This is a genomic window from Variovorax sp. RA8 (assembly GCF_901827175.1).
Taxonomy (GTDB): domain Bacteria; phylum Pseudomonadota; class Gammaproteobacteria; order Burkholderiales; family Burkholderiaceae_C; genus Variovorax.
Window position 1 is genome coordinate 2,404,085 of sequence record NZ_LR594662.1, and the last position, 56,597, is coordinate 2,460,681.

The 56,597-nt window shown below is 66.8% G+C and carries 49 protein-coding genes (2 of these 49 running past the window's edge); 34 read left to right on the forward strand and 15 right to left on the reverse strand.

The annotated features are described in order from the left end of the window. The 8 genes from E5P3_RS11440 to E5P3_RS11475 form a co-directional block, all read left to right on the forward strand. On the forward strand, positions 1 to 720 hold the 3' portion of the coding sequence (locus E5P3_RS11440) for a TauD/TfdA dioxygenase family protein (RefSeq protein WP_162586077.1). 222 nt of this gene lie to the left of the window's left edge; the window shows 720 of its 942 coding nt (coding positions 223–942); its start codon lies beyond the left edge, outside the window; it ends in the stop codon at positions 718 to 720. An 11-nt stretch (positions 721 to 731) separates the two neighbouring features. Continuing rightward, entirely contained in the window at positions 732 to 1,442 is a 711-nt protein-coding gene (locus E5P3_RS11445) for an SDR family NAD(P)-dependent oxidoreductase (RefSeq protein ID WP_162586078.1), read from the forward strand. Positions 1,443 to 1,538: 96 nt separating this feature from the next. Further along, a complete protein-coding gene (locus E5P3_RS11450; RefSeq protein ID WP_162589643.1) occupies positions 1,539 to 2,042 on the forward strand; it encodes a 2,4'-dihydroxyacetophenone dioxygenase family protein in 504 nt (167 codons plus the stop codon). Between the two features lie 46 nt (positions 2,043 to 2,088). Then, positions 2,089 to 3,060, forward strand: coding sequence for a Bug family tripartite tricarboxylate transporter substrate binding protein (locus E5P3_RS11455; protein ID WP_162586079.1), 972 nt, complete (start codon positions 2,089 to 2,091; stop codon positions 3,058 to 3,060). 986 nt (positions 3,061 to 4,046) lie between these two features. Continuing rightward, a complete protein-coding gene (locus E5P3_RS11460) occupies positions 4,047 to 5,027 on the forward strand; it encodes a Bug family tripartite tricarboxylate transporter substrate binding protein (RefSeq protein WP_162586080.1) in 981 nt (326 codons plus the stop codon). A gap of 11 nt (positions 5,028 to 5,038) precedes the next feature. Beyond that, positions 5,039 to 5,875 (forward strand): phytanoyl-CoA dioxygenase family protein, encoded by an 837-nt coding sequence (locus E5P3_RS11465; protein ID WP_232073093.1) that lies wholly within the window; start codon positions 5,039 to 5,041, stop codon positions 5,873 to 5,875. Next, positions 5,872 to 6,972 carry a Zn-dependent alcohol dehydrogenase gene (locus E5P3_RS11470; RefSeq protein ID WP_162586081.1) on the forward strand — a complete coding sequence of 367 codons (1,101 nt, stop codon included), beginning with the start codon at positions 5,872 to 5,874 and terminating at the stop codon, positions 6,970 to 6,972. The genes E5P3_RS11465 and E5P3_RS11470 overlap by 4 nt, the downstream gene beginning before the upstream one ends. Beyond that, positions 6,972 to 8,018: an alpha/beta fold hydrolase gene (locus E5P3_RS11475; RefSeq protein WP_232073094.1), complete on the forward strand. Its 1,047-nt coding sequence runs from the start codon at positions 6,972 to 6,974 to the stop codon at positions 8,016 to 8,018. The genes E5P3_RS11470 and E5P3_RS11475 overlap by 1 nt, the downstream gene beginning before the upstream one ends. A 23-nt stretch (positions 8,019 to 8,041) precedes the next feature. Here the strand turns inward: E5P3_RS11475 and E5P3_RS11480 are convergent, their stop codons facing one another. From E5P3_RS11480 to E5P3_RS11495, 4 genes are read right to left on the reverse strand one after another with little or no spacing between them, the layout of a single operon-like run. Then, positions 8,042 to 9,196, reverse strand: a complete 1,155-nt coding sequence (locus E5P3_RS11480) for a mandelate racemase/muconate lactonizing enzyme family protein (RefSeq protein ID WP_162586082.1) — start codon at positions 9,194 to 9,196, stop codon at positions 8,042 to 8,044. After that, the gene (locus tag E5P3_RS11485; protein WP_269473977.1) at positions 9,193 to 10,203 is read right to left on the reverse strand and encodes a hydroxyacid dehydrogenase; all 1,011 of its coding nucleotides are present in this window, start codon (positions 10,201 to 10,203) and stop codon (positions 9,193 to 9,195) included. Before E5P3_RS11485 ends, E5P3_RS11480 begins: the two co-directional genes overlap by 4 nt. Before the next feature lies 1 nt (position 10,204). Continuing rightward, entirely contained in the window at positions 10,205 to 11,344 is a 1,140-nt protein-coding gene (locus E5P3_RS11490) for a mandelate racemase/muconate lactonizing enzyme family protein (protein WP_162586084.1), read from the reverse strand. A 19-nt stretch (positions 11,345 to 11,363) separates the two neighbouring features. Next, the gene (locus E5P3_RS11495) at positions 11,364 to 11,693 is read right to left on the reverse strand and encodes an NIPSNAP family protein (protein ID WP_162586085.1); all 330 of its coding nucleotides are present in this window, start codon (positions 11,691 to 11,693) and stop codon (positions 11,364 to 11,366) included. Positions 11,694 to 11,789: 96 nt separating this feature from the next. On the opposite strand from E5P3_RS11495, the gene E5P3_RS11500 reads away from it, so the two are divergent. After that, the gene (locus E5P3_RS11500) at positions 11,790 to 12,554 is read left to right on the forward strand and encodes a GntR family transcriptional regulator (RefSeq protein WP_162586086.1); all 765 of its coding nucleotides are present in this window, start codon (positions 11,790 to 11,792) and stop codon (positions 12,552 to 12,554) included. Positions 12,555 to 12,764: 210 nt separating this feature from the next. Here the strand turns inward: E5P3_RS11500 and E5P3_RS11505 are convergent, their stop codons facing one another. Next, positions 12,765 to 13,682 (reverse strand): LysR family transcriptional regulator, encoded by a 918-nt coding sequence (locus tag E5P3_RS11505; RefSeq protein ID WP_162586087.1) that lies wholly within the window; start codon positions 13,680 to 13,682, stop codon positions 12,765 to 12,767. Positions 13,683 to 13,899: 217 nt separating this feature from the next. Here E5P3_RS11505 and E5P3_RS11510 point away from each other — a divergent pair, with 217 nt between their 5' ends. From E5P3_RS11510 to E5P3_RS11525, 4 genes are all read left to right on the forward strand, one after another. Continuing rightward, complete coding sequence (locus E5P3_RS11510; RefSeq protein ID WP_197893957.1) at positions 13,900 to 14,763, forward strand: GNAT family N-acetyltransferase; 864 nt, start codon at positions 13,900 to 13,902, stop codon at positions 14,761 to 14,763. A 43-nt stretch (positions 14,764 to 14,806) separates the two neighbouring features. After that, the gene (locus E5P3_RS11515; RefSeq protein ID WP_162586088.1) at positions 14,807 to 16,084 is read left to right on the forward strand and encodes an NAD(P)/FAD-dependent oxidoreductase; all 1,278 of its coding nucleotides are present in this window, start codon (positions 14,807 to 14,809) and stop codon (positions 16,082 to 16,084) included. 322 nt (positions 16,085 to 16,406) lie between these two features. After that, positions 16,407 to 17,105: an HAD-IA family hydrolase gene (locus tag E5P3_RS11520; RefSeq protein ID WP_162586089.1), complete on the forward strand. Its 699-nt coding sequence runs from the start codon at positions 16,407 to 16,409 to the stop codon at positions 17,103 to 17,105. Beyond that, positions 17,102 to 18,283 carry an amidohydrolase gene (locus E5P3_RS11525; RefSeq protein ID WP_162586090.1) on the forward strand — a complete coding sequence of 394 codons (1,182 nt, stop codon included), beginning with the start codon at positions 17,102 to 17,104 and terminating at the stop codon, positions 18,281 to 18,283. Before E5P3_RS11520 ends, E5P3_RS11525 begins: the two co-directional genes overlap by 4 nt. Before the next feature lie 61 nt (positions 18,284 to 18,344). Here E5P3_RS11525 and E5P3_RS11530 read toward each other — a convergent pair whose 3' ends face one another. The 4 genes from E5P3_RS11530 to E5P3_RS11545 all read right to left on the reverse strand — a co-directional run bounded on the left by E5P3_RS11530 (position 18,345) and on the right by E5P3_RS11545 (position 22,289). Continuing rightward, positions 18,345 to 18,839: an Lrp/AsnC family transcriptional regulator gene (locus E5P3_RS11530; RefSeq protein WP_162586091.1), complete on the reverse strand. Its 495-nt coding sequence runs from the start codon at positions 18,837 to 18,839 to the stop codon at positions 18,345 to 18,347. Between the two features lie 78 nt (positions 18,840 to 18,917). Beyond that, positions 18,918 to 20,321, reverse strand: coding sequence for an aspartate aminotransferase family protein (locus E5P3_RS11535; protein ID WP_162586092.1), 1,404 nt, complete (start codon positions 20,319 to 20,321; stop codon positions 18,918 to 18,920). A gap of 142 nt (positions 20,322 to 20,463) precedes the next feature. Beyond that, a complete protein-coding gene (locus tag E5P3_RS11540; RefSeq protein WP_162586093.1) occupies positions 20,464 to 21,399 on the reverse strand; it encodes a 2-hydroxyacid dehydrogenase in 936 nt (311 codons plus the stop codon). 11 nt (positions 21,400 to 21,410) lie between these two features. Next, positions 21,411 to 22,289 (reverse strand): GNAT family N-acetyltransferase, encoded by an 879-nt coding sequence (locus E5P3_RS11545; RefSeq protein ID WP_162586094.1) that lies wholly within the window; start codon positions 22,287 to 22,289, stop codon positions 21,411 to 21,413. Positions 22,290 to 22,660: 371 nt separating this feature from the next. Between E5P3_RS11545 and E5P3_RS11550 the strand changes: the two genes are divergently transcribed. The 9 genes from E5P3_RS11550 (at position 22,661) to E5P3_RS11590 (ending at position 33,018) form a co-directional block, all read left to right on the forward strand. After that, entirely contained in the window at positions 22,661 to 23,017 is a 357-nt protein-coding gene (locus E5P3_RS11550; RefSeq protein WP_162586095.1) for a cupin domain-containing protein, read from the forward strand. Between the two features lie 217 nt (positions 23,018 to 23,234). Beyond that, positions 23,235 to 23,900, forward strand: a complete 666-nt coding sequence (locus E5P3_RS11555; RefSeq protein WP_162586096.1) for a haloacid dehalogenase type II — start codon at positions 23,235 to 23,237, stop codon at positions 23,898 to 23,900. Positions 23,901 to 23,921: 21 nt separating this feature from the next. Continuing rightward, a complete protein-coding gene (locus tag E5P3_RS11560; protein WP_162586097.1) occupies positions 23,922 to 25,217 on the forward strand; it encodes an NAD(P)/FAD-dependent oxidoreductase in 1,296 nt (431 codons plus the stop codon). A 38-nt stretch (positions 25,218 to 25,255) separates the two neighbouring features. Then, entirely contained in the window at positions 25,256 to 26,878 is a 1,623-nt protein-coding gene (locus E5P3_RS11565) for an ABC transporter substrate-binding protein (protein ID WP_162586098.1), read from the forward strand. A 40-nt stretch (positions 26,879 to 26,918) separates the two neighbouring features. Then, positions 26,919 to 27,875: an ABC transporter permease gene (locus E5P3_RS11570; RefSeq protein WP_162586099.1), complete on the forward strand. Its 957-nt coding sequence runs from the start codon at positions 26,919 to 26,921 to the stop codon at positions 27,873 to 27,875. A 9-nt stretch (positions 27,876 to 27,884) separates the two neighbouring features. Further along, the gene (locus tag E5P3_RS11575) at positions 27,885 to 28,790 is read left to right on the forward strand and encodes an ABC transporter permease (protein WP_162586100.1); all 906 of its coding nucleotides are present in this window, start codon (positions 27,885 to 27,887) and stop codon (positions 28,788 to 28,790) included. Further along, positions 28,790 to 30,418: an ABC transporter ATP-binding protein gene (locus E5P3_RS11580; protein WP_162586101.1), complete on the forward strand. Its 1,629-nt coding sequence runs from the start codon at positions 28,790 to 28,792 to the stop codon at positions 30,416 to 30,418. Before E5P3_RS11575 ends, E5P3_RS11580 begins: the two co-directional genes overlap by 1 nt. A gap of 11 nt (positions 30,419 to 30,429) precedes the next feature. Further along, entirely contained in the window at positions 30,430 to 31,518 is a 1,089-nt protein-coding gene (locus E5P3_RS11585) for a tartrate dehydrogenase (protein ID WP_162586102.1), read from the forward strand. Between the two features lie 21 nt (positions 31,519 to 31,539). Continuing rightward, on the forward strand, positions 31,540 to 33,018 hold the full coding sequence (locus tag E5P3_RS11590) for an NAD-dependent succinate-semialdehyde dehydrogenase (RefSeq protein ID WP_162586103.1): 1,479 nt from the start codon (positions 31,540 to 31,542) through the stop codon (positions 33,016 to 33,018). A gap of 71 nt (positions 33,019 to 33,089) precedes the next feature. On the opposite strand, the gene E5P3_RS11595 is transcribed toward E5P3_RS11590, so the two are convergent. Further along, entirely contained in the window at positions 33,090 to 34,415 is a 1,326-nt protein-coding gene (locus E5P3_RS11595; RefSeq protein WP_162586104.1) for an NAD(P)/FAD-dependent oxidoreductase, read from the reverse strand. A gap of 19 nt (positions 34,416 to 34,434) precedes the next feature. Beyond that, positions 34,435 to 35,958, reverse strand: coding sequence for an aldehyde dehydrogenase family protein (locus E5P3_RS11600; RefSeq protein WP_162586105.1), 1,524 nt, complete (start codon positions 35,956 to 35,958; stop codon positions 34,435 to 34,437). Positions 35,959 to 36,389: 431 nt separating this feature from the next. Between E5P3_RS11600 and E5P3_RS11605 the strand changes: the two genes are divergently transcribed. The 4 genes from E5P3_RS11605 (at position 36,390) to E5P3_RS11620 (ending at position 41,347) form a co-directional block, all read left to right on the forward strand. Beyond that, positions 36,390 to 37,361, forward strand: coding sequence for a Bug family tripartite tricarboxylate transporter substrate binding protein (locus E5P3_RS11605; RefSeq protein WP_162586106.1), 972 nt, complete (start codon positions 36,390 to 36,392; stop codon positions 37,359 to 37,361). Positions 37,362 to 37,419: 58 nt separating this feature from the next. Continuing rightward, complete coding sequence (locus E5P3_RS11610; RefSeq protein ID WP_162586107.1) at positions 37,420 to 38,889, forward strand: sulfatase-like hydrolase/transferase; 1,470 nt, start codon at positions 37,420 to 37,422, stop codon at positions 38,887 to 38,889. Positions 38,890 to 38,928: 39 nt separating this feature from the next. Then, positions 38,929 to 39,852 (forward strand): LysR family transcriptional regulator, encoded by a 924-nt coding sequence (locus tag E5P3_RS11615; RefSeq protein ID WP_162586108.1) that lies wholly within the window; start codon positions 38,929 to 38,931, stop codon positions 39,850 to 39,852. 88 nt (positions 39,853 to 39,940) lie between these two features. Next, positions 39,941 to 41,347, forward strand: coding sequence for an FAD-binding oxidoreductase (locus tag E5P3_RS11620; protein ID WP_162586109.1), 1,407 nt, complete (start codon positions 39,941 to 39,943; stop codon positions 41,345 to 41,347). A 102-nt stretch (positions 41,348 to 41,449) separates the two neighbouring features. On the opposite strand, the gene E5P3_RS11625 is transcribed toward E5P3_RS11620, so the two are convergent. From E5P3_RS11625 to E5P3_RS11635, 3 genes are all read right to left on the reverse strand, one after another. Then, positions 41,450 to 41,923 (reverse strand): hypothetical protein, encoded by a 474-nt coding sequence (locus E5P3_RS11625; RefSeq protein WP_162586110.1) that lies wholly within the window; start codon positions 41,921 to 41,923, stop codon positions 41,450 to 41,452. Positions 41,924 to 42,035: 112 nt separating this feature from the next. Further along, positions 42,036 to 43,154, reverse strand: coding sequence for a helix-turn-helix transcriptional regulator (locus tag E5P3_RS11630; protein ID WP_162586111.1), 1,119 nt, complete (start codon positions 43,152 to 43,154; stop codon positions 42,036 to 42,038). A gap of 61 nt (positions 43,155 to 43,215) precedes the next feature. Beyond that, complete coding sequence (locus E5P3_RS11635) at positions 43,216 to 45,264, reverse strand: hypothetical protein (protein ID WP_162584104.1); 2,049 nt, start codon at positions 45,262 to 45,264, stop codon at positions 43,216 to 43,218. Positions 45,265 to 45,580: 316 nt separating this feature from the next. Between E5P3_RS11635 and E5P3_RS11640 the strand changes: the two genes are divergently transcribed. Genes E5P3_RS11640 through E5P3_RS11655 form a run of 4 tightly spaced genes read left to right on the forward strand, consistent with a single transcriptional unit; the run spans position 45,581 to position 49,888 of the window. Further along, the gene (locus E5P3_RS11640; protein ID WP_232073462.1) at positions 45,581 to 46,441 is read left to right on the forward strand and encodes an FAS1-like dehydratase domain-containing protein; all 861 of its coding nucleotides are present in this window, start codon (positions 45,581 to 45,583) and stop codon (positions 46,439 to 46,441) included. A gap of 36 nt (positions 46,442 to 46,477) precedes the next feature. After that, entirely contained in the window at positions 46,478 to 47,668 is a 1,191-nt protein-coding gene (locus E5P3_RS11645; protein ID WP_162586112.1) for a CaiB/BaiF CoA transferase family protein, read from the forward strand. Positions 47,669 to 47,678: 10 nt separating this feature from the next. Continuing rightward, positions 47,679 to 48,506, forward strand: a complete 828-nt coding sequence (locus E5P3_RS11650) for an HpcH/HpaI aldolase/citrate lyase family protein (protein ID WP_162586113.1) — start codon at positions 47,679 to 47,681, stop codon at positions 48,504 to 48,506. A gap of 35 nt (positions 48,507 to 48,541) precedes the next feature. After that, positions 48,542 to 49,888 (forward strand): class-II fumarase/aspartase family protein, encoded by a 1,347-nt coding sequence (locus E5P3_RS11655; protein ID WP_162586114.1) that lies wholly within the window; start codon positions 48,542 to 48,544, stop codon positions 49,886 to 49,888. A 4-nt stretch (positions 49,889 to 49,892) separates the two neighbouring features. Here the strand turns inward: E5P3_RS11655 and E5P3_RS11660 are convergent, their stop codons facing one another. Then, positions 49,893 to 50,822, reverse strand: coding sequence for a LysR family transcriptional regulator (locus E5P3_RS11660; protein WP_162586115.1), 930 nt, complete (start codon positions 50,820 to 50,822; stop codon positions 49,893 to 49,895). A gap of 150 nt (positions 50,823 to 50,972) precedes the next feature. Between E5P3_RS11660 and E5P3_RS11665 the strand changes: the two genes are divergently transcribed. From E5P3_RS11665 to E5P3_RS11680, 4 genes are all read left to right on the forward strand, one after another. Next, entirely contained in the window at positions 50,973 to 51,944 is a 972-nt protein-coding gene (locus E5P3_RS11665; protein WP_162586116.1) for a Bug family tripartite tricarboxylate transporter substrate binding protein, read from the forward strand. A gap of 1 nt (position 51,945) precedes the next feature. Beyond that, positions 51,946 to 53,967, forward strand: coding sequence for a 4-oxalomesaconate tautomerase (locus E5P3_RS11670; protein WP_162586117.1), 2,022 nt, complete (start codon positions 51,946 to 51,948; stop codon positions 53,965 to 53,967). 118 nt (positions 53,968 to 54,085) lie between these two features. Beyond that, entirely contained in the window at positions 54,086 to 55,375 is a 1,290-nt protein-coding gene (locus E5P3_RS11675) for a porin (protein ID WP_162586118.1), read from the forward strand. 210 nt (positions 55,376 to 55,585) lie between these two features. Next, positions 55,586 to 56,597: the 5' portion of a TRAP transporter substrate-binding protein gene (locus E5P3_RS11680; protein WP_162586119.1), read on the forward strand. It continues 17 nt past the right edge of the window; the window shows 1,012 of its 1,029 coding nt (coding positions 1–1,012); its start codon is at positions 55,586 to 55,588; its stop codon lies beyond the right edge, outside the window.

The following is a 56,597-nucleotide window of genomic DNA, read 5'->3' on the forward strand; positions in this document are numbered from 1 at the left end:
TTTCCGGAGGAGAACAAGACCGTCGCAGCGTCGACCGTCTACAACGTGGCCAATGTGTCGGCACAGGGCGAGCATCTTCCCGAGACCGACCATCGCGTGATCTTCCAGAAGGTCAATGCGCTGTGGCATACCGACAGCTCCTATCGCTATGTGCCCGCATACGCCTCGCTGCTGTATGGCATCGAAGTGATGCCAGACGATGCCGTGGGAGGACGCACGGGCTTCTCCAATATGGTGCTGGCTTACGAAGCGCTCCCGGACGACTTGAAGACCAGGATCGAGCCGCTGCACATGGTCCATTCGTATGAGCACGGCCGCCGGATGTTCGCTTCGCTGCCGCCGCTCTCAAACTTCGAGAAGAACGCCGTGCCCCCGGTCAGCCATCCGCTGGTGCGCGTTCATCCGGATGGTCGTCGCTCGCTCTTCATGACCGCCAACGCGGGCAACGAGATCAGCGGCATGCCTCTGGAGGAAGGCCAGGCCCTGCATCGCCAACTGGTCGAGCATGTCTCGCGACCCGAGTTCTGCTACTTCCACAAGTGGAAGAAGGGCGACCTGGTCGTCTGGGACAACCGGACCACGCTGCACAAGGCCGAGGTCTACGACATGGGGCGCTACCGGCGTGTCTTCCGCCGCACGACGCTGGCGGGCGACGGGCCCGTACTCGGCCCGTACTCGCAGGAAGTGCTGGCGCGGGCCAAGTACCCGTCCGCGAAATAAGGAGCCGCGCGATGCTCTTCGATTTCTGCGGCAAGGCCGCGCTCGTCTCCGGCGGCACGAGCGGCATCGGCCTCGCGATTGCCGAGGCGCTGCGCGATGCAGGCTGTGCCGTCACCGGCGCCGGCCTGATCGGCAAGGAGCCGCCTGGTGCATCCGGGATCGCGTTCGAGGCCATGGACGTGACCGACGCCAGCTCGATAGACCGCGTGGTCGCGAAGTGCCCGACGCTGGACATCGTGGTCAACGCCGCCGGTGTCATCCGCCGCGGCGAGGAGCATGACCCCGAGGTGTTCCGGCAAGTGATCGACATCAACCTGAACGGCGCAATGCGAGTGGCCGCCGCGACGCGGCAGCGTCTGGCCGCGAGTGGTGGCAGCCTGGTCAACATCGCCTCGATGCTCAGCTTCTTCGGCGGCGGGCTGGTGCCGGCGTACAGCGCCAGCAAGGGCGGCATTGCGCAACTGACCAAGAGCCTGGCGATCGCCTGGGCAGCCGATGGCGTCCGCGTCAACGCGGTGGCGCCGGGATGGATCGCCACGCCGCTGACCCAGGGGCTGCAGGACGACGCTGCGCGCAGTGCCGCGGTGATATCTCGCACCCCCATGGGCCGATGGGGCCGGCCCGAGGACATCGCGGGCCCGGTGATGTTCCTTTGCTCGAGCTCTGCTGCCTTCGTCACCGGCATCGTGCTGCCCGTCGACGGCGGCTATCTCGTCGCCTGATTTCCAACAACGAAAACCTCAACGATGAACACTTCGACCCTTCCTGCGGCACCGATTCCGGATGACGCCGCCCCCTCGCGCGCCGGCGGGCTCGATATGTCCCGCATGCCCTACCAGCTCCCGTTTCCGCAAGGCGTCGCGAACGAGATCGTCGTCGACGCCGTCGTCCCGGAGGATGAGCGCGTGTGGGTGCCACAGATGGAGAACGTCTGGTTCCGTCCGCTGTGCCTCAATACCGTGCAGGGCTATTGGGTCAACCTCTTGCGTGTGCGCAAATCCGGCGTGTTGAGCCGGCATCGCCATCCGGCGCCGGTGCATGGCGTGGTGTTGCGCGGTGCATGGCACTACCTGGAGCACGACTGGAAGGCGAAGGAAGGCTCGTATGTCTTCGAGCCGCCCGGCGAGACGCACACGCTGGTCGTGCCCGAGGACGTGCCCGAGATGATCACGCTCTTCCACATCACTGGCGCCATGATTTATGTCGATCCTTTCGGCCGCCAGACCGGCTACGAAGACGTCTTCACCAAGATCGACATGTGTCGCGCTCACTACACGGCCTGCGGCCTGGGCGCCGAGTACGTCGACCAGTTCATTCGCTGAACGCGATCGAGATCTTCAAGCTTCGAACCACCACCGAGACAAACCCATGATTCAATTTAACCGCCGCACCGTCATCGCCTCCATGGTGCTCGCCGCCGCCTCGTTCGCCCCAGGGCTCGCGCTCGCAGCTGACTATCCGAGCCGCCCGATCGAGCTGGTCGTTCCCTTCCAGGCGGGCGGCGGAACCGATGCGGTGGCGCGCGCATTCGGCGTCGCGGCGCAAAAGCACTTTCCGAAGGGTGTCGTTGTCGTCAACAAGTCCGGCGCGAGTGGTGGCATCGGATGGAACCACATGATGAACGCCAAGCCCGATGGCTACACGCTGGGTATCGTCACGGTCGAGATGGTGATCCTGCCGCACCTCAACCTCTTCAATCGCACCTACGCCGACGTCACGCCGATCGCACAGCTCAACGCCGATCCGGCATCGATCATCGTGCGGGCCGACTCGCCCTACAAGACCATCGATGACTTCATCGCTGCGGCACGCAAGGAGCCCGGCAAGATGGCGATGGGCACCTCCGGCAACGGTTCGATCTACGACATCGCCGCCGCTGCCTTCGAAGAGAAGACCCAGTTGCAATTCAACCGTATCCCGTACCAGGGCGCTGCGCCTTCGATCCTCTCGCTGCTGAGCAGTCAGATCGATGCGGTGACGGCCAGCCCTGGAGAGGTGGCTGCCCACGTGGCCGCCGGCAAGCTGCGCATCCTGGCCGTGATGGCGGACAAGCGCCTCGACGAGTTCAAGGACGTCCCGACGATGAAGGAAAAGAACGTCGACCTTTCGATCGGAACCTGGCGCGGCATCATGGGGCCGAAGGGCCTGCCGCCGGAGGTCGTGAAGATGCTCAGGACCTCGGTCGCGGAGATTGCGAAGGAACCGGAACTCCAAAACGCCTTGAAGAAGTTGAACCTTGGGTATGTCTATGCCGACGACGAGGGCTTCAAGGCTGTGATGGCGCGCGACAACAAGGTCTTCAAGGATATGATCCCTCGTCTCAAGATCGTGACCAACTGATTCCGCGGGGCCGCGGCCTGGCGCACCTTCCCACTGTGTTCCCGACAGGGGAAGGGGAAGCGTCTTCGCGTGGACCTGGCGGGATCCTTGAGCTCCTCCTGCGGTGCTCAGAGAATCTCCGCCAGTCCAACGTCCTAGTCGAGAATGTCCGCAGCCTTGGCAATCTTGCGCACACTGTTCGGCGATCGCTCGTCACCGGCCGCAAGTGGGAACGCTCGGCCTTCGGCGGCGCGCGTGAAGGTGCTGTATTGACGTCAAGCGGGCCGTGCTGCGGCGAGGTCCGTAGCAAGGCCCATCTTGCCCTCGGCGACGGAATTTCGCGCGTGGCAATGAGTGCTGCTGCGGTCAGTTTGGCAAGAGGGCGTTGAACGGCTTCTTTGCGAAAACTCGGTGCCCATGGGAACGAGGCAACGTCGCACGATTCAGCGGGTCCGGAAGCAAAAGCCACGATCACCGTGGGCCGGCGGTTGGAGCCTGGCCAGTGGTCTGCGCCTTGCCGCGCTCCACTGCTTCTTGATCACGTCGTCCTTCTTCTGGGCTGTCGTCCATCAGCCTCGGCTTCGCGAGCTCGCTCGACGTCGTCGATCTCGTCGGTGAGATCACCGCGACTGTACTTGTCTTACGGGGAAGAGCAGCAAAGAAGCGATGTAGCTGATGCTGAGGCCAGCCACTCTTGAGTCATGCGGTGGCGGGGGAGCGTCCCCCAGCCAAGCACCATGGGCTTTCCATCGCCGCCGACGATCACCCAGACCGTTCCCACAGAGCGTTTCCTTGAGCGGCTCCAGCGCCGTCTGCAGAAAGCTCGCGGCTGCGAGGCCCTACAGCATGGGGTTGGCCAGCAAGGCTTTGAAATCTCAAGCCGGACTGACGAGCAGCGTTGATGCCGCGGAATTGACTTGGCCAGGAAGATTGCTATAGTCCTATATAGCTTTAGATGAAATTGATGTCTGAGGCGATCCGACAGACCTTATCAAGGAGACAAGTTCATGAAATCTTTCTGGAAGCGACGTGTAGCAGCCGGCTCGGCTGCGCTCCTGGCGCTATTCAACGGCGCGGCGTCAGCGCAGGCGTTCCCTACCAAGCCGATACGCATCGTTGTGCCTTACACGGCCGGGGGCACCACTGACATGCTGGCGCGAACGGTGGGTCGCCATCTCAACGACAAATGGGGTCAACCGGTGGTGGTAGAAAACCGTCCCGGTGCCAACGGCATGATCGGCATGGACGCGGTGGCCAAAGCGCCGGCAGACGGCTACACGCTCGGACTCGCGTCGCCCGGCACGCACGCGATCAACCAGTCCCTCTACGAAAAGCTGCCGCACGACCCGATCAAGGACTTCCAGCCGATCTCGCTCTTGGTGGAGGCGCCAATGGGACTGGTCGTGAACGCCGCGGTGCCGGTGAACTCGGTGCAGGACCTGATCAAGCTGGCCAAGGCCAAGCCGGGCAAGCTCAGCTTCGCTTCTGGAGGAACGGGTTCGTCGCAGCACATGGCCTACGAGTTGTTCCGCGCGGCCACCGGCATCGAGGCCGTTCACGTGCCATACAAGGGGGGCGGGGCCGCATACACCGATTTGGTAGGCGGGCAAGTGGAAGTCATGTTCGACGCAGTCCAGCAGGCGCTACCTCATGTGAAAGCCGGCAAGCTCAAGTTGCTTGCAGTGGCCTCGCCCCAGCGTCTCGCCCTGCTGCCCGACACGCCGACCGTCGCAGAATCGGGCGTACCCGGCTTCGAGACGCAATCCTGGTATGGCCTCGTGGCCCCGGCGGGCGTGCCTAAACCTGTGCTCGATCAGCTGGCTGCCGGCATTGCCGCTGCGATCGACGCCCCGGAAGTGAAGCGCAACCTGTTGAGCATCGGACTCGTTCCCGCCGCCCGAGGCCCGCAGCAGTTCACCACTCACATTCGCTCCGAAACAGACAAGTACGGCAAGGTCATCAAAGCCGCGAACATCAAGCCCGAGTGAGAGAGCTTTCCATGGACATGAGCATTCGCATTCCCCTGGCAGCCGAACAGGTGAGCTTCTACCGAAGTAGCGGCTACGTCGCACCTGTGCGCGTGTTGCCCGAGGACGAGGCCGCCGGCTACCGCCGCCATCTGGAGGCCTTCGAGGCCGCTCACGGCGGGCCGATCCCAGGCAAGTACCGCCACAAGCCGCATCTGCTGTTCCCCTGGCTGGCCGATCTGGTGCGCCATCCCCGGATCCTCGATGCGGTCGAAAGCCTGCTGGGGCCCGATCTGCTGGTGTGGAGTTCGGTTTTCTTCATCAAGGAGCCGCATGACCCGGCATACGTTTCCTGGCATCAGGACTCCACCTATTGGGAGCTCAGCGAACCGGAGGTGGTGACTGCCTGGGTGGCGCTGTCGCCGAGTCATCACGAGAACGGCTGTCTGCGTGTGGTCCCCGGCACGCAGATGCTCGACCAGGTCGAACACGTCGATATGCAGGATGAGAACAACCTGCTGACGCGCGGCCAGGAGATCGCAGTAAAGGTCGATGAGGCTGCTGCGGTGGAACTGCCGTTGCAGCCTGGCGAAATGTCGCTGCACCATATCCGGCTTTTTCACAATTCCCAGCCCAACCAGTCGGACGAGCGCCGGATCGGCTTCGCCATCCGCTATATCCCCACTCGGGTGCGCCAGAACACCGAGTACCGCGGCACCGCCACGCTGGTGCGCGGAGTCGATCGCTACGGTCACTTCGATTCTGAGCCGCGTCCGCTCGCGGAGCTCGCACCCGAGGCGCTGCAGTTTCACGCGGAGATGAACAAGAGGCGCAGCGCGCTGCTTTTCTCCGGCCTCAAGGCGCCATGAAGTTCCGAGCAGCGGTACTGCATGCGACCGGGCAGCCGCTTTCTATCGAACAGGTTGAGCTGCGAACGCTCCAGCCCGGCGACGTGCTTGTGCGCATTCGCGCCGCGGGCATCTGCCACACCGACATCGAACTGGCGAGCGGCGCGCTGGCTCGCCCGTTGCCCATCGTGCCCGGCCACGAGGCAGCGGGCATCGTCGAGGCGGTGGGCAGTGTCGTCACACGCGTCAAGCCGGGCGATCGCGTCGTGTGTTCGTGGAACCCGAGCTGTGGCCATTGCTTCTACTGCGAGGAAGGGCTGCCTATCCTTTGCGAGCCGATCGCGCACCACCAACCACGGGGCTTCTTGCCCGACGGCATCGCGCGGCTGTACCTTGGCGGCGAGCCACTGCGTCAGTTCATGACTGTTGCAGCGCATGCCGAATACTGCGTGGTGCCTGAGGCGGGCGCGGTTCTCGTACCAGAGGCCATCCCTTTCGACCGCGCCTGCCTTATCGGCTGCGGTGTGGCAACCGGCTTCGGAGCCGTCACGCGGGCGGCGCCGGTCACCTATGGTTCGAACGTCATGGTGGTCGGTTGCGGCGCAATTGGCCTGAGCGTGATCCAGTCGGCATCGCTGCGCGGGCCGGCACGGGTGATCGCGGTCGACCGCGATCCGAAGCGGCTCGCGCAGGCGCGCCTGTTCGGCGCCACAGACCTGATCGAAGCGTCGAGCGATGCGGCGGCCGCGGTGAAGGCGCTGACCTCCGGGCGCGGAGCCGATTTTTCGTTCGAGGCAGCCGGCAACGAAGCGGCGATGCGCTTTGCGGTGGAAGCGGCGCGGCCCGGCGGCCATGTGCTGCTGCTCGGCAAGGTACCGGCCAATCAGGACGTGGCCTTCCGTTGGGCCACGCTGACGGGCGAGAAGCGGCTGATGCGATCGAGCTATGGCGGCGTGCGGCCGCACCGCGATTTTGCACTGCTGGCGCAGGCCTACCTCGACGGATCGCTCAAGCTCGACGAGCTGATTTCCGAGCGCCTGCCGCTCGAGGCGATCAACGACGGCTACGCCGCAATCGAACAGGGCCGCTCGATCCGCTCGGTCATTACCTTCGACTGATGATGCACAGGGCGCGTCATCCGCCGCTGGCCCCGGGCCACATCGACCGCCCGCACCAGTGGGCCCATCTGGGCGACCTGCCGCTCGAAAGCGGAGAGGTGATCCGGGACTACCGGCAGTGCTACGTCACGCACGGCACGCTCGATCGCCGGCGTCCGCGGGTAGCATTGCTGCTGCCGGCCATCGGTGCGACCCACCACCGGTTGGACTTTCTCATCGGCCGGGACCGTGCCCTCGACCCCGCTCATTGGTTCATCGTGGTCGCCGACCCGCTCGGCAACGGGCTGTCAACGTCACCGAGCAACAGCAAGCACCAGCCATGGGAGGCATTCCCGCGCTTCTGCATTCGCGACATGATCGCCGCGCAGCGCCGGCTGCTCACTGAGGTGCTCGGCATCGAGACAGCGGCCGTGGTGATCGGCGCGTCGATGGGCGGCATGCAGGCGCTGCAATGGACGGTCAGCCATCCCGGCTTTTTTGAGTCGGTAGTGGCCTTGACGCCGCTGGCGCGCACGGGCCCCTGGACGCTGGCAGCGAACGCAGCCGCGCGCGCTGCCCTGATGGCGGACCCGGCGTGGAACGGGCGTCGCTTTACCCGCGTGCCCGAGCGCGGCTGGCGAGCCTGGGCGGCGGTTCAGCAGGTGCTGACCAACCGCACGCCGCGCGGGCTGGCCGCCGATTTCGCAGAACCTCGTGCCGTACTCGACTGGATGGACGCACTCGCCGCGCGCGCGTGCGCCTCCGGACCCGACCCGCATGACTTTCTCTACCAGTCATGGGCCTACGATGCGCACGATGTCGGCGACACGCAGGGCTGGCACGGCGACACCGAGGGTGCGCTCGGCGCCATTCACGCGCGCACGCTTCTGCTCACGCCGCCGCTGGATCTCTACAACCCCATGGAAGAAGCGCTGGCGGCCGCCCAGCGCATTCCTCGCGCGAGCCACGTTGTCATTCCGTCCTTGCAAGGCCACCAAGCGGCCAACACGGCGCATCCGGAAGACGTGGCCTTCGTGAACCGTACCATCCGCGAGTTCCTGGCGTAGCAGCCGCGTTGTGCCGCTTCGCCTCAGACGTAGGCCGGGCCGTCGATCACCGGGTGTGCACGCAGGAAGTCCTCGTCGACCTCGATGCCCAGGCCCGGGGCTTCCGGCGGATGCACGCAGCCGTCGGCGTCGAGCAGATCGGGCCGGTTCGTGAGGTGGTCGCGGAACAGGTTCTCCGCCGCCACGTCGGCTTCGAAGAAGCCACCGTTGTCGATCGCGCAGAGCAGGTGGATGTTGGCGGCCATGTTGAGGCCGCTGGCCAGCGTGTGGGGATGGATCGGCAGCTTCCACGCAGAGGCCATGGCCGCGATGCGCAGCCCTTCGGTGATGCCACCGGTCTTTGACAGGTCGGGCTGCAGGATGCGAATCGCACCGTCCTCGATCAGGCGATTGAACTCGAAGCGCGTGTAGTGGTTCTCGCCCGCCGCCAGAGGCAGCGCGCCAAAGCTGCGCGCTTCGCGATAGCTGCGGTGGTCGTGGGAAGGGAAGGGCTCTTCGAGCCACAGCACCTCGTTGGCCTCGAGCGCCGGCATCACGCGGCGCACGTCCTCGACCGTATAGCCGGTGTTGGCGTCCACCATCACGCCGAGATCGCGGCCGAAGGCGGCGCGAATCGCCTCCAGCCGCGCCAGATCGCGCTCGACGCTGTCACCGAACCGCAGCTTCACCGTGCGGTAGCCTTGCTCGCGAAGCCCGCGCGCCTCGTCCACCAGCGCCTCGGGCACCTGGAAGCCCAGCGATATGCCGCCGGCATAGGCCGGGATCGCACGCGCCGCGCCGCCCAGCAGCTTGTACAGAGGCCAGCCCACCGCCTTGCCGCGGATGTCCCACAGCGCCTGGTCGATGCCGCTCATCGCGAGTGCGCAGGCTGAGCCCATGCCATGGCTCACCAGCTGCCGCGAGTAGATGCGCGACCACACGCCCACCACGTTGCTGCAATCCATGCCGACCACGAGCTGGCGCAGCGTGGTGTTGATCAGAAGTGCGATCGCCCCGGGGCAACGGCCATGATGTGATTCGCCCCAGCCCACCAGCCCGCCTTCGGTGGTGACCTTGACCACCACGGCGTCGCGCTTGACTGCGCGGCCGATACCCAGGGTCACGCCGTGCGTGACCGGAAACGAAGTGGCGAAGCCTTCGATCGATGCGATGCGCAGATCGCTGTTTGCTGAACTCATGGAGTTGCCTCTTTCTGGAGACCGGCGGACGGGCCGGTCCAGCGGCGTCGCCGCGGCCAGACCTCGGGATTGACCAGGTGGTCGGGCGGTGTGCCCGCCACCAGTTGGAAGACCTGTCGCACCGCCTCGAGGCTCATGCGGTCCACGCTTTCGCGCGTGAGCGCGGCTGCGTGCGGTGTCAGGATCACGTTGTCGAGTGCGAGAAAGGGATGGTCGCGCGCAAGCGGCTGCCGGCTGAACACATCGATCGCCGCGCCGCGCACTCGGCCCTCGGCCAATGCCCGGGCCAGCGCAGCCTCGTCGGTGACCTCACCGCGTGCTGCATTGACGAGGAAGGCCGAGGGCTTCATTCGCGCCAGGCGGGCGGCGTCAAAGAGATGCGTGGTCTCGGGCGTCAGCGGGCAGTGCAGCGACACGAAGTCGCTCGCATCCAGCAGGTCGTTCAACTCGGCGCGCTCCACAAACTCGGGCAAGGCGCGCGTCGAGGGCTGATAGCCGAGCACACGCATGCCGAAGCCGTAATGGCAGATGCGGGCCAACGCCGTGCCGATGGCGCCGACGCCGACGATGCCTACGGTTTTGCCAGCGAGCTCGCCCGCGCCGGCGCAATGCCCGCGCGCCGCCGCCCAGCCCTGCGTACGTAGATCGCGGTCCATGGCGCCGAACCGGCGCGCCAGCGCTATGAAGCTGCCGACGCAGTATTCGGCCACCGACTGCGCGTTCGCACCGGGTACGTTGGCCACCGGGATGTTCTGCGCGGTCGCGGCGGCGACAGGGATCATGTCGAGTCCAGCGCCGTGTCGCACGACGCCGATGAGGCGGTGCGGGCGCTCGAACAGGTCCGCAGGCAAATGGGTACGCACCACCAGCACGTCGGCGTCGCCGACCATGCCGCGCATCGTTTCGGCATCTGGGTTGGGCGCCACGACGATGTCGGCGGCGGCGCTGAGCATGTGCTGGCCTGCCGCCGACAAGGGCAGGGTGCACAGGACGACCGCTCTGCCCATCTCAGCGGACCCGGTAGCGGTCGAGCACCGTCCGGTCGACGTCGATGCCCAGGCCCGGACCGGTGGGCACGGTGACAACGCCACCCTCGTGCGTGAGCTTGGTGCGACTCAGTTCGTCGCGAAACGGATTGAAGGTCTGCTCGTATTCGAGCATGGGCGGCACCGGCACGAGGCACGGCGGGCTGTCCGGAAGGGACGCCAGGAAGTGCATCGTCGCGGCAAGCCCGATGGCCGTTCCCCAGCAATGCGGAACGCACTGCACCGAGTGGGCCTGCGCCAGCGCGGCGATCTTCTTGGCTTCGGTGATGCCACCGGCCGCGCAGACGCTGGGCTGCACGATGTCCATGGCGCGCTTCTCAAGGATGGCGCGGAAGCTGTACTTCGCGAATTCGTTCTCGCCGCCGGCCACGGCCATGTCCAGTCGGCGCGAGACCTCGACGTAGCCGTCGAGATCCTCGGGGGAAATGGGCTCCTCGAACCAGTAGACACCCAGCTTTTCAAGTTCGCGACCCATGTTGATGGCCTGCGGCACATTGAAGCTGTGGTTTGCATCCACCATCAGCTTGATGTCGTTGCCGATGGCGTCGCGCACCGCGGCCACGCGATCGATGTCGCGGATCAGCGATCCCAGGCCGATCTTCATCTTGATGGCGGTGAAGCCTTCGGCCACGTAGCCACGCGCTTCCTCGACCGCCTCCTCGTTGAGGCGGTCCATGTTCTTGAAGTACAGGCCCGTCGCATAGGCTTGCAGTTTCGGACGGAAGCAGCCGCCGATCAGCTTGTGAATGGGCTTGTTGACGGCCTTGCCGACGATGTCCCACAGCGCGATGTCGATGCCGCTGATGGAGCAGATCGTCATGCCGGTCAAGCCATAGTCCTTCACCTTGTTGTAGAGCGCCTCCCAGATCACTTCGACATCGAAGGGGTCGCGCCCGATCAGCGAGGGCTTGAGCAGGGTATCAACGATGGTCTTGTTGACCGCCGCCGGCCCGTAGCAGTCGCCCCAGCCGGTGATCCCCTCATCGGTGACGATCTCGACGACCAAAGCGCCTTTGGTCTTGTAGTACCAGCCGCGCGCGGAGGTGAAGGGTTCGTCTACGTCGACGACGAGCTGGTGGGTGATGACATCGGTGATTTTCATGATGATTCGGATGGTCGATTCAATAGGCGGGGCATTTGGCCCACGGGGAAAACGCGGCCGGCACGAGGATCTTGTTTTCCTGCTGCAGCACCAGGGGCTGCACTTTCACCGCGTACGCCTTCCAGCGCTCGTCGGCCAGCAGGGTGGCGCGTCGCGACGCGCGGTCCTCCATGCTCTCGTAGGCCCACAGGTGCACCACCTGATTCAGCGTGCCGAGTTCGGTCGTGAAGTAGCCCAGCATCTTGCCCAGGATCGGCCGCTGGATGGCCAGGCCCTCGGCTTCGTACATGCGCACGTACTCCGCGGCCTTGCCGCAGTAGCAGGTGTAGATGCGCTCTTCGACAAGCATAACTATGGTCCTATATAGTAATAGTGGAATGATAGACTTCGGCCCACACTCATGTCAATGACGCGGCGAGCTCCGCGATGAATCGAAGAACAAGCCATGAACGACAAGACAAGGAAGAGCATCCTCCCCAGCCCCAGCCTGGGGAGCTTCCGGCAACAAGGCGTTCCCAAATACCTGCAGCTGCGCACTGCGTTGGCGCGGCAGATTTCGGGGGGCGAATGGGAGGCGGGCGGCAAGCTGCCGCCCGAGGAGAAGCTCGTGACCATGTCGGGCCTGAGTCTGGGCACCGTGCAGCGCGCGCTGCGGCTTCTGGTGGACGACGGGCTGCTGGTACGCAAGCAGGGCATGGGCACGTTCGTGGCCGCGGGATCCGCGCCGATGAACGCGCCCTTCTACCACTGTCGGTTCGTCGACGACAGCGGGGAACTGCTCACGCTGTATTCAAAGGTGCTCCGTCGCGCCAAAGCCCCCGCCACCGGGCCCTGGTCGGCACACATCGGCGGCGCCCAGGTGCAGTGCATCGAGCGCTTGTTCTCGATCGCGAACGAATTCTCGATCTACGTGAACCTGTACTTCGATCCCGAGCGCTTGCCGATATTGAGCACGCTGCCGCTGGAGCAGTTGAACGGCGTCAACTTCAAGGGATTGCTATCGCGCGAGTTCCAGTTGCCGGTGACGCGCTTCGCGGAGAACCTGTCAGTCCGTTTTTTCCCGGATGCCGTCTGCAAAGCCATCAAGGTGCCGCGGCGGACATCGGGTGGCGTGATGGAAATCGTGGCCTATGACAGCGGCGGCCAGGCGGTCTATTTCCAGGAGCTGTACATCCCGCCGAACTCGCGGCGCCTGCTGGTCTCTCCCTGAGAGAACCGACGCAGAGCCACTGCACCGTACTGTGCGGCTGGCGAGCACTGTTTTCATCGTTCCCATTACGAAAACTTCGCGCGGACTGCATCGAAGGCAGCCGGGCCGCCAGAGCATTGTGCGCCCGGCTCTGTCTACCAGCGGATCGCGAACCGTTCGAGCCAAGACCGCCGGCGGCTGTCTCACGACCAGAAGCATTGGGTCCGGGCCTCATCGCGCGGCCCTTCGCCTCCATGGTGGCGGTGCAAGAGATTGGCGCAGCATCGCCAGAAAGGCCGTAGCCCGCGCACTTCGCCCGAAGCGGGTGCCCAGCATGGCGACGACGTCGGCGGCAGGAACCTCCCAGCTCGCAAGCACCCGTTTGAGCCGACCGGCTGTCAGATCGGCAGCGACATTCCACTCCGACCGGATCGCGACACCCCGCCCCGCCACCGCCCAGTCTCGCACCACCGCGCCGTCATTGCTGCACATGGTAGGACGGATCCGGACGGTCTCCGGCTCGCGCGAAGCGTGCACGAAGCGCCACAGCGTCACGTCTTCGTCATTCTCCCTCACCACCAGACACCGATGCCGCAGCAAGTCCGAAGGCGACTGAATCGGCGAAGCACTGGCGAGATAGTCCGGGCTGGGGCAGAGGATGCGTCGGTTCGGTGCCAGCGTCGTGACGATCTGGTTCTGGGCACCAGGCGGTCCGATGTGGACAATGACGTCACTGCTCTCCACCAGGTGCGCGCCGGGGTGGTCGGCAAGGTCGAGGGTGACCGTCACGCCCGGATGCGCTTTTGCAAACGCGTCGACCACGGGTGCGACATGCAGCCGGCCGAACCCATGCGGCGCGGCGATGCGCAGATGCCCGCTGACCGCCTTCTTGCGATTGGCCAGCGCCTCGGACAGCGCCTCCATCGCGTCGGCCACGATCGTTCCGTGCGATGCGACCAGATCCCCTTCGTCGGTGAGGACCATCCTGCGGCCGGACCGGTCGATCAGCCGGATGCCGATCCGCGCTTCCAGCGCTTGCAGGCGCTGGGTGACGGCCGGGGGCGTGACATCCATCTTCCGGGCAGCTTCAGCGAGCGACGCGGACTTGGCCAGCACGTTGAAGAAGCGCAGATCCTCGGAGCTGATCATTTAGTGGAGCCTTAACTCGCAATGCAGGTTCGATAAATTGTAGGTTCAGTCGATCAGGCGCAACATCCGGTCATCTCACTTGGTCGGTGCCGGTCCGCATGCAGCAGGCCTTATCGGACAAGTGCAACTGGAGCAAGACATTGGACCAGGCCATCGCCATGAAGCAGGCGCAATCGGCGATCGGGGCGCAGCGAGCACAGCGAAGGTGGGGGCGGACATGAGCGGCGAGCAGTTCGTGACTGGCATCGACGTGGCGCAGATCCCCTTTGCCACGGAACACCTGGCAGGCGCCCTTGAGCTTTCGCAGGAGATGTTGTGGCCCTATCGGCTCGAGGACTGGGGCTTCGCGCTCGAGCTCGGCCAGGGCTTCGTGCTCCGCAACGGCGCCGGCACGGTGATCGCGACTGCGGCCTGGTGGGCCTACGGCGAGGACCATGCTTCAGCCGGGATGATCATCGTCGCCAAGGCTGCGCAAGGCCGTGGCCACGGTGCCAGGCTGATGGACGCGCTGCTGGCAGCGGCGCACCCGCGGACCATCACGCTGAACTCGACGGCCGAAGGTCTGGCGCTTTATGAAAGGCGCGGCTTTGTCCGCATCGGCGTCATCCAACAGCATCAAGGCGTTCCCGACGAGCGCCACCAGGCGCCCCCGGCCAGTCTGGTCAGGCCGATGGCGCCATCGGATGTCGAGGCGGTCGCGCGTCTGGACCGTCAGGCCACGGGCTGGGCCCGGCGGCAGATGCTGGATCGGCTCATCCAGGCTGGTGACGGCCACGTGCTCGTGCGCGACGGCGAGCCGCGCGGCTTTGCCGTTTCACGCCGGTTCGGTCGCGGGCACGTCATCGGTCCCGTGGTCGCCGAAGGTGCGGCCGATGCGCGCGCCTTGATCGAAGCCGCGCTCGCGCCACTCGGCAAGGTTTTTGTCCGCATCGACACCGCTGCCACTTCGCAACTCGGGGACTGGCTCGAAAGCATCGGCCTGCGCCAGGTCGGTGACGCCACCACCATGGTCAAGGGGCCGCACATCCCGCCGGCGGGGCCAGCGCGCATGTTCGCGCTGGCCAACCAGTCGTTCAACTAGGAAACATCACGATGCCGCGCTCGATGACGCCGGAAAGGCCGCTATGAAGCTGACCTCGTATTGGCTGGACACCTCGGAGCCTTTCCGCAACGCCACTGCAGGACCGGTGCACGGCAGCTGCGACGTCGCGGTGATCGGCGGCGGCCTGACCGGCTGTTCGGCTGCGCTGGCGCTTGCCAGGAAGGGTGCACGCATCGTGCTCCTGGAAGCCGAGACCATCGGGCACGCCGCCTCCGGTCGCAACGGCGGCATGTGCAACAACGGCTTTGCCCAGGACTACGGCACGATGTCGGCCAAACTCGGCAAGGAAGTCGCCGACCGGCTCTATCGGGCATTCGACGCCGGAGTCAATACGGTCGAGCGCCTGGTGGCGGAAGAGAAGATCGACTGCAGCTTCGCGCGCGTTGGCAAGATCAAGCTCGCGGCCAAGCCCGAGCACTACGACAAGCTGGCGCGCAGTCAGGAACTGCTGGCGGCCAACGTCGACCCCGACACGGAGATGGTCAGTCGCGCCGACATTGCCGGCGAGGTGGGGTCGGACCGCTTCCACGGCGGGCTGATTTACCGCAAAGGCGCCGGCATGCATGTCGGGCGCTTCGTCCGCGGCTTGGCGGAGGCGGCAGCGCGGCGTGGCGCGGAGATCCACGAGCAGGCGCCGATGACGGGCCTGCGACCCGCGCCCGGCGGAGGCCACCAGATCGAGACACCGACGGGCCGCCTCTACGCCAAGCAGGTTCTGCTGGCGAGCGGAACCTCGCAGACGGGGCCGCTCGGCTGGATTCGACGTCGCATCGTGCCGGTCGGCGCGTTCCTGATCGTCACCGAGCCCCTGCCGATAGAGATGCTCGATCGGCTGTTGCCGCGGCGCCGGATGGCGGTCGATACCAAGAATCTCGTCAACTACTTCCGAACGACGCCCGACAACCGGCTGCTGTTCGGTGGACGCGCCCGCTTCGCCGTCTCCAACCCGAGCTCCGACGAGAAGAGTGGCGCGATCCTGCAGGCGGCATTGCACGACGTCTTTCCCGACCTTCGCCACGCACGCATCGACTATTGCTGGGGCGGCATGGTCGACATGACGCGTGACCGCCTGCCACGCGCCGGCGAGCGCAACGGCATCTATTACTCGATGGGCTACAGCGGCCACGGCACCCAGATGTCGACCCTGATGGGGACGATCATGGCGGAAGTCATGGACGGGCGTGCCGAACTCAATCCCTGGAAAGACTTCGACTGGCCCGCGATACCAGGCCATGTCGGACCCCCGTGGTTCCTGCCGCTGGTAGGCGCCTACTACCGGCTCAAGGACAAGCTCGCCTGAAGCCGATCTCGCACTCATCGATCGAGGAGACAACCATGAACGAGCACAAGCATCTCGACGGCCTGATCGGCGCCTAGGAAAGCACGCGCCTGATGGGGTAGCTGCAGCGCGGCGCCAGCCGCCGCGACGTGCTGGCGATGCAGGCCGCGACAAGCAGGCCCGGGCACGGCAACGCAGCGAAGGCCCGCGCAAGAAGATGCCAGCGGCGCCCGGACAACCAAATCTTGTGCCGCAGCGCAGACCCACTTCAGCTCCGCGGCGCAGGGGGCGAGCCCTATGCTCATGGCAACCGGCATTGCCGTCATTACTGGAGCTCTTCGACATGTCCCTGCAAGATTTCAAGGTGCTCACCTTCGACGTCGTCGGCACGCTGATCGATTTCGAGGGCGGCATGCTCGCCTACCTGCGCTCCGCGGTGCCCGAGGCCCGCGTAACGGACGATGACTTCCTCGCCAGCTATCGCCGTGCGCGCGCCGACGGCAAGTCCGGCTGGTATCCCGACGATCTGGAGCGCTGCTGGCACGTCGTCGCAGAGAAGCTGGGCCTGCCGGACACCGACGCACTCGCGCAGGGCTTGCGCGATTCGGTGGCGCAATGGCCGGCGTTCCCCGATTCGGTGGAGGCATTGAAGCGCCTGCGCAAGCACTTCAAGCTGGTGACCATGACCAACGCGCAGCACTGGGCGCTGGCGCACTTCGACAAGACCCTGGGCTCGCCCTTCGACATGCTGCTGAGCTGCGACGACGCGCTGTGCGAGAAGCCCGACCCGCGCTACTTCGCCTACGCCCGCGGCCGTGTCGAGGGCGCCTGGGGCTACAGGCAGGCCGACAACCTGCACGTCGCGCAAAGCCAGTACCACGACATCGGCGTATCGAAGCAACTGGGCATCGCCACCTGCTGGATCGAGCGGCGCCATGGGCAGAAGGGCTCCGGCGGCACGCTCGAATCCGAGCACACCGTGCCCGACTACCACTTCCACACGCTGGCTGCCCTGGCCGACGCTGTCGAGGCCGGGCGTTGAGCCTGAACGCGATCGCGGCGCCGGTCGCCGACCTGCTGCCGGAGCTGGTCGCGCTGCGCCGCGACCTGCACGCGCATCCGGAGCTCGCCTTCGCTGAACGGCGCACTGCGGGCGTGGCGGCCCAGGCGCTGCGCCTGCTCGGGCTGGAGGTGCATGAAGGCCTGGGCGGTACCGGCGTGGTGGGCACGCTGCGCTGCGGCAGCGGTCCGCGAAGCGTGGGCCTGCGCGCCGACATGGACGCGCTGCCGATGGTCGAGCTGGGGCGCGCCGCTCACAAGAGCCGCACGCAGGGCGTTCACCACGGCTGCGGCCATGACGGCCACACCAGCATGCTGATCGGCGCCGCGCGCCAGCTGGCACGCACGCGGCGCTTCGACGGCACGGTGCACTTCATCTTCCAACCCGCCGAGGAAGGCAAGGGTGGTGCGCGCGCCATGATCGAGGACGGCCTGTTCGAGCGCTTCCCCTGCGACAGCGTCTACGCGCTGCACAACTGGCCCGACCTGCCGCTCGGCAGCGCGCAGACGCGGGCCGGCCCGATCATGGCGGCGGCCGACCGCTTCGACATCGTGCTGCGAGGCCGCGGCGGCCACGCGGCGCAGCCGCATCACACGCCCGACACCATCCTCGCGGCGAGCCAGCTCATCGCGCAGCTGCACACCATCGTCGCGCGGCGCATCGATCCGGGCGAGTCGGCGGTGCTCTCGGTCACCCGCATCGAGGGCGGGCACAGCCACAACGTCCTGCCGGCGGAGGTCTCGATCACCGGCACCGTGCGCAGCTTCGATCCTGCTTCGCAGGACCGCATCGAGGCCGCGCTGCGCACCACCATCGATGGCGTGGCGCTGGCGAGCGGCGTGCAGGCCGAGCTGCGCTATGTGCGCTACTACCCCGCCACCCTCAACACGCCCGACGAAGCTGCGCTCGCGCTCGCCGCGGCCCGGGCGGTCGGCCTGCAGGCAGACACCGCGCCGCGCGCGGCCTTCACGTCGGAAGACTTCGCCTTCATGCTACGGCGCCGCCCGGGCGCCTACCTTTGGCTGGGCCAGGGCCGGGCCGACCCAGGGCCGGACGGGGAGCGCGCGCTGCACCATCCCTGCTATGACTTCAACGACGACGCGCTGGGGCTGGGCGTGCGCTGGCTGTGCGAAGTCGCCGAGCGTGCGCTAGCGCAGTGAGCAGCTCGACCTTCAGCTTCCACGCTGGAACGCGAGCATCACCGCGCTGCACCCATCTCGGTCAGCGCTGGTTGGGGAACAACCGTTCGATCGGACAGTGCGTCTTGATGAACGGCGACTTGATCACGATGTAGCTGAAGTACTTCGCGATGCCGATGTTGCGTTCGAGCAGCTCCTCGATCACTTCCTGGTAGTGGTTGACGCCGCGCGTCAGGAAGCGCAGCAGGTAGTCGTAGCCGCCGCTCACCAAGTGGCATTCGAGCACCTCGTCGACGTCGCGGATCGCGGCCTCGAATCGCACGAAGTCCTCGCGATGGTGATCCTGCAGCGTGACTTCGGTGAACACGGTCAGCGTGTCGCCCAGTTTCTCCAGCCGCAGGTGCGCCCCGTAGCCGGCGATGTAGCCGGCCTGCTCGAGCCGCTTGACGCGGATCAGGCAGGGGCTCGGCGACAAGCCCACCGCATCGGCCAGGTCGACGTTGGTCATGCGGCCGTTCTTTTGCAATTGGGCGAGGATGCGCAGGTCGAGCCGATCGATCTTGAATGCTTCTGACATGGGTTTGCCGATGAACGCGGAGAGCCCGATTCTGCGTCTGCCGCGCCGCGCCGAGCCCGGTGTTCTCCCTTGCCCGCCTCAGTCCGCCAGTGCGGCGCGGACGTCGGGCGCCTGGAGCACCTCGTCGAGCGTCTTTCGCAACCGCACGAACACCCGCGCGAACTCGTCCTCGGTGAAGGTGAGCGCCGGCGCGAAACCGAGGATGTGATCGCCGAAGGAGCGGAACACCAGCCCGTTGCGGTAGCCCGCGGCGAAGATGCGGTCCGACAACCCGAGCGCTGCGTCGAAGCCGCGCTTGCTCGCCTTGTCGCTCACCAGCTCCAGCGCACCCAGCAGGCCGCGATGGCGCGCATCGCCCACCAGCGGGTGCTCGCACAGCGCGTCCAGACCGGCCGCGAAATGCACTGCGCCGCGCTGGCCGTTGGCGAGCACGCCGCCCTCCTGGTAAAGCCGCAGCACCTCGAGCGCGACCGCGGCGCTGACCGGGTGCGCCGAATAAGTGGCGCCATGGCCGATCGGCGCGCCGGCCGGCGCACCATCGGCAATCCCCGCATAGACCTGCTCCGACATCAGCGTGGCGCCCATCGGCGCATAGCCGGCGGTCAGGCCTTTGGCCACGGTCATGAGGTCGGGCTCCACGCCCTCCGCCTCGCACGCGAACATGGGGCCGGTGCGGCCGAAGCCGGTGATGACCTCGTCCACCACGAAGAGAATGTCCAGCTCGCGCGCGGCCTCGCGCATGGCCTTCAGCCAGCCCTTGGGCGGCACGATCACGCCGCCCGAGCCCTGGATAGGCTCGCAGAAGAAGGCCGCCACGTTGTGCGCGCCCAGCGCCTCGACCTTGGCGCGCAGCGACGCCACCGACGCCGCGATCAGCCCCTGTGGATCGGCACCGTCCGCATGGCGGTACGGGTTGGGCGAGGGGATGTAGTGCTGCGTGGGCAGCGGCAGATCGAAGCCGCGGTGGAAGGCCGGCAGGGCGGTCAGGCCTGCGCCGGTGGACGAGGAGCCGTGGTAGCCGCGCTCCAGCGCGATGAACTGCTTCTTCGACGGTTTGCCGATCGCGTTGTAGTACTGCACGATGAAGCGCACCGCGGCATCGACCGAGTCGGAGCCGCCCAGCGTGAAGTACACGCGAGTCAGCGAGGCGGGTGTGATCTGCACCAGCTTCTCCGCCAGGCGGATGGCAGGCTCGCTGCTGAAATGGAAGTAGCCCGTGGCATACGGCAGCCGCCGCATCTGCTCGGCGGCGGCCTGCACGACGCTCTCCTGCCCATAGCCCACGTTCACGCACCACAGGCCCGCGAAGGCGTCGAGCAGCTCGTGGCCGTTGGCATCGGTCAGCCACGCGCCGCGGCCCGAGGCGAGCACGGTGGGGCCGCGCTCCTCGTGCACGCGCCAGGGCGAGACAGGGTGGATGAGGTGGGCGCGGTCGATCGCGTCGAGCGCGGCCTTGCTAGGCAATGCGGTGGGGTGTGTCATGGGCGGGCGTCGGTTGGCCTTTGGATGTCCAGAGCTTAGGCCGCGTGTCCCTCATGAGGGTGCTGCATTGAACGCCTTGTGCAAAGCAGGCTGCGGTTGTGCGCGTCGCGACAGCAGATCCTGCCGTGGCGCGCAAGGCGCCTCAATACCCCCGCGTGCGATCGACGAGCCCGATCATCGGCTCGCCGCGCTCGAAGCGCCGCAGGTTGTCCAACACCACCTCCGCTGCGCTCAATGGCTGCGTCATGCTCGCGATGTGCGGCGTGAGCTGGATGTTGGGGTGGCGCCAGAAGGCATGTGCCGGCGGCAGCGGCTCGGGGTCGGTCACGTCGAGCACGGCATCGCCGATCCGGCCGCTGGCCAGCGCGGCCAGCAGGTCGGCATCCACGAGTTGCGGGCCGCGGCCGACGTGCACCAGGCCCGCGCCTTCGGGCAGCATCGAGAACAGCCGAGCGTCCAGAAAGGCGCGCGTCGACTCGGTCAGCGGCAGTAGGCACACGAGAATGTCGGTGCGCGCGAGAAAGGCCGGCAGCTCGTCGGCGCCGGCATGGCAGCTCACGCCCTCGACCGCATGCCGCGAGCGGCTCCAGCCTGCGCAGTCGAAGCCCAGGCCGACCAGCTGCGCCAGCACCGCCTGGCCGAGCGAGCCGAGCCCCAACACTCCCACGCGCCGCTCGCCAGCGGGCCGCACGGGCAGGGGGCACCACCGAGCCTCCTGCTGCTGGCGCCGGTAGCGCGGCATGTCCCGATGCAGGCCGAGCACCGCGTGCGTCACGTACTCGACCATGCCGCGCACGATGCCGGGCTCCACCATGCGCACCACCGGCAACGCGGCGGGCAGCGCGGCGAAGTCGAACTGGTCGACGCCGGCGCCCGAGGAAAACAACACCTCGAGATGGGGGAAGCGCACGTCCAGCTCTTCGGGCGGCTCCCAGGCCGCAAGGAAGCGCACCCGCGCCGCGTCGCCGATGTCGGGCCAGATGCGGAAATCGATCTCCGGCGCCCGGCGCCGGAACACCTCGGCCCACTGGCGGCCTCGCACCGGGTCGGACTTGTAGAGGAAGGTGGTCGTGTTCATTGCCTGCTCCCTCAACCCACGGCCTGAGTCACGATGGCGAACAGGACCGGGCCTTCCGTCGGCACGGCGAGCGGCTTGCCGCGCACCATCGTCGTCGGCGCATCCACGCACAGCAGGCCGGTGCTCTCGAGCCATTCGCTCAGTCCGCTCGCGAAGTCGATGTCGATGCGCGTGAAGTGCCCGGCGTTCTGGCTGGCGAGGTGCGCGATCATCGCTTTCGCGCTTTCGCAGTCGGGGGCGACCACCGGGCCGATCGCATGGCCGCGGCCGAAGCGGCGCAGCATCGCGAAGCCGTGCGGCGCGTTGTCCTGGTCGAGCACCACGCAGGCATCGGCGCTGCCGAGCAGCTCGGCGATGAGCGCATCGCGCGGCATGCCGCGCGCCGCGGCGTCGAGCGCCTGCAGCGCCGCCGCTTCGTTCAGGCCCGCGGGGCGCAGGCGCCGGCCTGGCCGCAGCGCGACCAGCGGCGCGGTTTGCGCGACGCCCTGATGCTGGCGCAGCTCGCCGGTAGGCACGAAGCCGAGCCGCTCATACAGTGGGCGGCCTTCGGGAGTGGCATGCAGCAGCACGGTGTGTTCGTCGAGGCCCTTGAGCAGCGCGCTCATCATCCGGTGCCCGATGCGTCGTCCCCGGCTGGCCGGCGCCACGATCACGAGGCCGATGGTCGCGTGGCGCGCGCCCCAGCGCCAACGCTGCGCGGTGCCCACGATTTCGCCGTCGCACTCGACGACGATGCCCTCGGCATGCGCGAACGCCTGCGCCCAGTCGGCCGGGCGGTGCGGCCAGCGCAGCTGCGCCGACAGCGCTTGCGCAGACGGCAGGTCGTCGGTCGTCATCGGTCTCAGCACCACGTCGTCTGCGGTGGGTGCATCCAGGGCGCGATCAGGCATGGGCAGGCTCATTTCAGCGAAGGGAAAACGCCTTCATCTTGGACGACTTCGACGGCCCGCACCAGACCGAAGTCGCGCTCTCGGGCAACTTGCAAGCTTCGCCTGCAAAGCGTGCCTGTTTTGCAATTCGCTGCGGCGCTGGGGCTGCTTACGCATACAAATGCCGGGGCGGTCTCCCGGCATCGCGCCGCGCTGGCTTCTGCACCTGATTCAGGGCCGACCCGATGCACCGGACCGTGCAAGCAGATTGCGCTTTGCCGGCCGCCAATCGCGCATTTGCCACCGTTTTCGGCATCGGTTTCGGCACCAATGCGGGGGTGCCCAAACATAGCATCAGGGCCGTGTTCCACCCTCCTGAGAGTTCATATCCCATGTCCAAAAATCTGCTTATCAACTTCAACTTCGACCAGCTCGGCGATGCGCGCGAATACCGCCCGCCGGCAGAGCGCGTCATCGAAGGCGACATCGTGTGCCGCAACTGGGACATCGACAGCGCCAAGGACGACAAGGTGCGCGCCGGCGTGTGGGAGTCGACGCCCGGCGTCAACCGCTCCATCAAGGGCGAGACCTGGGAGTTCTGTCTGATCCTGGCCGGCGTGGTCGAGCTCACCGAGGACGGACAGCCCCCAGTGACCTACAGGGCAGGGGACTGCTTCATCATGAAGCCGGGCTATACCGGCACCTGGCGCACCCTCGAAACCGTGCGCAAGGTATGGATCATGGCCTGAGCATGGCGCAGCCGCTGCCGCTTCAAATGCGTGCGTCGCAGCGACGCACCGAGGTGCGTGGCTGCACACGCAAGGGGCAGACCGCACGGCATGCCGCCGCACCCCCTCCAAACCGCAGCTTCCGCGCGCCGGGTGCCGCATTTCCCTACAACCGCGACGCGAACGCATGCTGCAATCACGTCGTAATGAGCTTGTCATTCAAGGAACCGAGACCATCATGACCTTCCATCCCAAGTACATCACCTTCGACTGCTACGGCACCCTCACGCGTTTTCGCATGGGCGACCTGGCGCGCGACATGTTCGCCGACCGGATCCCCGCCGAGCAGATGGAGCAGTTCATCGCCGACTTCACTGCCTACCGCTTCGATGAAGTGCTGGGCGACTGGCAGCCGTACGAAGTGGTGCTGAAGAACGCGGTGCGGCGCCTGTGCAAGAAGTGGAAGATCCAGTACCTCGATCACGAGGCGCAGAAGTACTACGACGCGGTGCCGACCTGGACCCCGCACGCGGACGTGCCGGCCGGGCTGTCCAAGATCGCCAACGAGATCCCGCTGGTGATCCTCTCGAACGCATCGGACGACCAGATCCAGAAGAACGTGGCGCTGCTCGGCGCGCCTTTCCACCGCGTCTACACCGCGCAGCAGGCCCAGGCCTACAAGCCGCGGCTCAAGGCCTTCGAGTACATGCTCGACTCGCTGGGCTGCAACCCCGAAGACGTGCTGCACGTGTCCTCCAGCCTGCGCTACGACCTGATGTCGGCGGACGACCTGGGCATCGTCAACAAGGTGTTCGTCAACCGCGGCCATGGGCCCGGCAACCCGGCCTACCGCTACGTCGAGATCAAGGACATCGGCGGCCTGCCGGGCGTCGTCGGTCTCTGAATTCTGCGAGCGCACCACGCCATGAAGCTTGACTCCTACTGGACCGATTCGGCGCCCGCCTTCGCTGCGCTGGCGCGCGAGCTGCCGGCGCAGGCCGACGTCGCGATCGTGGGCGGCGGCTTCACGGGCCTGTCTGCGGCGCTGGCCCTGGCCAGGCGCGGCGCCAAGGTGGCGGTGCTCGAGGCCGGCGGGCGTGTGGCCGCCGAGGCCTCGGGGCGCAATGGCGGCCACGTCAACAACGGACTCGCCGTGGACTACGCCGAGGTGGCGGCCAAGTTCGGCGCCGAGCGCGCACGCGCCTGGTACCGCGCCTACGACGATGCGGTGGACACGGTGGAACGGCTGGTGCGCGACGAGGCCATCGACTGCGACTTCCTGCGCAACGGCAAGCTCAAGTTGGCCACGCGGCCGGGCCATATGGCCGCGCTCGAGCGCAGCGCCGGGCGCCTGATCGGCGACGGCGTCGATACCGACGTCGAGATCCTCGACGCGGCGCGCGTGCGGGCCGAAGTGCAGAGCGACCAGTTCCAGGGAGGGCTGCTCTACAGGCGCAGCGGCCAGATGCACATGGGCCGCTTCGCCCAGGGCCTGGCGGCCGCGGCCGAGCGCAACGGCGCGCAGATCCATCTCGGAACCGGGGTGCAGCGCATCGAGCGCCTGGACCGCGGCCATGCGCACCGGCTCCACACCCGGCGCGGCACCGTCACCGCCCAACAGGTGCTGCTGGCCACCGGCGCGACGCGCCACGGCGGCTACGGCAGCTTCGGCTGGCTGCGCCGGCGCATCGTGCCGATCGGCAGCTTCATCGTCGTCACCGAGCCACTGGGCGCCGAGCGCGCCCAGGCCCTGCTCGCGGGCCGGCGCACCTACGTCACGGTGGCGAACATCCACCACTACTTCCGGCTCACCACGGACCATCGCCTGGTCTTCGGCGGGCGGGCGCGCTTCGCGATCTCCAGCCCGCAATCGGACGCCGCCAGCGGCGAAATCCTGCGCGCAGGGCTTGCCAGGATCTTCCCGCAGCTCGGCAACGTGCGGCTGGACTACTGCTGGGGCGGCCTGGTCGACATCACCCAGGACCGCCTGCCGCATGCCGGCGAGCGCGAGGGCCTGTACTACGCGATGGGCTACAGCGGCCACGGCACGCAGATGTCGGTGCACATGGGCCAGCGCATGGCAGCCGTGATGGCCGGCGATGCGAGCGCCAACCCGTGGCGCGACCACGACTGGCCCGCCATCCCCGGCCACTTCGGCCCGCCCTGGTTCCTGCCGGCGGTCGGCCTGTACTACACGCTCAAGGACCGCCTGGCCGCCTGAGCACCCTTCTTCATTGACCACCAAGAGGAGATGACCCCATGAACAGCACCAGCAACCAGAGCTTCGAGCAGCTTGTCGGTCCCGGCGAAAGCCTCCGCGTGATGGATTCGCTCAAGCGCGGCGCCACGCGGCGAGACATCCTCGCCATGCTGATGGCCGGCGGCATGCAGGCCACGCTGGCCGGCGGCATCGCCGGCGCGGCGATGTCCGCCCACGCGCAGACGCCGAGGAAGGGCGGGCGCATCCGCGTGGCCGGCGCGACTGCCGCCGCCAACGACACGCTCGACCCGGCCAAGCAGTCGAACCAGACCGACTACGCGCGCTGCAACATGGTCTACAACGGCCTCACCTCGCTGGACGGCAGCCTGACGCCCCAGCCCGCGCTGGCCGAGTCCTTCACCACCAAGGACGCCAAGACCTGGGTCTTCACCCTGCGCCGCGGCGTGGTGTTCCACGACGGCAAGGCGCTCTCGCCGGCCGATGTCGTGTTCTCGGTGATGCGCCACAAGGACCCGGCCACCGCTTCCAAGGCCAAGGTGCTCGCCGACCAGATCGAGAGCATCAAGGCCACGGGCCCGAACGAAGTGACCTTCGTGCTCAGCGCGCCGAACGCCGACCTGCCGGTGATCCTCGGCACCTTCCACTTCCAGATCGTCAAGGAAGGCACGACCGACTTCAACGCCGGCATCGGCACCGGCCCCTACAAGCTCAAGGAATTCAAGCCCGGCGTGCGTTCGGTGGTGGTGCGCAACGACGCCTACTGGAAGCCCGGCAAGCCCTACCTCGACGAGATCGAGTTCGTGGGCATCGGCGACGAGAGCGCACGCGTCAACGCGCTGCTGTCCGGCGGCATGGACCTGGTGGGCTCGGTCAACCCGCGCTCGGTGGAGCGCGTCAAGAGCACGCCCGGCTTTGCCATCTTCACGACGCAGTCGGGCCAATACTCCGACCTGGTGATGCGCAAGGACGTGGGCCCCGGTGCCAATCCGGACTTCGTGCTGGCGATGAAGCACCTGTTCGACCGCGAGCAGATGAAGAAGACCATCGCGCTCGACTACGCGGTGATCGGCAACGACCAGCCCATCGACCCGACCAATCGCTTCTACTTCGCGGGCCTGCCACAGCGCCCCTTCGACCTCGACAAGGCGAAGTTCCACCTGCAGAAGTCCGGCGTCACGGGCAAGGTGCCGGTGGTGGCATCGCCCGCGGCACTGTACTCGGTGGAGATGGCCCTGCTGCTGCAGCAGTCGGCGCAGCGCGCGGGACTGGAGCTCGACATCAAGCGCATGCCGGCGGACGGCTACTGGTCGAACCACTGGCTCAACAGCCACGTCGGCTTCGGCAACGTGAATCCCCGCCCGAGCGCCGACGTGCTGCTGACGCAGTTCTTCCAGTCGGGTGCGGCGTGGAACGAGTCGCGCTGGAAGAGCGAGAAGTTCGACCAGCTGCTGCTGGCCTCGCGCGCCGAGACCGACCTGGCCAAGCGCAAGCAGATGTACGCCGACATGCAGACCATGATCCACCAGGACGCCGGCATCGGTATCCCGCTGTTCCTCGCGAGCATCGATGGCCACACGTCCAAGCTCAAGGGACTCTCGCCGATCCCGCTGGGCGGCCTCATGGGCTACAACTTCGCCGAGAACGTGTGGCTCGAGGCGTGACGGCTGCGCAGCCGCTCGCCTTGTCCCAAGGAGCACCGCGATGAACCATGTGATCCTGAAGTTGCTTGCCCAACGCCTCGCGCTGGCGCTGCTGTCGCTGCTGGCGGTATCGGTCGTCGTCTTCGCCATCACCGCGGTGCTGCCCGGCGATGCCGCGCAGGAACAGCTCGGCCAGGACGCCACGCCCGAGACGGTTGCCGCGCTGCGTGCCCAGATGGGCCTGGACGTGCCGGCGCCCGAGCGCTATGCGAAGTGGCTGCTCGGCATGGTGAAGGGCGACCCCGGCCGCTCGTCCACCACGCAGATGCCGGTGGCCGAGCTGGTCGCCAGCCGCCTGCCCAACTCGCTGCTGCTGGCGGCGGTGACGGCGCTCTTCTCGGTGCCGATCGCTCTCACGCTCGGCATCGCCTCGGCGGTGTGGCGCGGCTCGTGGTTCGACCGTGCGGCCTCGGCCACGGCGGTGGGCGTGGTGTCGGTGCCGGAGTTCCTGGTCGCAACGCTCGCGGTGCTGGTGTTCGCGGTCCAGCTGCGCTGGCTGCCCGCACTGTCCTTCGTCAACGACATCGACTCCATTGGGCAGATGCTGCGCGCGTTCGCCATGCCGGTGCTGGTGCTGTGCTGCGTGATCGTGGCGCAGATGATGCGAATGACGCGCGCCGCGGTGATCGACCAGCTCGAGGCCCCCTACATCGAGATGGTGCGGCTCAAGGGCGCCTCGCCGATGCGCATGGTGCTGGCGCACGCGCTGCCCAACGCCGTGGGCCCGATCGCCAACGCCGTGGCGCTGAGCCTGTCGTACCTGCTGGGCGGCGTGATCATCGTCGAAACCATCTTCAACTACCCCGGGATCGCCAAGCTGATGGTCGACGGCGTCTCGCAGCGAGACATGCCGCTGGTGCAGACCTGCGCCATGATCTTCTGCTGCGCCTACCTGATCCTGGTGACGACGGCCGACATCTGCGGCATCCTCGCCAACCCGCGGCTTCGGCATCGTTAGGGAGGCACCATGGAAACGTCCACCTCTGCCACGGTCGTGAGCGCCACGGCTCCCCCGACGCCGGCGCCGCAAGGGCGCCGGCGCAGCCCGCTGCGCTGGCTCGGCGGCTTCGGCCCATCCGGCCTGCTCGGCCTCGCGGTGCTGGTGTTCTGGCTGCTCGCGGCGCTGCTCGGCCCCTGGCTGCTCTCGCACGGCACGGCGGCCTCGGGCACCTCCAACGTATTCGCGCCGATCAGCGCGACGCACTGGCTCGGCACCGACTTCCTCGGCCGCGACATGCTGGCGCTCATCATCCAGGGCGCGCGCTACACGATCGGCGTCGCGCTGCTCGCCACGCTGCTGGCGAGCGGAACCGGCATCACACTGGCACTGCTGGCGGCGGCCAGCGGACGCTGGATCGATGCGGTGCTCAGTCGCGGCCTCGACACGCTGACCGCGATCCCGAGCAAGATGTTCGCGCTGATCATGGTGGCCGGCTTCGGCTCCTCGGTCCCGATGCTGGTGGTGACGGCGGGCATCATCTACGTGCCGGGCGCCTACCGCATGGCGCGCTCGCTGGCGGTCAATATCAACGCGCTCGACTACGTGACCGTGGCGCGCACGCGCGGCGAAGGCACGCTCTACGTCATGCTGCGCGAGATCCTGCCCAACATCGTGGGCCCGATGCTGGCCGACCTGGGCCTGCGCTTCGTCTACGTCGTGCTGCTGCTGGCGAGCCTGAGCTTCCTCGGCCTGGGCATCCAGCCGCCGGCCGCCGACTGGGGCTCGCTGGTGCGCGAGAACATCGGCGCGCTGGCCATGGGCGGCGCCTCGGTGATCGTGCCGGCGCTGGCCATCGCGAGCCTGACCATCGGGGTCAATCTCGTCATCGACAACCTGCCGGGCCGCACCGCCCGCGAAAGAGGAGCACGCTGATGGGCGCACCACTGATTGTCCAGGGCCTCAGCATCTGCGCCGGCGCGAACACGCTGGTCGACGGCCTGAGCTTCTCCGTGCAGCCCGGCGAGGTGCTCGCGCTGATCGGCGAGTCGGGCTCCGGCAAGACCACCACCGCGCTCGCGCTGATGGGCTATGCGCGCCACGGCTGCCGCATCTCGGCGGGGCGCGTACAGATCGGCGATACCGACGTGCTCGCGCTGAATGCGGCACAGCAGCGCGCGCTGCGCGGGCGCACCGTGTCCTACATCGCGCAGAGTGCGGCCGCGTCCTTCAATCCCTCGCGCTCGATCATGGACCAGGTGGTCGAGCCGACCGTCATCCATGGCCTGTGCAAGCGCTCGGAGGCGGAGGCGAAAGCGGTGCAGCTGTTCCGCGAGCTGGCGCTGCCCGACCCGGAAACCATCGGCGATCGCTATCCGCACCAGGTTTCCGGCGGCCAGCTGCAGCGCCTCATGGCGGCGATGGCACTGATCGGCGACCCCGATCTCGTGATCCTCGACGAGCCGACCACCGCGCTCGACGTGACCACGCAGATCGAGGTGCTGCGTGCCTTCCGACGCGTGGTGCGCGAGCGCCGCGCCACCGCGGTCTACGTGAGCCACGACCTGGCCGTCGTCGCGCAGATGGCCGACCACATCCTGGTGCTGCGCGACGGCAGGATGCGCGAGCTCAACGCGACCGGGCAGGTCCTCTCGGCGCCGGTGGACGACTACACCAAGTGCCTGCTGGCCGCAGCGCGGCCCGTGCCGCGTGCTTCGGCCAAGGCAGCGAACGACGATCCCGAGCTGCTGCTCGACATTCGACAGCTCTCGGCCGGCTACGGGCCGGTGGATGCGCAGGGGCGCCCGGCCATGCCGATCCTGCAGGACATCAACCTCCAGCTGCACCGCGGCCAGGCCATCGGCGTGATCGGCGAGTCGGGCTCCGGCAAGACGACGCTTGCGCGGGCGGTGGCCGGTCTCCTGAAGCCCAGCCATGGCAGCGTGCTGTTCCGGGGCCGCGAGCTGAAGCCGACGCTGCAGCAGCGCGACCGCGACGATCTGCGCCGCATCCAGATCGTGTTCCAGATGGCCGACACGGCGCTCAATCCTTCGCAGACCATCGAGCGCATCCTGGCGCGCCCGCTCGAGTTCTACAAGGGCCTGCGCGGCGAGCCGCTGAAGCGCCGCATCCGCGAGCTGCTGGACCTGGTGAAGCTGCCGCACTCCGTCGCCGGCCGCCTGCCGGGCGGCCTCTCGGGCGGGCAGAAGCAGCGGGTGAACCTGGCGCGCGCACTCGCGGCCGACCCCGACCTCATCCTGTGCGACGAGGTGACCTCCGCGCTCGACACCGTGGTCGCCGCGGCGGTGCTCGACCTGATGGCCGAGCTGCGGCGGGAGCTCGGCGTGTCCTACCTGTTCATCAGCCACGACCTGCACACCGTGCGCGCGGTGTGCGACGAGATCGTCGTCATGCAGCACGGCCGCAAGCTGGCGCAGGTGGCACGATGCGATTACGAGCGCGGGCCGCACCACCCCTACTACGAACTCCTGGCTCGCTCGGTCCCCGAGCTGCGCCAGGGCTGGCTGGACGACATGGACCGCATCGCTGCGGCAGCAAGATGATGAAAACGGAAATGACACCGACCTTCCGCATCGCGCTGATCGCCGGCGACGGCATCGGCAAGGAAGTGATGCCCGAGGGCCTGCGCGTGGTGCAGGCCGCGGCAGCGCGCTTCGGCTTCGAGCTCGACTGCCGCACCATCGACTGGGCGAGCTGCGACTACCACGCCGAGCACGGCCAGATGATGCCGGACGACTGGAAGGAGCAGCTGAAGGGCGTCGACGCGCTGTACTTCGGCGCCGTCGGTTGGCCCGCCACCGTGCCGGACCACGTCTCGCTGTGGGGATCGCTCCTGAAGTTCCGGCGCGAGTTCGACCAGTACATCAACCTGCGCCCGGTGCGCCTGTTCGAGGGCGTGCCCTGTCCCCTGGCCGGCCGCGCGCCCGGCGACATCGACTACCTGGTGGTGCGCGAGAACACCGAGGGCGAGTACACCTCGCTGGGCGGCGTGATGTACCAAGGGACCGAGCGCGAGATCGTGATCCAGGAGTCGGTGTTCTCGCGCCACGGCACCGACCGCGTGCTGAAGTACGCCTACGAGCTCGCCAACGCGCGCCGCAGAAAGCACCTGACGGTGGCGACCAAGAGCAACGGCATCGCGATCAGCATGCCGTGGTGGGACGGGCGCGCCGACGTCATCGGCCGCGACTACCCGGAGGTCACGGTCGACAAGCAGCACATCGACATCCTGTCGGCGCGCTTCGTGCTGCAGCCCACGCGCTTCGACGTGGTGGTGGCGAGCAACCTGTTCGGCGACATCCTCTCCGACCTGGGGCCTGCGACCACCGGCACCATCGGACTCGCGCCGTCGGCCAACCTCAACCCGGACCGCAAGTTCCCTTCGCTCTTCGAGCCCGTGCACGGCTCGGCGCCCGACATCTATGGCCAGAACATCGCCAACCCGATCGCGATGATCTGGTCGGGGGCGCTGATGCTGGATTTCCTCACCCAGGGCCAGGGCGCGGGGCGCGCCGCCCACGACGCCATCCTCGGCGCAATCGAGGCAGTGCTGCGCGAAGGACCGCGCACGCGCGACCTCGGCGGCACGGCCTCCACCACGGAGATGGGCATGGCGATCGCCGAGCTCGTCGCCGCGGCCTGAACCTCTTCACGACATCCGACCATGACACTGACTCTCGAACGCCAGGACCTGATGCCAGGGCTTCAACTCATCGGCGCCGACTGGCGCGAATCCGGCGACGAACGCCGCCTCGACGTCACCGACCCTGCCAGCGACGCCGTCTTCGCCAGCGTTCCCGACGGCACGGCGGCCGATGCGCGCGCCGCGGTCGATGCAGCGCACGCCGCCTTCCCGGCCTGGCGCGCCGTGCCGGCAAGGCAGCGCGCGGCCATCCTCAAGCGCTGGAACGACCTCATGCTGACGCACCAGGAAGACCTGGGCCGCCTGATCTCGCGCGAGCAGGGCAAGCCCCTGGCCGAGGGGCGCGGCGAGGTCGCCTATGCCGCGAGCTACGTCGAGTGGTTTGCCGAGGAAGCCACGCGCGCCAACGGCGACGTGATCCCGGCGCCGGTGACGGGCCGCCGCATGCTCGCCCTGAAGGAGCCGGTGGGCGTGGTCGCCGCGATCACGCCGTGGAACTTTCCGGCCGCCATGATTGCGCGCAAGATCGCGCCGGCGCTGGCGGCCGGCTGCACCGTGGTGTGCAAGCCGGCCGAGGACACGCCGCTCACCTCGCTCGCACTCGTCAAGCTGGCCCAGGAGGCGGGCGTGCCGGCGGGGGTGCTGAACATCGTCACCGCCTCGCGCGAACGCACCCCCGAGGTGGTGGATGCGTGGCTGACCGATGCGCGCGTGCGCAAGATCACCTTCACCGGCTCCACGCCCGTGGGCAAGCACCTCGCGCGCGCCTCGGCCGATACGCTGAAGAAGCTGTCGCTCGAACTGGGCGGCAATGCGCCCTTCATCGTCTTCGACGATGCCGACCTGGATGCCGCCGTGGAAGGATTGATGGCCGCCAAGTTCCGCAATGGCGGGCAGACCTGCGTGTCCCCGAACCGGGTGTTCGTGCAGGCCAAGGTGCATGACGCCTTCGTCGACAAGCTGGCCATGCGCGTCGGCGCGCTCCAGGTGGGGCCGGCGACCGAGCCCGCCTCGCAGATCGGCCCGATGATCAACGCGCGCGCGGTGGAGAAGATCGAGCGCCATGTGCAGGACGCGGTCGGCAGGGGCGCGCGCATCGTCGTCGGCGGCCGGCGGCTGCGTTCGGCGCCATGCGACGGTCCGAACTACTACGCCCCCACCGTGCTGGTGAACGCTGACGCCAGCATGGCGTGCAGCTGCGAGGAGACCTTCGGGCCGGTGGTGCCGATCACGCGCTTCGACAGCGAAGCCGAGGTGATCGCGGCGGCCAACGACACGCCCTTCGGCTTGGCGGCCTACTTCTACTCGACCGATGTCCGCCGGATCTGGCGCGTGACCGAAGCGCTGGAGACCGGCATCGTCGGCGTCAACGAAGGCGCGTTGGCCGCCGAGGCGGCGCCCTTCGGCGGCGTCAAGGAATCGGGCTACGGCCGCGAGGGTTCTGTGCACGGACTCGATGACTACCTGCACATCAAGTACGTGTGCCAGGGGCAGCTGTAGCAGCTGCGATCTCCAGCGGGCATTCGAAGCAAACGCCCATCATTCAGCAGGGCGCGCGCGGCGCAGACGGCCTAGAAATCAGCGACCTTGCCCCATGCCGAGCCGCTGAACCGTTGCGGCCGATAAGGCGCCGGATCCACGATGGGTTCGGCACCCGAGGCAAGGTCCGCGATGAGGTGACCGGCGCCGGGGCCGATGCCGAAGCCGTGTCCCGAAAAGCCCGCGGCCAGGATGAAGCCCGGCATGCCCGGCACTTCGCCGATGCCGGGAACACCGTCCGGCGTGCTGTCGACGAAGCCGGCCCACGCGTGCGTGATCTTGGCGTCGCGAAGCTGGGGCAGCAGTTCGACGGCGCGGCGGTGGGTCTCCTTGACCGCCCGCAAATCGGGCTTCGGATCGAGGATGCGCACCCGCTCCATGGGCGTAGGCGCATCCAGCCGCCACCGCTTCAGCGTTTCGTGGCCACCCCGAACGCCTTCCAGGCCTCCGGGCAGGAGGCTGCGCCAGCGCTTGGCGAACATGGGCACGAATTGCGGGGCGAAGCGCATGAACTGCGGCGTCACGTCCACGCGTGCGCGTCCGCTGATGGCCAGTGCGTAGCGTCCGTCGCTGCGGCGCGTGGCCGACACGCCCCCGCTGACCAGGGCGGCCGGCAAGCGATGTTCCACGGGGGACACGCTGAGGATGGACTGGCGAACCGAGGCCTGGGGAAAGCGGATGCCGAGTTGCCGGCAGAACGAGGACGCCCACGCGCCGCCGGCGAGCACGGCCGTGCGGGTCTTGATGACTTCGGCTTCCGTGATGACGCCGCTGACCCGTCCGCCTTCGGTCTCGATGCCGCGGGCCGCGCAATTCTGATGGACGCTGCCCCCGAGCTTGATGATCGCAGCGGCCACGGCGGGCGCAGCCTTGCCCGGATCGGCGGTGCCATCGCTGGGCGAGAAGACGCCGCCTTTCCAGGCGCGGCCGGTCGCCCGCCCGCGCTCGGCGGCCTCGCGGCCACTCAGCATGTGGGTCGTCACGCCGGCGGTCTTCGCAAAATCGCGCCAGCTGGCCCAGCGCGAAATTTCGGCCTCGTCATTGCTGAGGTACAAGAGCCCGCAGCGATGAAAGCCCGTGTCTTCGCCGCTCTCGGCGGCAAACCGTTCCCAGAGATCGAGGCTCTTGCTCGCGATCGGCAGTTCGCGCTCGTCGCGGTTCTGCTGGCGGCACCAGCCCCAGTTGCGGCTCGACTGCTCGGCGCCGATCCTGCCCTTTTCCACCAAGGCGACCGAAACGCCGCGCTTGGCCAGGTAGTAGGCGGTAAAGACACCGATGATGCCGCCGCCGATCACCACGACGTCGGCGGAGGCCGGCAGCGTGGGCGAAGTTTGGATGTGTTGCAGCGGAGGGGACATGATGGATCTCGCTGGCGACTCAAAGTCCGTGCCTTGAACCACCGAAAGTCTGGCTATCGGTACTTCGCGTCGGCTCGGTCGGTGCATCCTGGGAGCCAAGAATGGCTTTGGTTTCCAGGTACTCCTCGAAACCTTCTATTCCATATTCGCGACCATTTCCCGAGCGCTTGTAGCCGCCGAAGGGGGCATGAGGGTTCCATGCCGGATAGTTGATGTGCACCTGTCCGGAGCGGATGCGCGCCGCGACGGCGCGCGCCGTGCCGAGGTCCTGGCCTTGCACGTGGGCGCCCAGGCCGTACACGGTGTCGTTGGCGATCTCCACCGCCTCGTCGACGTTGTCATAGGGAATGATCGCGAGCACCGGGCCGAAGACCTCCTCCTGCGCGATGCGCATGTGAGGCTGCACCGAGGTGAAGATGGTCGGACGGCAGTAGAAGCCGCGGCTGAAGGCCTCGGGCCGGCCGGTGCCGCCGCAGATGAGCCGCGCGCCTTCGGCGATTCCGATGCCGATCATTTCCTGCACGCGATTGAACTGCGCGCGATTCGCCACCGGGCCATGCGTGGTCTGCTGCGAACCCGGATCGCCCACGACGATGCTGGATGCCGCTTCGAGGGCGATCCGCTCGACCTCATGCAGGCGCTCGCGGGGCACGATCATGCGAGTCGGCGCGCTGCAGGATTGGCCGACGTTGCGGAAAGCGGCCGTGACGCCCGGCGGTACGGCACGCGCCAGGTCCGCATCCGGCAGGATGAGATTGGGCGATTTGCCGCCGAGTTCCTGGGCCACGCGCTTGACCGTCGGGGCCGCCGCCTGCGCCACCAGGACGCCGGCCCTTGTCGAACCGGTGATCGAGATCATGTCCACGTCCGGATGCTCCGCCAAGGCGGCGCCGACTTCCGGCCCGCTGCCGTTCACCAGATTGAACACGCCCGGCGGGATGCCGGCTTCGTGCATCACTTCGGCAAAGAGCAGGGCGCTCAAGGGCGAGAGCTCGCTGGGCTTCAGGACCACCGTGCATCCCGCGGCCAGGGCGGGTCCGACCTTGGCGGTGATCTGGTAGAGCGGCCAGTTCCAGGGCGTGATCAGGCCGCACACGCCGATCGCCTCGCGCATGATGGCCATGTCTGCGCGATGAGTGACGAACGAATAGTTGACCAGATTGTCCCTGGCCACACGGATGTGCTGTGCCGCAGACGGCACCTGCGTGCTGCGCGCGAAGCCGATGGCCGCGCCCATCTCCAGCGAGATCGCCTGGGCGAACAGTTCCGCGCGCTCCAGGATCAGGGAATGGACGCGATCGAGAAGCAAGGCCCTGCTCTGGACGGAGCTCACGGACCAACCGGCGAAGGCGAGGCGCGCCGCGGCCACGGCGGCAGCGGCATCTCGTGCACTGCCCAGCGCGATCTCTGCCACAGGCTCCTCGGTCGATGGATCGATGACGGCGCTGCGAGCTTGGGCTTCGGGCCTGACCCACTCGCCGTCGATAAAGATGCGGTCCAGGCGGCCGGCGCTCCTGAGGTGCTCGATGGGCGGGGCGTTCATGCGGCGAGCCTTTCGGAAACGACGTCGAGCGTGTTCGTTTTCATGCACACAAAGGGGGTCATGGAGGCTGGTGATGCGGTCGGGTGCGTCATGCTGGGGCTGATGTCGGGCCTTTGGATGCCCGATAGCTTAGGGCGCGCGCCCCTCGCTCCGGTGCTGCAATGAGGGTCTTGCGCAAAGCAGGCTGCGGTTATGCGAGTCGCTACGGCAGATCCTGCCGTCATACATGCGTCAGGGGCCTTCGCATCGGACGCGGGATGCGAAGACGCGAACCGGCCGCGGGTAGAAGCGGCGTGAATCCGACCGAGCACGCCTAGAGGTGCGTCGCCCGCAAGGCATAAGGTTTTTCGCATGCCTCAAGCCACGAAACGGTATTTCTCCTCCCGGATCGCATCTCCAATACTTGGTCCAGACCATCGCCAGGAGACAACATGCCTCTCAACCGCCGCCAGTTCACGGCCTGCCTCGGCGCATCCGCCCTCGCGGGCGTGCCCGGCGTTTCCTTTGCGCAGGACAAGACGCTGCGCATGCTCGTGGGTTTTGCCGCCGGTGGTGCCGCGGACACCGTCGCGCGCGCCGTCGCGGAAGGCCTGCGCGAGAGCGGCTATACCGCGATCGTCGACAACAAGGCAGGCGCGGGCGGCCGGCTCGCAACGGAAGCGCTGCTGTCGCTTCCGCCCGACGGCCACACGCTGCTGATGACCCCATTGGGAAACCTGACGCTCTATCCGCATGTGTTCAAGTCGCTGCGCTACGACCCGTTGAAGGATTTCGCCGCGGTGGGAACCGCCAACAGCATGAGCTTTGCGTTGGCCGTCGGCGCCGACAGCCCGGCCAGGACGCTGCAGGAGTTCCTGGCCCTCGCGGGCAAGGATCCGAAGTTCGCGGCCTACGGTACGCCCGGCGCGGGCACGGCCATGCACTTCCTCGGCGCGATGCTGGGCAAGGAGGCGAAGGTGAATCTCACGCAGGTCGCCTACAAGGGCGGCGCCGCCGCGCTCACCGACGTGATCGGCGGCAGCCTGCCCTGCGTGATCACGACGACGCCCAACCTCCTTCCGATGCATCGCGCCGGCAAGATCCGCATCCTCGCGATCTCGGAGGCGGCCCCGAATGCGGCACTGCCCGGCGTGCCGACCTTCAAGTCCACGGGCTTTCCCGACCTGGTCGTCACAGAGTCGTTCGCCTTCTTCGCGCGCACCGGCACAGCGCCCGCGGTGGTCGCGCAGCTGGGGCAGTCCGTCGCGTCGGCGGTGAAGGCGCCGACGGTCAGCGCATTGCTCAGGAAAGCCGAATTCGAGCCGCTCGTGATGACCCCGGAAGCGCTCGACAAGCAGGTACACGCCGAATACGCGAAGTGGGGCCGCATCGTCAAGGCGGTCGGGTACACGCCGGAGAACTGAACCGCCTTCAGGAAATCCCGAATCTCCCACACCGCCCAACCACACGCGAGGAATCACCGTGCCACGTCGCAACGTTGTCGTCATCATGTCGGACGAACATGACCCCCGGATCATGGGATGTGCCGGGCATCCGGTCGCGAAAACGCCCCACCTCGATGCGCTCGCGGCACGCGGCGTGCGTTTCACAAACGCGTACACGCCCAGCCCCATCTGCGTGCCGGCGCGCGCCGCCTTCGCCACCGGCATGCGCGTGCATCAGACGCGGCATTGGGACAACGCCATGCCCTACACCGGCAAGCCGCGGGGCTGGGGCCACGTGCTGCAGCGGCAGCGCGTCCGGGTGGAGAGCATCGGCAAGCTGCACTACCGGGCGGAAGAAGATCCCGCTGGCTTCGACAAGGAGCACATTCCGATGCACGTGGTGGGCGGGCACGGCATGGTGTGGGCATCGATCCGCGACCCGTATGTCTCCACGCCGTCGGACAAGCGCATGCTGGGCGATCGTATCGGCGGAGGCGAATCGGCCTACACCTCGTACGACCGCAGCGTCACCTCGCGCGCCGTGGAATGGTTGCAGGACGCGGCGCAGCGCCGTGAGGAGTCTTTCGTTCTCTACGTAGGCCTGGTCGCGCCGCACTTCCCCCTGATCGCGCCGGAGGCATTCTTCTCGCTCTATCCGCTGGAAGGCCTGCCGACGCCGAAGCTCCACCCGAACGAGGGCTACCAGCGGCATCCGTGGGTGCAGGCCTACGCGGACTTCATGAAGAACGAGGAGCAGTTCAAGTCGCCACAGGAGCGGCTCGAAGCCTTCGCCGCGTACTACGGCCTGTGCAGTTTTCTCGACCACAACGTGGGCGCCATCGTCGCGGCAATCGCGCAGGCCGGGCTGCAGGACGACACGACAGTGATCTATACCTCCGACCATGGCGACAACCTCGGCACGCGCGGACTCTGGGGCAAGTCGACGCTGTACCAGGAGAGCGTCGGCATCCCGATGATCATGGCGGGAGCTGGCGTGAAGCCGGCGGTGCGCCGAACACCGGTCGACCTGCTGGACCTGTTCCCGACGATCCTGGAGGGCGTCGGCATCGACCCGGCGCCGGAGATGAACGGGCGACCCGGGCAATCCCTCTACGCGGTCGCCGCGGCGCCTGACGATCTCGAACGCGTGGTGTTCAGCGAATACCACGCAGCCGGCAGCAACACGGCCGGGTTCATGGTGCGCAAGGGGAGATGGAAGTTCCACTACTACGTGCGCCACCGGCCCGAGCTGTTCGACCTGGAAGCAGACCCGGAAGAACTCGACGACCTCGCCGGGAATCCCGCCTTCGCACAGGTCGCACAAAGCATGGAAGGCGAGCTGCGACGCATCTGCGACCCCGAAGCGGTCGATGCACTCGCGAAGTCCGACCAGCACGCCATGATCGAAAGGCTCGGCGGCAACGATGTCGCGTCGAAGATGGGCGCGGGCGGCGCCACCCCGGTGCCGAAGAGTGCGCGGACGGAAGCGGGCTCGGCCCCCGCTTGAGCGCGTGCCGCGCCGGGTCCATGCGTTAGAGTGGGTCCCGTGACGCCACGGCAACTCAAGTACTTCGTGGAGATTGCCCGCACCGGCAGCATTACCACGGCTGCCAGCACCCTGCACATTGCGCAGCCGGCGCTGAGCCACCACATCTCGGGCATGGAAGAGGAACTGGGCGTCGCGCTGCTCGAGCGCCATGCGCGCGGTGTCAGGCTCACCACCGAGGGACAGCGCCTTCTTGACCGCGCCGTCTCGATCCTGCGGCAGCTGGACCGTCTCAACGACGACGTGCGCGATGCATCGACCCAGGCCCGCGGCACGGTGAGCCTGTGCCTGGTGGGCTCCGTGGCGCAGGTGCTGACGGTGCCGCTGTTCCGGCTGCTGGCCGAACGTACGCCCGAGGTGCGCCTGCAGGTCAGCACAGGCATGTCGCGCGAGGCCCGCGCGCTGGTCGAGGCGCGCCGAGTGGATCTGGCGCTGCTGCCGATCGCCTATGAACTCCCCCGCCTGGAATCCGTTCCCGCCTTCGAGGAGCGCTTCTGCCTGTTCGGCCTCGACTTCCTGTTCGAGGGAGAAAGCGGTCCCATCCGGTTCGCGGAGATCGGCGACCGTCCGCTCGTCGCACCCGACCGCGACCACGACCTGCGCAAGCTCATCGAACGCACGGCGATGGCGCACAGCTGCGCGCTCAATGTGCAGTACGAGCTCAACAATCCTGAGCTCTACCGCCGGGTGGTGCAGGAAGGACTGGCCTTCGCGATCATGCCGCGCAACGCCTTTGCCGATGCCGAGGCCCTCGGGGTGGTGGCGCGCGACATCGTCGAGCCGGGCATCGAGCGCACCCAGTCGGTCGTGTGGATGGTCGACCATCCGCTGACGCCGGCCGGAGAGGCGGTGCGCACCGCACTGCTGGACGTGATCGCGCTGCTGATCGCCGACGGCACGCTGAAGGCCCGCCCGCTGCCATAAGCTTTGCCTCATGCGTGCGCCGCGCGATCGGTATTTCACGCCGCGCATCTCGGGCCTTAGAGTACGACGAGCAACAGGAGACAAGTCCATGGCCGAGGTCGAAACCCCCGCCGGTGTTGCCGATGATCTGCGCGACGCGCTGAGATCCGTGCTGGGAAACGCCGGCGTCGCCTCGGATCCGGCCTTGCTCTGCGCCCAATCGGGAGACTGGAGCGAGGCAAGGAAAGTGGCGCCCCTGCTCGTGCTGTTTCCGCGCACGCCCCAGCAGGCGGCCGACGTGCTTGCGCTGTGCGCGCGGCACGGGCAGAAGATCGTCGTGCAAGGGGGCCTCACCGGCCTGGCCGGTGGCGCAACACCGCTGCAAGCGGAGGTCGCGCTGTCGTTGGCCAAGCTGGACCAGATCGAGCACATCGATGCGATCGGCGGCACCGCCACCGTGCAGGCCGGCGTCATCCTCGAAGAGCTGCAGGCTCGCGTCGAATCGCAGGACTGGTATTTCCCGCTGGACCTCGGCGCACGCGGCTCGTGCCAGGTCGGCGGCAACGCGGCGACCAACGCGGGAGGCAACCGCGTGATCCGCTATGGCACCATGCGCGAACTGGTGCAGGGCATCGAGGTTGCGCTGCCCGACGGCAGGCTGCTGACCATGATGAACCGCGTGACGAAGAACACCACCGGCATCGACCTCAAGCACCTGTTCATCGGCGCCGAAGGCACGCTGGGCGTGATCACCCGGCTGGTGCTCAAGCTCTCGCCGAAGCCGACCGCCTCCAGCACCGCGCTGTGCGCGCTGCCTTCGTTCGAGGCAGCAACCCGCCTCGTGCGGGACATGCGGCGCGCACTGCCGGGCCTTTCCGCGTTCGAGGTGATGTGGTCCGACTTCATGGAGGCCGCGCAGGAGCTCGGCCATCTGCGGCCTGCATTTTCCGAAGCATCGCCCGTGTATGCGCTGGTCGAGACGCTGGGCGCGCGGCAGGAGGAGGACCGCGAACAACTCGAACGCTTCCTCGGCGAGGCACTGGAGGCCGGCAGCGTCGACGACGTCGTGGTGGCGCAATCGCAGGGCGACGCGCGCCGGCTGTGGGCCTATCGCGAGACCATCGGCGAGATGCTGGGCCAACTCAAGCCGCATGCGGCGTTCGACGTCGGTGTGCCCATGGCCGCGATGGATTCGTTCGTGCAAACCGTGCGCGATACGCTACAGAGCCGCTTTCCCGCGCAACGCCACCTCTTCTTCGGGCACATCGGCGACGGCAACCTGCACGTGCTGTCCGGGCCGCACGGCTGCGCCGAATCCCTGCACCAGGTCGAGGAGGTGGTCTACGCGGCCGTGGGTGCCGTCGGCGGTTCGATCTCCGCGGAGCACGGCATCGGCGTAGTCAAGAAGGAGTTCCTGCACTTCACGCGCAGCGACGCCGAGCTCGAACTGATGCGCAGCCTCAAGGCCGTGCTCGATCCTGGTGGAATTCTCAATGCTGGAAGAGTCTTGGATTGACAAGATCGGACGGACGGCCGAGGGGCTCGGACCTCGCCGGCTGAAATCCTGTGAAGGACGCGGTCAGTTCGCTGGTCGCCGAGCTTCGAAGCGGGTTCCATCTCAGCGTGGCTTCTGGAAGCCGCCCTCGATCCAGGCCGCCGCGCTGTCTGCATTGAGCTTGAAGGCTGGAGCCACGCGCACCTCGCCCAGTTGAGCACCGAGCTCGTCGTGCGCGCGGAGCAGGGCATGCGGGTTGTCCTCGTCCGGCACGATCTGCAGCGAGACGCGGATGCGCTCCGAACCCGCGCCGACGCTCACGCTCTTGTTGAGCTGGGCATGCAGCTGCTGCTCGTGCCGTCGCAGCACCTCGGCGGCCGTCTTGACCAGCGTATGGAAGGCCGGCGCATCGAGCGGCTTGGGATTCTTCTTGTCGCGGCCCATGGTCCAGGGCCCAATCAGCGCGGGCTCGGGATCGCCTTGGCGCGTCATCGAGACGGCCCAACCGTCATCGTCTTCGTTCTTGATCACGCGCGCCGTCCAGCGCTCGTCGCTCCAGAGGGTGGCTTCCTGAATATGAGTGGTCTGTTCTGTCATGGGTTGGGTCAGAAGATGGAAAGGCTGGTGCGCACGGCGAAGAGCTTGAGGGACGGATGTCGTGAAGTTTCTCCGACCCAAGCTCGCCCGTCGGAGCGAAGCGCTTCACGCATCATGACTGGGCGCCGGCCAGCGAGCCCAGCAATCGCGCCAGGAGCTCCTTGCGGTTCCGCGTCCCCAGTCGGTCGTGCAACTGGCGCCGGTGATAAACCACAGTATGCAGGCTCAGCTTCATGCGCTGCGCAATCTCCGGCTCCGAGAGGCCGCGGGCCAACCAGAAGCCGATCTCTGACTGCCGGGGCGAGAGCGAAAGCAGCCGCAGTGCCTGCAAGAGGCGCAGCGCACGGTGGACGTGCAAGGTGATCTGGATGCCCACCACTTCCGGCTCGCCTGCGGCTGCGGCATGCAGGCTGCAGCCGCGAATCGTGAAGAGGCCGTGGGCGTTGCGGATCTCCAGCCGAGGCGCATCGCTGGCGTTGTGGCCGCTTCGTACCCACGCGAGCCGCTGGAGGACCAGCTTGAGGCTGTCGGGGAGCTGCCCACTCGGGCGCCAGTGGCTGCCGAAGGCTGCGGCCATCAGCGCGGCACCTTGCGCCGACATCCACAGCAGACGGCCCTCGGGCGTGGCGACGAGCATCTCGGTGCCTTGAGCGTCCATCTCGTGCGACGCGGCCGTGCCTTCGGGCGGCGTCAGCGCGACGGCGAGAAAACGTTCCAGCCGCGCGAACTCGTGCAGTTCGTCGGACCTGAAGTCGAGCAGGGTGGTACGTCGATAGAGCTTGATCGATCCGACCGGCCGGCCGTCGGCGTGACGCGGCATCAAGCTCACGCAGTCATGCAGTCCGACCGGGCGCAGCAGCACGTTGTTGTAGTCGCTGCGCTGGAACTCGGCCCAGGGCACCTTGATGAGCTGGTCGCGAACCTGGGGCCCGATCTCCGTGCGGGCCGCCTGTTCGTAACTGCGGGCCACGCGCCGCTCGTCGCGCTGCAGGCGCTCGTCCAGGTAGATCGGGACCATGGCCTGGATGTCGGGCGCTTCCATGAAGGATTCGAGCCGCCCGTCGGCGCCGGGGTGAAAGTAGCCGCCCGTGTCGAAGGCGAGCACCCCGCGCAGCTCGCGCAGCAAAAGCGGCGCGAGATGCGGACCTGTGACATCGAGGCACGAGAGCTGGCGGATGCGCACCGCCGCCTCCCGCACGCGCGTCAGGTCGAGCATTCGGGATCTTTTCATCAAGCGGCGGCATCCATGGGCTGCGGCATTTTCCACCGCGCGGCGCCCCGGCGCGAAGTCTTCACCTGGCGACGGTGTCGTCGTAGGCGGGCGTGACGTTCATCGCGCCCCATTGCACTTTGAGGCTGTGAGGCTGGTCGGGGTCAGCCTGCTGGTGCTGGTCGCCGGCGACGTTGCGGCCGGCATCGAAATTCAGGAACGTGCCCCACGGCAGCAGCTTGCTGAAATCGGGGCCGTTGTTCACGAAGCCTGAAAGCTCCCAGTCGAAATGCAACGGCCGCTGCCTGGTCGACCCGAGCTCGTTGATGATGATCATCGACTGGCGGCCGAAAAAGCCGGCGAGCTGGGTGCGCCCCTCGACGGCGTCGATCCGGGCCTGCAGGAGGTTCACCAGCTCGCCGGCCGGCGGGTAGGGCGAGAGCGGATCGATATTCGATTCGAAGGAAAAGGCGCCGCTACCCGACCAGCCGGTGTGCAACTGGCCGCCCGTGACGCAGCTGCCGTCGGCGCTCCACGTCGCGCGCGAGTCGGAAGCGGGCACGACGAGCCGCCAGTTGTTCTTGAGTTCGCCGTCGACCTCGGTGCGTATCGCGTGCATGTCGGCGCGCAGATGCAGGTCGATCACCGCCTTCTGGTGGAACTTGGCTCCGCCGCAGCCGGTCACCTCTTCGGATTCCTGGTCGTAGGTGATCTGCCCTCGCCAGGAAGCCAGCACGCGGGAATTGCTCCTGCGGCCGCGGGCCGTGACGAAGACCTCGCCGTGCGCATCGGTGCCGAGGTCGACCTCCACCGTCTTCCCGTCGGACGCCCACTTGGGCGGCAGCAGCTGACCGCCGACGGTGACGGTGCCGGGCTCGGTGCCGAATTCGCCGTGCATGATCAGCTTGTTGGGGCCTGTGGCCTGCAACTCGGAAATGATCGGATTCAGAATCGTGAAGCCGTCGCCGAAGCGCCGCACATAAGCCTCCGTGCCGCCTTCCACGGGCGCCGTGACCAGCTGCTTCTTCTTGTCGAGGTAGGCCCAGACGTCGTCCATGTTGAACGGACGGTTGCGCGGTGCGACTTGATCGATGGCGTTCGCGCCGGTCAGGCGATCGACCAGCAGGTCCGCCATCTTGAATGCGTTGGCGTTGGAGTTGCCCTCCCAGCCGACAATGGTGCCGGCATTCTGCTTCGCGAGCACGTCGCGGAAGCCCGCGGCTTCCGGTGAGCCGCTGTTGCACGAGAGCAAGATGACCAGCGAGTTGGGCGAGAAGCGCAAGTACTTGGCGACGAAGGACGCGGTAATCGCATAGCGCGGCTGCTTGCCCAGGCCATAGCGCTGCCAGTTGCTGCGGTCGCGGTGGTAGATCAGGCTGCCGTCATTCATGTCCTGCCTGTATTCGCCTTCGTTGAACACAGAGACCTGGGTGTCCGTCATGATCGCGAACTGCTCGCTACCTTTGGGGCCGAAGATGCCGGAATGTGAAGTGATGTACAGGAAACCGAGCTCGCCGCGGTTCTTCAGCGCGTCGACCGTCAGCGCCCGCTCGGGTGCGGCGTTCCAGCCCGCATCGGTCAAGGCGTCGGCCATGCGCGTCATGGTGCCGACGCCGTGCTCGAAGTCCTCGTCCGGGAAACCCAGCAGCAGGGCGTCCGCGGAGGTGGGCACTTCTTTCGCGGCGGCAAGCTGCGCAGCGGTGGCCGCAGCCTTGGCGGCAGTGGTCTTCGACGCGGCCGCTTCCGGCAGCGTTGCGTCGCGCCAGTTGTCGGAGTAGATGAAGTAGCGCCCGTCGGTGAACTGTGCCCAGAGCACCTGGTCGCCAACACCCGCCGCGACGTACTCGGGCTGGGTCATCACCCAATCGCGCAAGGCGTTCCAAACGGCATCGCTCACAGGGCCGGTGCCGGCCAGTTCCTCCAACTTCGCGGCGATACGGCCGGTGGCCTCGCTGCGCTGCGCTGCGGTGTAGCCGCTGCCGCGGTCCGGCTGCGATCCGTCGCCGGACGGGAAGCCGCCACCTGCTCCTGCACCACCGCCTCCTCCGCCGCCGCACGCGACAAGCAGCGCGATCGCGCCCGAAAAAATTGCCAGCAGCAGCCGCCGCTTCACCGTCCCCGCGAATCCCATGGCTTCCTCTCCACATCGGCGCCATCTGCGCCCAGCATCCGAACACGCCCGGGCGACGTCGCCAGGGCCGGGCAAGGGTACTGAGAGAGAGGCGCCTTGACCCTACCCCGCGGGGGTAGGTCGTGCGCAACAAGCGAGAAAGCTCAGCGGTGGCCGCGCTTGAGTTCGAGGTGCGCCTGCGGGGGATCGATCGGCGTTCATTTTTATGCGCTGGATGCATCAATCGTTCCGAATCTTGCAATTCACCTTATTCGTCCGAAGCGCGAGACTTGTCGCAAGGTTCCTCGCCGACAGGAGCCCAACCGGAGACAAGAGAGTGACCCTTCAAGCTGAAGAACTACGTGCCTGGATCGGACGCAGCGAGACCATCCAGGACGCCATCAACCCGACGCCCGTGATCGCGCTGACGGCTACGCTGGATCACCCTTCGACGCCCGTCGAGACTGGTACCGCCTTGCCGTACCTTTGGCATTGGTTGTATTTCCTGCCGATGCATCGACAGTCGGAAATTAGCGCCGACGGACACGCCAAGCGCGGCGGCTTCCTTCCTCCCGTGCCGCTGCCTCGCCGGATGTGGGCCGGCAGCCAGTTCGAATTTCGCTCCCCTCTACGAGTTGGAGACCGGGTCGCGCGAACCTCGACCATCGACGACGTCACCGTCAAAGAGGGCCGCACCGGCACGCTTGTCTTCGTCAAGGTCAGGCACGAGGTGCGTTGCAACGACAGCAGCGATCCGGCGCTCGTCGAATTCCACGACATCGTCTACCGCGAGGCGCAGGGCCCGAACGATGTTGCGCCACCGCCTCAAGCCGCGCCCGCGGAAGCCCAGTGGAAGCGCTCCATCGTGCCGGATGACGTGCTGCTGTTCCGCTATTCAGCACTTACCTTCAACGGCCACCGCATCCACTACGACAGGCAGTACGTCACCCAGGTCGAGGGGTATCCCGGCCTGATCGTGCATGGACCGTTGATTGCAACGCTGCTGATGGATCTCCTTCGGCGCCAGATGCCGCAAGCCGATGTGGCCAGCTTCCGGTTCAAGGCGGTGCGCCCGACATTCGACCTCCATCCTTTCCACCTTCAGGGACAACCCGAGGCCGACGGAAAGACCATCCGGCTCTGGGCCTGCGATCACGAAGGCTGGCTCACGATGGACGCAACGGCGGTCCTGCGCTGATTCCATCAACCCACTCACCTTCGGATCGAGCAACACATGCAGCCACTCAAAGGCCTCACGGTCGTCACGCTGGAGCACGCGATCGCAGCGCCTTTCGCCACGCGCCAACTCGCCGACCTCGGCGCGCGCGTCATCAAGATCGAACGCCCGGGTTCTGGCGATTTCGCCCGAGGCTATGACGAGCGCGTCCACGGACTCGCGTCGCACTTTGTCTGGACCAACCGCTCCAAGGAAAGCCTGACGCTCGACGTCAAGCATCCCGAGGCGGCCACGATTCTGGAGCGCCTGGTCGTGGAGAAGGCAGATGTCGTCGTACAGAACCTCGCTCCCGGCGCCGCTGCGCGCCTTGGCCTCGGGTATGACAAGCTTTCCGCCGCGAAGCCGGGGTTGATCGTGTGTGACATCTCGGGCTATGGCGACGACCCCATCAACCCCGGGCCGTATCGTGACAAGAAGGCCTACGACCTCCTCATTCAGAGCGAGGCGGGGTTCGTCTCGGTCACGGGCACGCCCGATGAGCCCTGCAAGGCCGGTCCATCGATCGCCGACATCGCTGCGGGCATGTACGCGTACAGCAGCATTCTCGCGGCGCTGTTGCAGCGCGGCCAGACCGGCAAGGGCCAGCGCATCGACATCTCGATGCTGGAGTCGCTCGCCGAATGGACCAGCTATCCGCTCTACTACGCGTTCGAAGGTGCCGCACCACCTCCGCGAACCGGCGCCAGCCATGCAACGATCTACCCCTATGGCCCGTTCCCCACGGGCGACGGCAGCATGGTCATGCTGGGCCTTCAGAATGAACGCGAGTGGGCCAGTTTCTGCGAAACGGTGCTGCAGCGACCGGCGCTGACCGCCGATCCTCGCTTCACAGCCAACTTCAAGAGAGTGGCCGCTCGCGACGCGCTGCGCGGAATCATTGTGGAAGCCTTCTCATCGCTGACCAGGGCGCAGGTGGTCGAACGGCTCGAACTCGCGCAGATCGCCAATGCCCAGGTCAACACCATGAATGATGTCTGGGCCCACCCGCAACTGAAGGCACGCCGGCGTTGGACCGAAGTCGGCTCGCCGGTGGGCCCGCTCCCCGCGATGCTGCCGCCAGGCACCTGGGACGTGGGCCCGCGCATGGACCCCGTGCCTGCACTCGGCCAGCACACCGACGCAATCCTTGCCGAACTGGGCTACGGCGCGGCCGAGATCGAGGCGCTGCGCGCATCCAAGGCTGTCTGAGGTGGGCATCATGTCCGTGGCTTCCAGTATCCCTCGCACCTACCTCTTCGTGCCGGGCACGCGGCCGGAACGCTTCGGCAAGGCGCTGGCAAGCGGCGCGGATGCCGTCATCCTGGACCTCGAAGACGCTGTCGCAGCCGACGACAAGGCGCTTGCTCGCCAGGCAATCGCGGACTGGTTCCGTTCCGCAAACGCGGGCGACCGGTCGCGCACCGTGGTGCGCATCAACGATGCCGCGTCGCCGTGGTTCGACGACGACCTGGCGGCGTTGCGCAAGGCCGGGGCCTGCAGCGTCCTACTGCCCAAGGCCGAGTCTGCCCAGCAGGTCGCGGCCACGCTCACCGCGCTGCCCGGGGCCAGCGTTCTCGCGCTGATCGAAAGTGCGCGCGGGGTCGCCGGAGTCGACACCGTCGCGGCCGCGGGCGTGTCGCGCCTGGTGTTCGGCACGCTGGACTTTGCATTGGACCTGGGCATCGAGATTGAAAACGACGCTTCGGGTCTCGCCTACGCGGCCGGCCGTATCGTGATTGCCTCGCGCGTGGCAGGCCTGCCGGCGCCTGTCGCCGGGGTCACGCCCCAGCTGGACGATCGCAAGCGCCTTCTGGCCGACCTGGCTTCGGCGCGCGCTCTGGGCTTTGGCGCCAAACTGTGCATTCATCCGAGTCAGGTCGAACCCATTCACACGGCGCTGAGACCCTCCGCAGAAGCACTGGCGTGGGCGCAGCGAGTGCTTGCAGCCGATGCTGCGTCCCCGGGCGCTGCGCGGCTCGATGGCCGCATGGTCGATCGACCCGTGGTCCTTCAGGCACAACGCACGCTGGCCCTGGCCCGCGTCTGATCCACCCTCAACTCCAGCCCAGAAAGATCAACCCCATGGCCTCCACCATCATCGACTCGCGCATCTTCGGCGACATGTTCAGCGACGCGCGCATGCGCGACGTGTGGTCTGACGAGAACCGGACCGCCAAGTACCTCGACATCGAACGCGCGCTGGCCAAGGTGCAGGGCGAACTCGGCATCATCCCCAAGGATGCGGCGGACGAGATCGTCCGCAACTGCGAGCTATCCCAGATCGACTGGGACAGGCTCAAGGCCAAGACCGAGCAGATCGGTTACCCGATCATCGCGGTCGTCAACCAGATCAACGCCAACTGCCGCGACAAGCTGGGAGAGTACTGCCACTGGGGCGCTACCACCCAGGACATCACCGATACGGCCGCGGTGCTGCAGATGCGCGAAGGCCTCGCTTTGGTGGAGCAGGATCTGGACGAGATCGGCGAAGCACTGGCTGCGCTGGCAAAGAAGTACCGCGATACGCCCGTGATTGGCCGTTCCAACCTGCAGCAGGCCACACCGATCACCTTCGGCTACAAGATGGCAAGCATCCTGGCTGGCATCGACCGTCACCGCGAGCGCCTGCAACAGCTCAAGCCGCGGGTGCTGATGGGGGAGTTCGGCGGGGCGTCGGGCACGCTGTCATCGTTGGAGAAGGGTGCGATGGAAACCCAGGCCGGCCTGATGAAGGAACTCGGCCTTGCCCAGCCGCTGATCTCCTGGCACACGGTGCGCGACACCATCGCGGAGGTCGGTGCCTTCCTTGGACTGGTGGGCGGCTCGCTCGGCAAGATCGCGATGGACGTCAAGCTGATGATGCAGACCGAAGTGGCCGAGGTGTTCGAGCCTTTTGCGCCCGGTCGCGGCTCCTCGTCGACCATGCCGCAGAAGCGCAACCCGATCTCCTGCCTGTACATCCATGCCAACATTTCCGTGGCGCGCCAGCACGTCGCTGCGCTCATGGATGCGATGGTGGCCGATCACGAGCGCTCGACCGGTCCCTGGGAGATCGAGTGGGTCTCTTTGCCGGAGATCTTCTGCCTGATGTCTGGTGCGCTGAAGCAGACCAAATTCATCCTCAAGGGCCTGGAGGTCGACGCCACGCGCATGCGCGCCAACATCGACCTCACCAACGGCCTGGTGATGTCTGAAGCCGTGATGATGGGGCTGGGCCCCTACATTGGCCGCGAGTACGCGCACGATCTCGTGTATGACCTGTGCCGCGAAGCGATCAGCAAGAATCGCCCGCTGATCGAGATCTTGTCGGAGCACCCGGAGATCAGCAAGCACGTCACGCGCGCCCAGCTCGGCGCGATGTGCGACCCAGTCAACAACCTCGGCCAGGCCGGCGTGATGGTCGATCGGGTGCTGGCGGCACGTCGCTGAGCCTTCAAGCGGTGGCGTCCTTTCTTCTGGCCTGGACGCGCCTGCCCTTCATCTCAGAGAAGAACTCGTAGAACTGCAGGGCGGCCGGCGAGAGGGTGCGACCCTTGCGACGGATCAAGCCCACCTTGCGACTGACGACCGGCTCGACCAGCGGCACGCTGACCAGCAGCGGGTGGTCAGCGCCCGGCATGGCAATCGAGGGAACTGCCGCGACGCCGAGCCCGGCTTCGACCAACCCAAGCATCGTCGTGACGTGCTGCGCCTCGTAGATCGCTTGCGGGCGTCCCGGCAAACCCGATAGCGCCTGGTCCAGCAGCAGGCGGTTTCCGGACGCCTTGCTCACCGAGATGTAGTCGTACTGCGCCAGTTCCGTCCAGCTCACCCTGCGCTTGCCGGCGAGAGCATGGTCGCGCCGGCAAGCGGCGACGAAGCGCTCCTCCATCAGGGGCTTGAACTCGATGTCGGGTTCCTGGCCCCCAATGAAGTTCAGCCCGAAATCCGCCTCTCCGCCCGAGACCGCGGCCAGCACCTCGTTGGCGCTCGCATCGAAGACCTTGACCCGAACCTTCGGATAGCGCTCGTGATAGCGCGAGATCACCTGCGACACGAAGTAGTAGACCGTCGACGGCACGCAGGCGATGGTGACCTCGCCCATGCGCGTTGCCGCCACGCCGCGGATGCCCAGCAGCGTGAGATCCAGATCGTCAAGCAACTGCTGCACCTTCCGGTCGAAATCGCGCCCGACCGCCGTCAGGCTCACCCGCCGCGTGGTCCGCTCCAGCAGCCGCACTCCGAGCGCTTCCTCCAGCTTCTCGATGCGCCGGCTGAACGCGGGTTGCGATACGTGCAGCGCTTCGGCCGCCTTGCGGAAGTTGCTCAGTTCGGCGACGGCGCGGAACGCCTGCAGGTCGTTGAGGTTGAAGTTGATGGCCATCGTCTTGTCCCGCCAACATGTTTGACTGATCGACAGTGTGCATCAATCGATCCTAAACATGCAATTCACAGTAAGCGTCGAAGCGAAGACCATACGTCCACGGTCAAGGAAGCGACCTGGATGCCAATCTTTCAACTATCGGAGACATCAATGCAGTTTCGTAACGCACCCGTCCTGTGTGCCCTGGCCTCGGCGGCCGTGCTCTCGTGCAGCAGCGCGCTCGCCGCCTATCCTGAAAAATCGATCACCATCGTCGTTCCGACCGCCGCCGGCGGCGCCAACGACGCAATGGCGAGAGTCATCGGCCAGGCGATGTCGGCCGCGCTCAAGCAGCCGGTCGTCGTCGATAACAAGGCCGGCGCCAATGGCGCGATCGCCAGCGAGTTCGTCATGCGCGCCGCGCCGGATGGCTACACGCTGATGCTGGGCTATATCGCCACGCATGCGATGAATCCCGCCCTGCAGAAGCTGCGCTACGACCCGGTGAAGGATTTCGAGCCCGTGGGCATGGTCGGAAGTTCCCCGACGCTGATGGTCGTCAACCCTTCAGTGAAGGCGAGCAATGCCAAGGAGCTCGTCGCCGCGCTGAAGGCCGCGCCCGACAAGACAAGCTACGCGTCTGCCGGCAACGGGACCGCGCCGCATTTCGCTGCGGAGATGTTCAAGCTCTCGACCGGCACCAGCATGCTCCATGTGCCGTACAAGGGGTCGGCGCCTGCGATCACCGACACCATCGGTGGCCAGACACAGGTGATGTTCCCGAGCCTCTTCACGGCCATGCCCTACGTCAAGGCAGGCAAGCTCAAGGCAATCGGCGTGGCTGGTACCAAGCGCTCGCCGCAGATGCCGGACGTGCCGACGCTCAAGGAGCAGGGCGTCGACAACGTGGATGTCTCGCAGTGGTACGGCATCTTCGCGCCGGCGAAGACCCCGAAGCCCGTGATCGAGCAACTCAACAAGGTGCTCAATGCGGCTTTGGCCGACAAGAGCGTCGTCAAGAAGCTGGAGGACCACGGCGCCGAGGTTGAAACCATGACTTCCGAGCAAATGCGCACGTATGTGCAGCAGGAGCAGGTCAAGTGGAAGAAGGTGGTCCAGGCTGCAAAGCTTTCGGCCGACTGAGATGAGCAGGACCATTCCCTGCGTGCTGATGCGTGCGGGTACTTCGCGCGGCCCCTTCTTCCTGCGGGAATGGCTGCCTGACGACGACGAGGAGCGCGACCAGGCGCTGATCGGCGCGATCGGTGCCTCCGATCCGCTGCAACTCGACGGCGTGGGCGGCGGCAGCACCCTCAACAGCAAGGTCGCCATCGTTTCGCGCTCGAAGGAACCGGGCTGCGACCTGGACTACCTGTTCGCACAGGTGGGGGTCGGGCACCGTTCCGTCGACACGCGGCCGAACTGCGGCAACATGCTGTCGGGCGTCGCGCCCTTCGCGATCGAGCAGGGGCTGGTCGAGGCGCAGGACGGAACCACGCGGGTACGCGTCTTCAACGTCAACACGCGATCGCGCATCGACGTCACGGTCAGGACACCCGGCAAGCGCGTCACCTACGAGGGAGACGCGCGCATCGATGGCGTGGCCGGTACGGCTGCACCGATCCTCCTGAACTTCCTGGATGCATGGGGCGCAGTGACGGGCAAGGTCTTTCCAACCGGCCGGCGTATCGACACGATCGACGGCATCGAGGTGACCTGCATCGATGCGGCCATGCCGCTCATGATCGTGCGCGCGCGTGACCTTGGCGTCACCGGCAGCGAGAGGCCAGCGGCGCTTGATTCAGATGCGGCACTGCTGGAACGGCTCGAAACCTTGCGTCTTCAGGCCGGCCTGCTGATGGGACTGGGAGATGTCTCAGGCAGTGTCATTCCCAAGCCGGTGCTGGTCAGCGCTGGCGACTCGCCGGACAGCATCACTTCGCGCTACTTCACCCCGCGCCGCTGCCATGCATCGCATGCGGTCACCGGTGCGATCGGCGTTCTCAGTGCGTTTGCGCTCCCCGGCACCGTTGCCAGCGCCGCCGCGCGCGAGCCGGGCCGCCACAACCTGGTCCTCTTGCACCCCGCAGGGCAGATCGACGTGGAAGTCGAGCTCGAGGGCAGGGCGGACGACGCGACGGTGAAAGCGGCGGCGCTGGTGCGTACTGCCAGAAAGATCATGCAGGGCGAGATGCAGTTGCCCGACTATGTCTTTACGCGGCCTGAAGCCGTTGCACCTCGGTCGGCCGCGTTCCCGCGCAAACCCATCACGATCATCGTGCCGACGCGCGCCGGCGGTGGCAACGACACGATGGCCAGGATCATCGCGGCCGAACTGAAGCCCCTGCTTGGCCAGGAAGTTCTCGTGGACAACCGAGCCGGCGCCAATGGTGCCATCGCGAGCGAGTACGTGGCCCGGGCGGAACCGGACGGCCACACCCTCATGTTCGGCTACGTGGGCACCCACGCCATGAATCCTGCGCTCCAGAAGCTGGACTACCACCCTGTCAAAGACTTCGAGCCGGTCGGGTTGATCGGATCGTCGCCGACCCTGATGGTGGCCAACCGACACGCCGGCTTCGACGACGTTCGCAGCCTTCTGCAGCGTTTGCGCGGTGAGCCAGGCAGCATCAGGTACGCGTCGGCCGGCGACGGCACGCCGCCACACTTCGCGGCGGAGCTGTTTCAACTCAATACGGGCACGAAGATGGAAGGCAGAAGCCATGAGGGTGCAGCGCCCGCCATCGTGGACACGCTCGATGGTCTCGCGCAGGTCATGTTTCCGAGCCTGTTCACTGCACATCCCTTCATCCTCGACGGCCGGCTACGTGCCCTCGCCGTCGCGGCTCCAGCGCGCCTCGAAGCGCTGCCTGCCGTGCCTACGCTGTCGGAGTCAGGCATCGAAGGGGTCGATGTCTCGCAGTGGTACGGTCTGTTTGCCCCGGCACGCACCGCGCCGGCAGTGATCGCGCAGGTCAACCGCGCCCTGAACGAGGTTCTTGCCAATCCGCAGGTGGTTGCTCGATTCGAACGCCAAGGTGCAAGCGTCGAGGCCGGCCCCCCCTCTGCACTGCGAGAACGCGTTCGGCACGAGTTCGGTCGTTGGCAGGACGTGGTGGCCGAGGGCGGCCTCGTCCCCCAAGACATCCGGCTTGCGACGGATTGATCGGCCGAATCACCCAGACCGGCACTCGCCGCCGAACCGTCTTGCGGCAAGTCGCCGCATCCACCGCCGGCGTTGCAAGGCGCCGGCAATCCTTGTTCGTCCCTTGGAGACACTTGCCATGCGTAAGTCCTTGATTACCCTTGCGGCGCTCGCCGCTTCGGGCGCTGCTTCGGCGCAGTCGTCCTTGACGCTTTTCGGCGTCGCGGATAGTGCTGTCAGTCACTACAGCGTCAAAAGCGCCTTCTACAACAATACGTCGGCGCTCCCGTCGGCCTCTGCGCTCGCCTTCACGGAGGTGACGCGCTCGCAGACTGTCCTGTCGAGTGGCGCCAATTCGTCGAGTCGGGTCGGCTTCCGCGGCACCGAGGATCTGGGCGGCGGGCTGGCGGCGGGGTTTTGGCTCGAGTCAGGCATCACCCAGGACAGCGGCGCGACCGCTTTGGCCTCCTTCAGTCGCCGCGCGACGGTGAGCCTGTCGGGCGGATTCGGCGAACTCCGACTTGGCCGAGACTATGTTCCGAGCTACTGGAACGAGAGCGTGTTCGACCCAATGGGCGCCGTGGGCGTCGGCGAGAATCTCATCAAGAGCATAAGCGGCAACATTGCCACGGCGCGCGGCCCCGGCTCCGCCATCGCTGCAAACGACAACGCGATCCGGGCATCCAACAGCGTGGGTTACTTTCTGCCCCGCACCCTCGGCGGCTTCTATGGCCAGGTCATGTACGCCCTGCCTGAGAACGTGAAACACAGTTACCTGTCCGACAGTACCCAACGCGGACGCTACTACGGCGGCCGATTTGGCTATGCAAGCGGCCCGCTCGACGTGGCGCTTGCCTATGGACAGAGTAAAGCCGCAGACACCTTGGTGATCAGCGAGGCCGGAGTCGTGGCCGGTACCCGGCTTTCCGAAGAGATTCGCACCATCAACTTGGGAGCATCCTACGATTTTGGTGTGATCAAGCTGATGGGCGAGTTGTCGCAAGTCAAGGACAAGGCGGAGACCACCACTGCTCCCGCGACCGCCGGCAGACGCACCTTGACGGACAACGACGAGTACAACGGCGCCATGATCGGCATGACGGTCCCGGTCGGTGCTGGCGTATTCAAGGCCTCATACGCCCGCGTCAAGTTCAAGAACGACCTGGGCTCCGCCGCGCCGACGTTGCTGGCCCTGGATCGGGATGCGTCGGTGAACAAACTCGCGCTCGGCTACGTGCACAACCTGTCGAAGCGGACCGCGCTCTATGCAACCGTGGCGCGCGCCCGGATCAAGAACGGACAGAACAATCCCGCAATCATGGCCGTCGGACTTGGGGGCCCAGCCTTCTTGTCTACGGGGTCGGGCGTGGCGGGTTTGGCACCGCGCAGCGCCACGGGCTACGACTTCGGGCTGCGCCACGCATTTTGACGTCAAGCGTGGCAGACGATGGGGCTCTGGCTTGAGCGCCATCGTGCTGGTCAATCACGGAAGAATGACGCTCGGCATGCCTGCAGCCGACGCTCTCGGCACGGGCAAACCCTGATCTGCGTGGAGCTTGTATATCGATATAGTAAACCGGTACAGTAAATCGATACACCGATCTGTGCGTTCCTTCGTTACAAGTCTGGAGACATAAGCATGGTTTCGATCCCACGCCGCCGCTTCGTGCATGCGGGCGCTGCCGCATCGCTGGCCGCCCTCGCAGGATTTCCTGCCCTCGTTCGCGCGCAATCGACCGTTGCGCTGCGCTTCTCCTCCTCGATGCTGGCGGACGACAACGCGGCCCACTACGTGTGGTGCCAGCGCCTGCAGGCCAACCTGAAAGCTGCCGTCGGCGACGCCATCCGCATCGACTACTTCCCCAACAACCAGCTTGGCAAGGAAAGCGACGTGGTGCAGCAGGTCAAGGTCGGCTCCGTGGACATGATGGTGACAGGCTCTTCCATCTTCGCCACCATCTCGCCCGAGATCGGCATGCTCGACCTGGGATACCTGTTCGACAGCTACGCGCACGCCGGCAAGGCCCTCGAGGGCTCGACGGGAACGACGCTCAATGAGCTGCTGCAGAAGCGTTCGGGCTGTTCCATCCTGACCTGGGCCTCGCACTTCGGCGCGCGCAGCGTCTACACCAAGGCACCGGTCAAGTCGCTCGCCGAGGTCAAGGGCGTCAAGCTGCGCGTCCTCCCCACGCCGGCCTTCATCGAGACATTCAAACTGATGGGCGCGATCCCCACGCCCATCCCCTTCGGCGAGCTCTACATGGCGGCGCAGACCGGCGTCGTCGACGGCTTCGAGCACGACGCGGCCACCGTGCTGGCCAGCAAGCTCAACGAGGTGGTCAAGTCCTGCTGGCTCACCGAGCACCTGTTCAGCCCGATGGTGGTGGTGATCGGCAAGCGCGGCATGGACAAGATCCCCGCCAGCCTGCGCCCGGCCTTCCTGAAGGCCGTCAACGATGCGACCGCCCAGCAGCGCACCATCGCGAGCGACAAGGGCAAGGCCGCGGTCGAGGAACTGCAGCGCAAGGGCATGACCTTCTTCCCGATGGCCCCGGCCGATCGCGCGGCCGTGCGCAAGGAGATGGAGAGCAAGCTCTGGGCCGACTTCGCGAAGCAATACCCGGTGACGGCGCCGCTCTTTGCCGCAGTCA

What these genes read in the sequence shown, in the direction of transcription:
- E5P3_RS11445 (WP_162586078.1), top strand. Translation starts at nt 732, where the DNA reads ATGCTCTTCGATTTCTGCGGCAAGGCCGCGCTCGTCTCCGGCGGCACG.
- E5P3_RS11450 (WP_162589643.1), top strand. Translation starts at nt 1,539, where the DNA reads ATGTCCCGCATGCCCTACCAGCTCCCGTTTCCGCAAGGCGTCGCGAAC.
- E5P3_RS11455 (WP_162586079.1), top strand. Translation starts at nt 2,089, where the DNA reads ATGATTCAATTTAACCGCCGCACCGTCATCGCCTCCATGGTGCTCGCC.
- E5P3_RS11460 (WP_162586080.1), top strand. Translation starts at nt 4,047, where the DNA reads ATGAAATCTTTCTGGAAGCGACGTGTAGCAGCCGGCTCGGCTGCGCTC.
- E5P3_RS11465 (WP_232073093.1), top strand. Translation starts at nt 5,039, where the DNA reads ATGGACATGAGCATTCGCATTCCCCTGGCAGCCGAACAGGTGAGCTTC.
- E5P3_RS11470 (WP_162586081.1), top strand. Translation starts at nt 5,872, where the DNA reads ATGAAGTTCCGAGCAGCGGTACTGCATGCGACCGGGCAGCCGCTTTCT.
- E5P3_RS11475 (WP_232073094.1), top strand. Translation starts at nt 6,972, where the DNA reads ATGATGCACAGGGCGCGTCATCCGCCGCTGGCCCCGGGCCACATCGAC.
- E5P3_RS11480 (WP_162586082.1), bottom strand. Translation starts at nt 9,196, where the DNA reads ATGAGTTCAGCAAACAGCGATCTGCGCATCGCATCGATCGAAGGCTTC.
- E5P3_RS11485 (WP_269473977.1), bottom strand. Translation starts at nt 10,203, where the DNA reads ATGGGCAGAGCGGTCGTCCTGTGCACCCTGCCCTTGTCGGCGGCAGGC.
- E5P3_RS11490 (WP_162586084.1), bottom strand. Translation starts at nt 11,344, where the DNA reads ATGAAAATCACCGATGTCATCACCCACCAGCTCGTCGTCGACGTAGAC.
- E5P3_RS11495 (WP_162586085.1), bottom strand. Translation starts at nt 11,693, where the DNA reads ATGCTTGTCGAAGAGCGCATCTACACCTGCTACTGCGGCAAGGCCGCG.
- E5P3_RS11500 (WP_162586086.1), top strand. Translation starts at nt 11,790, where the DNA reads ATGAACGACAAGACAAGGAAGAGCATCCTCCCCAGCCCCAGCCTGGGG.
- E5P3_RS11505 (WP_162586087.1), bottom strand. Translation starts at nt 13,682, where the DNA reads ATGATCAGCTCCGAGGATCTGCGCTTCTTCAACGTGCTGGCCAAGTCC.
- E5P3_RS11510 (WP_197893957.1), top strand. Translation starts at nt 13,900, where the DNA reads ATGAGCGGCGAGCAGTTCGTGACTGGCATCGACGTGGCGCAGATCCCC.
- E5P3_RS11515 (WP_162586088.1), top strand. Translation starts at nt 14,807, where the DNA reads ATGAAGCTGACCTCGTATTGGCTGGACACCTCGGAGCCTTTCCGCAAC.
- E5P3_RS11520 (WP_162586089.1), top strand. Translation starts at nt 16,407, where the DNA reads ATGTCCCTGCAAGATTTCAAGGTGCTCACCTTCGACGTCGTCGGCACG.
- E5P3_RS11530 (WP_162586091.1), bottom strand. Translation starts at nt 18,839, where the DNA reads ATGTCAGAAGCATTCAAGATCGATCGGCTCGACCTGCGCATCCTCGCC.
- E5P3_RS11535 (WP_162586092.1), bottom strand. Translation starts at nt 20,321, where the DNA reads ATGACACACCCCACCGCATTGCCTAGCAAGGCCGCGCTCGACGCGATC.
- E5P3_RS11540 (WP_162586093.1), bottom strand. Translation starts at nt 21,399, where the DNA reads ATGAACACGACCACCTTCCTCTACAAGTCCGACCCGGTGCGAGGCCGC.
- E5P3_RS11545 (WP_162586094.1), bottom strand. Translation starts at nt 22,289, where the DNA reads ATGCCTGATCGCGCCCTGGATGCACCCACCGCAGACGACGTGGTGCTG.
- E5P3_RS11550 (WP_162586095.1), top strand. Translation starts at nt 22,661, where the DNA reads ATGTCCAAAAATCTGCTTATCAACTTCAACTTCGACCAGCTCGGCGAT.
- E5P3_RS11555 (WP_162586096.1), top strand. Translation starts at nt 23,235, where the DNA reads ATGACCTTCCATCCCAAGTACATCACCTTCGACTGCTACGGCACCCTC.
- E5P3_RS11560 (WP_162586097.1), top strand. Translation starts at nt 23,922, where the DNA reads ATGAAGCTTGACTCCTACTGGACCGATTCGGCGCCCGCCTTCGCTGCG.
- E5P3_RS11565 (WP_162586098.1), top strand. Translation starts at nt 25,256, where the DNA reads ATGAACAGCACCAGCAACCAGAGCTTCGAGCAGCTTGTCGGTCCCGGC.
- E5P3_RS11570 (WP_162586099.1), top strand. Translation starts at nt 26,919, where the DNA reads ATGAACCATGTGATCCTGAAGTTGCTTGCCCAACGCCTCGCGCTGGCG.
- E5P3_RS11575 (WP_162586100.1), top strand. Translation starts at nt 27,885, where the DNA reads ATGGAAACGTCCACCTCTGCCACGGTCGTGAGCGCCACGGCTCCCCCG.
- E5P3_RS11580 (WP_162586101.1), top strand. Translation starts at nt 28,790, where the DNA reads ATGGGCGCACCACTGATTGTCCAGGGCCTCAGCATCTGCGCCGGCGCG.
- E5P3_RS11585 (WP_162586102.1), top strand. Translation starts at nt 30,430, where the DNA reads ATGACACCGACCTTCCGCATCGCGCTGATCGCCGGCGACGGCATCGGC.
- E5P3_RS11590 (WP_162586103.1), top strand. Translation starts at nt 31,540, where the DNA reads ATGACACTGACTCTCGAACGCCAGGACCTGATGCCAGGGCTTCAACTC.
- E5P3_RS11595 (WP_162586104.1), bottom strand. Translation starts at nt 34,415, where the DNA reads ATGTCCCCTCCGCTGCAACACATCCAAACTTCGCCCACGCTGCCGGCC.
- E5P3_RS11600 (WP_162586105.1), bottom strand. Translation starts at nt 35,958, where the DNA reads ATGAACGCCCCGCCCATCGAGCACCTCAGGAGCGCCGGCCGCCTGGAC.
- E5P3_RS11605 (WP_162586106.1), top strand. Translation starts at nt 36,390, where the DNA reads ATGCCTCTCAACCGCCGCCAGTTCACGGCCTGCCTCGGCGCATCCGCC.
- E5P3_RS11620 (WP_162586109.1), top strand. Translation starts at nt 39,941, where the DNA reads ATGGCCGAGGTCGAAACCCCCGCCGGTGTTGCCGATGATCTGCGCGAC.
- E5P3_RS11625 (WP_162586110.1), bottom strand. Translation starts at nt 41,923, where the DNA reads ATGACAGAACAGACCACTCATATTCAGGAAGCCACCCTCTGGAGCGAC.
- E5P3_RS11630 (WP_162586111.1), bottom strand. Translation starts at nt 43,154, where the DNA reads ATGAAAAGATCCCGAATGCTCGACCTGACGCGCGTGCGGGAGGCGGCG.
- E5P3_RS11635 (WP_162584104.1), bottom strand. Translation starts at nt 45,264, where the DNA reads ATGGGATTCGCGGGGACGGTGAAGCGGCGGCTGCTGCTGGCAATTTTT.
- E5P3_RS11645 (WP_162586112.1), top strand. Translation starts at nt 46,478, where the DNA reads ATGCAGCCACTCAAAGGCCTCACGGTCGTCACGCTGGAGCACGCGATC.
- E5P3_RS11650 (WP_162586113.1), top strand. Translation starts at nt 47,679, where the DNA reads ATGTCCGTGGCTTCCAGTATCCCTCGCACCTACCTCTTCGTGCCGGGC.
- E5P3_RS11655 (WP_162586114.1), top strand. Translation starts at nt 48,542, where the DNA reads ATGGCCTCCACCATCATCGACTCGCGCATCTTCGGCGACATGTTCAGC.
- E5P3_RS11660 (WP_162586115.1), bottom strand. Translation starts at nt 50,822, where the DNA reads ATGGCCATCAACTTCAACCTCAACGACCTGCAGGCGTTCCGCGCCGTC.
- E5P3_RS11665 (WP_162586116.1), top strand. Translation starts at nt 50,973, where the DNA reads ATGCAGTTTCGTAACGCACCCGTCCTGTGTGCCCTGGCCTCGGCGGCC.
- E5P3_RS11670 (WP_162586117.1), top strand. Translation starts at nt 51,946, where the DNA reads ATGAGCAGGACCATTCCCTGCGTGCTGATGCGTGCGGGTACTTCGCGC.
- E5P3_RS11675 (WP_162586118.1), top strand. Translation starts at nt 54,086, where the DNA reads ATGCGTAAGTCCTTGATTACCCTTGCGGCGCTCGCCGCTTCGGGCGCT.